This window comes from Planctomycetaceae bacterium (assembly GCA_041398785.1).
In the GTDB taxonomy this organism is placed as follows: domain Bacteria; phylum Planctomycetota; class Planctomycetia; order Planctomycetales; family Planctomycetaceae; genus JAWKUA01.
Genome location: JAWKUA010000003.1, coordinates 1 through 57,671, shown reverse-complemented (window position 1 = coordinate 57,671; position 57,671 = coordinate 1). Strand labels below are relative to the sequence as shown.

Genomic DNA, 57,671 nt, shown 5'->3' with positions numbered 1-57,671 from the left:
GGCGCTGCCAGCAGCCAACGCTGTCAAACGACGCGGGCAGGTATTCCTCTTCGAAGAATTTCAGGAACGTTCGATACGAGGGCAGGATGCATTCCTCGATGGCCGCAGCGGCATCGTTCTGAAGCCGGGATTTGTCAGCGTCTGAAATTTCGATGGTGAACGATCGGAACGGCTTGTAGTACAGACTCTCGCGAGGATCGTCGACGAGTTGTTTGCGGATCTGATCGGGCACTCGCTGCATGACGACTTTCGGATGCAGCATGCCCTCGTGCATTCCCTGTTTCATGAGCGCATCGTCTGGCCCATGTACGTCGGAAACGCACGCAGCCGGGCGATCCAGTCTTCGAAGTCGCGAATGCTGTCAAACTTCAACAGATCCGCCAGGCTGCTCTCGTCCTGGATTCCGCCTCGCTGGTTCAGCGGCAGCAGATGCAGCCGGTGCTTCTGCAGCAATGCTGGTTTCGTACTGATCCTCGAACAGTCTGTGGTTGAGCTGATCCGCTGCCGAAAGCTGCGACGTGTCGATGCGTTTCAGCTGCGCCAGGACATGACGGGTCTGCTGCTGCGACTCTCTGGTTGCCGACAGCGACGCGTCCGGCCATCGGGTGTTGTAGCGCCGATCGCCCAGCTGTGACGCGAACGTCGGACTTTCCTTCAGCGTGCGCTGCCATTCCGTGTCAAAAATCGCGTGCATGCGTTCCGCGGGAGTCTGAGCGGCGACGGGATGGACAGCGGCTAGCGCGATCAGGCAGGACACGAGCGGCAAATGGGGAAGTGATCTCATGGCGCAGAATTCGTCGTCTGGTGGGGAAGACAGGGAGCCGGACTTTAGTCGATTTTCACAGTTTTCGGACCGAACCGTAGTGCGTCCGAACGCCTGCCGTCAAAGCCTGGCTGGCTTTCGCGATGCAAAGACTCTGCCGGATCGGAACTGCGGACAACGTACCGGCGGCGGAACGGACCGGATCGGCAATGACGGTTTTTCCGGCCAGTGGTGAAATGACGATCAGAAGAAGAAGTGGGACTACAGCGGTCGGATCCTCCGCTGTGAATGCTGAGCCTGTCAGAATGAGGGAAGGTTCGACACGATGTCGGCAGCCAAAATCGCGATGTTCGCAAGTCTGTTGCTGGTGGCAGCCTCGGGTTGTTCGGGCAGCCGCCTGCGGGAACTGATGCCCGGAAACAGCCGATTCGTTTCACTGGAGGACCTGGAGCGTTCGGACGAGGCCGCGGAATCGCGGCTTGCGGCCACCGATCCAGCCGAGGAGGAAGCGGCTGGTGGTCCCTTCAAGGCCGCCAGGGGATTGTTCGTTTCGCGCGAAAAGGACCAGCAGAATCCGTCGGACGATTCGGGGGACACGCGGCTCAGTAAGCTGAGTCTGGGACGTCTGCTGCATCGGCCGGACAGGAACGCTGTCGAACCGGATCCGTTTCTGGACATCGACAACGCTGCAGCCAGGAAGCCCCGCTTCCCGGAACCCGAAGTCATTGTCCAGGGTCAGCCGAAGGCGAAGCCGAAAGCCGCAGTCAAATCCGATGTGGCTGAGAAACCGGCAGCCCGCGAACTTCCCGCCGGAATGGAGGAGGCGCTGGCAGAAGCATTTGCCGAATTCGATTCTCTGAAGGCCGACGCGAAACTGGCTGAGTCAAAGGCGAAATCCACCGACAAGTCGATCCGTTCGGTGGTGTCCGAATCCGACATCGACGACGACGCGGAATCCTTTGCGGCGTTTGTCGATCGGCAGTTCGACGAAAGCCGCGCCAGGAAGGCGACCAATGAACATGCCGACAACTTTGACGCCGCCATGGCCGAATTCGGTGCTGACCTGCCGGATCTGAAAGACCTGTCGGCGCGAACATCTGACGCCGTCGCTCGCGCGGAGTCCGTGAAGTCGTCAAAGGCGGCTGACGCGTTTGATGAGTTCGCCGGGACGGGCACCGAAACCAAAGACAACGACTTTGTGCTGGACTTTGACGATCTGCTGGCTGACACAAAGCCAAAAGCCGCCGCAGTCGATTCTGCGGGCGTCGCGCACGGACGAAGTCAGAGTCAAGCCGCTCCGGGATTGGCCGACGCCGACGCTGCCGCGTTTCCATTGCTGGCGACTTCCGACGATGCGAAAAATGAATTTGACCGGCTGGTCAGCGATGCCCGCGAGACTGGCAACCATCAGCTGAATCGCCGTGACGCGTTCAACCTGTTTGCTGATGCCGCCGCTCGGCATGGATTCTCCACTGACGGTCAGAATCACGCCGCTGACGCGTGGGAGCCAGCCGACGCCGCCGCGTTTAACTGGCAGAATCCGGCTGAAGCAGTCGCGGGCAGTGAATCGGCAGGCCTGCGAATTACAGCTCAGCAAAGTCCGTCGTTTACCTTCAGCGATCACCCGTCGAAACCGGCCGATTCGATGTCGGTAAGTTTCCGCGACGAAACGAATGGTGCCGCTGACGTCGGGCTGCAGCTTCCGGAACCGGCCGATCCCGCTCCACTGGTGATTCCGGGAATGAAGACTGCCCGCAAGCCGGTGACGCAGATCTCATCCTCCCGCGAACTCAAGGCGGAGTTTTCCGACGAGCCGTTCTTTGATGATCCGGCCACAGTCGCTGCCGCGGACGTCGTTGACGAATCGGCCTTTGAATCCGGGCAGCCGAAATCCAGGGGCGGGGTTTCACTCCACCGACTCTTCAGCGGTCGCACGTGGTTCCTGCTGGCGGGCATTGTGCTGGTGATTGCCCTGCTGTTTTTCCCGGAACGAAGGCTCACCAGCAACCGGCGCTGATCCGGTGGCGCTGGCATTCGTCGTCTGCAAAGTCGGTGCAACTGTTCAAACCGCAACTGTCGCCGGAATATCGCACCGGCGTTCCCGTGACGTTGTTGTTCGGCGTTCGGAAACCGGGACTAGAATCTCAGCATTGAACCAGCTTTCCAGGACTGCGCGATCCGAACATGCCATTCGGGCGACGCGGCGGGCAAAAGACTTCGGAGTCAGTGATGCAGGATCCCTTCAGCCGACCGACAATGGACGATCTTCGCCAGGTGCTGGAAAGCATCGGCAAGCCCGATGTGACGAACATGAGGGCCAACGAGCGACTAGAGCTATCGGTTCCGGCCGAGATTAAGACTCGCCGCGGTAACACGATTTCCGCGATGACCAGGGAAATCAGCCGTACCGGAATCGGGCTGCTGCATCGCGGCTCGGTGTCTCCCGGCAACGCAACGGTCCGCATGGCCAGTGAAACTCGCGAGTTTCAGTACGAAGTGCAGATCGAATGGTGCACGCCCTGCGATAACGGCATGTTCATGAGCGGCGGCCGCTTCCTGCCGTCAGCGAAGGCTGAGTGACGGGAGTTCCCGTGCTCGTCACGACAGCGGGCAGCGACCGAACTTCGGCGTTTCCGGCGGATTGCGTCGCGTCCCGCAGGCATCTGACTTTGCCCCGGCGTGCTGAGGTGTTGTCCCGTTCAAACGGTCTGTGTTGGCGGTCACCGTCAGCGCGACCAGGAAAGCCCTGCGGTTTCTCGCGCGAAACCTTGACGTTCGGGATCTGTCGGCAGCGCCCGTGTACAGCGCCGAAACTTCCGGCACACTCTGCCGAATCGCTGATACGGATCACGCCCGCCCTGACCGACATTCGATAGCGTTGGAAAGAACACATCACTCAGGTTCTCTGCCGGCGCGATTGTATGGTTTCGGGATTTTATAGGCGTCATTCGCTGACTTTGCTGATTTTCTGCATTGTCGCGCTACCGGTGCTGACGCTGCTGGGTGAGCGGGTAAAGTCGGACAACAACATCGAAACCTGGCTTCCGCGCCACAGCCAGGTCCGCATCGATTATGACAGTTTCTGCCGCACATTCGGTGTCGACGAAACGATCCTGATCGCCTTTGAGAAGCCGTTTCCCGACTCACAGCGACTGACCGCTCTGGCTTCGCGTGTGGGAGGACTGCACGGCGTCCGCACGTGCTGGACGCGTCAGCAGATTCTGGAAATGATGTTCGCGAACGACGTCGAATCGGACGTGGCCGCGGAACGCCTGCTGCATCTGGTGGCGACTCCCGGCGGCGATCTGGAAACACTGCTGGTCGTTCTGGACCGTGACGGAGTTGCTCAGCGGGGCGCGTCGGTTCAGGCCATTCGCGATCAGATCAGCTACTGCCAGCTTGAGAACGCGGTCCTGGCCGGTGGTCCCGTTGTGGCAACGCAGCTCGACCACCTGGGCAGCCGGGAAAACAGCATGAGCCTGTTCGCGCTGACGCTGTTCATCTGCTTCGTGCTGCTGCATCTGAACATCGGCTGCTGGAAGACTTCCGGCGCTCTGATGGTCACTAATATCCTGAGCATCGAACTGACCCTGGCGACGGTCTGGGCTTCCGGTCAGCAGATGAATTTCATCATGGGATCGCTGCCCGTGATGGTGATGGTCTTCACGACGGCAGCGGCGATCCACTACATCGGCCACTATCGTCGTGAAATTCACCGCGCGGAGGGTATCGGGCGGGCACTGCAGGCCGTGATTCGTCCGAGTCTGTTTGCCACCGGAACCACCGTGATCGGTCTGCTGAGCCTTGCGGTTTCCGACATTGGACCGATTCCGCAGTTTGCCATCGCGGCCGCTTATGGAACGGTGTATTCGTTTCTGATCGGCGTCTTCGTGACTCCCGCGATTCTGGTTGCCGTCCGCTATGACCCGTCCCGGCAGAAGGGCCTGCAGACGCGGCTGGAACGGTTTGCGATGTTTGTCGTCAATCATCCGTGGCGAGTGCTGGTTCCGGGCATCACGATCACGCTGGTGTGTTCCATCGGCGTCTACAAGCTGAAGTCGCTGATCGATCCGCTGGAATTTCTGCCCAGCCAGGATCCGGTGCTGAAAGACACACTGCTGGTCAAGGAAACGCTGACCAGCCCGACGTCCATCGAAGCGGTGGTTGATTTCGGCCAGACGGAATCGTCTTTCGTTGAACGGCTCCGCGACATTCGTCGTCTGGAGAGTCTGCTCAGCGATGATGAAAACGTGTGCCACACGCTGTCACTGGCCGACTTCTTTCCGGCGGAGATTACGGAGCAGACGTTTTCTCCCGCGCGGCTGATGGCGGGCTCGTCGGGCAGCGGGTCCACAGGCAGCCTGCTTGCCGACGGAAGCCGCTTGTGGCGCGTGTCGATTCGTCTGCGGGACGATTCCCCGAAGGTGCTGCGACGTACCGTGGACAGTCTGCGAGAACGCTGTGCCGAGTTTCCCGTCACGTTTACCGGCATGGGTCCATTGCTGGAGCAGGCTCAGGGCGACATTTTTGACGGCTTCTGGAAGAGCTTCGCCTCGGCATTCGTGCTGATCACGATTGTCATGATCGTAGCTCTGCGTTCCGTCGGCGCCGGTCTGATCGCGATGATTCCCAACCTGACGCCCATCCTGCTGGTGTTCGGGATTCTGGGCTGGTGCAACTATCCCATCGACATCGGCATCATGATGACCGCCAGCATCGCTCTGGGGCTGGCCGTCGACGGCACGTTCCACTTTCTGTTCAGCTACCGCAGCGTTGTCTGCGATCACGGTTGTCGATACCGAGCCGTGCGGCATGCCGTGCTGCAGACCGGATTGCCGATCATTTCGTCCGCGATCATTTCCGGGACCGGCCTGCTGGCTCTGGGACTGTCTCCGTTTCGGCCGACCATGCGATTCGGCCTGCTGATGTTCTGCCTGCTGATCGCAGCCCTGGCGGGGGACCTGGTGCTGTTGCCGGCGTTTCTTTCCATCGGCGCTCGCCGGAAACGACTGCAGCAGCCGGCACCGTCAGCTCCCGCGGCTCAGAATCGCGCTGCATAGCACTTCGCCGACGAGACTCGACCGGCCATCGCCGCGCCTGGACCGAAGGACTTACGTCCCGCGCATCCGGCGGGCTCAGGAAAGCGAAAGCACTGCGCGGTGCGGCATGCGTCCGCGCAGTGTTTGTGAATCTTCGCTTGTCGTTCCGATTCCGGCTACATGCGTGTGCCGGACAGAATGTAACGCGTCGTTGTAAGTCCCGGTGTTGAGTAGAACTTGTGGGTCGCTGCGATCTCACCGGAATTGCGACCGTTGCCGAGTACCAGAGCGGTGCTAAAGTCGACTGCATTGAATGTCGAGATGTCCGCGAACCAATCGACGGCAACCACGATCTCGCCGTTAACTCTTTGCAGTGACGCGCTGAACTCCTTGAATCGAATCCGCGTGGAAAAGTCGTCCACGAAGGCTTCGGTTTCGCTGACAACAAAGTCCCGAACATAGCTTTCTGTGCTCAGAATTGTGCCGTCCTGCGCTCGCGTCTCGACCACGACATCGATCGAACACGCAACCGCCGTGTTTCTGCGGCCCGACTGCCGCGACGCCGTCACCGGCTGCCACAGTGCCGATCCGGCAACGATCGCGATCGCAACAAAAAGTAACCCATACCTGGTATACCTGAACATCACTTCGACTCCTCAGCAAACCTCGGTTTCAAGACGCGCTGTCCCGTCCGTGACGGAACACTCTGACGCCGCGCAAAATTCTTCCAACAGCTACCAGCGCCGAACCCCCGCTAAGGACCCGGCGATGTTTTTCGAAGCGGCCGGAAGACATCAGGCGGCTCAATCGGAGAAGCCAAAATCACGACCGATTTCCGCCAAAAGATTCTCAAGGTTGAGCGATTTCGAAGTCGAAATCGCCTGACCCGTCACGCAGCAGCCTGTCCGACGGAGATTTCATCGCCGCCAGCGGTCTGCCAGGCGTCATTTGACGAGTGAAAATCTGCGATCGGACATTTGGGAGGGCGACGCTCCCGCCGATCCGCTGCTGCGATGGACGTCCTGTGGCACACGTGGCTCGGCAGGAGCGTTGACCTCCCGAATCGCGCCCAATGACAGCAATCTTCCCATCCACCAATACTCGGCTGACGAAGCACCAGTTCCGCGGCAAGCGCAGCAAGACTTGCCCGAAGACGGCGGCACGGTCACCCTGTGCCGTCCTGCCTGCGAATTCGCTTGCAATCGCCACCCTCCGAAGCCAAAACACATGGCGGGTTCCGTCGGCGTCGGAACACTCACCGGAACATCGGCGCGGTCGCGGCACAGGCGGCTCTCTTCGATGGCCCGTGTCCCGGCGAATCCGGTTGTTCCGCAACGTGACATTCCCGGCATCGCCACCCGCCTACTGCGTTTGCTGTCCCCGCCACAAATCCCACCGGATACGACGAATGATGACAGCCTGTCGACTGTCGAAATGCCTGCGCCGCGTCCTTCCGCTGCTGCCAGCGCTGTGTATCGCGATCCGGGCGGAATCTGTTCCGGCACAGCCGTCCGCAGAATCCTCGCCGACGAACAATGTGGCCGTGCAGGATGAAGACGAAGCATTCGAGCAGCAGGTCCGGCCATTGCTCGCGAAGTACTGCGTCGAATGTCACGGTGAAACCACGATGAAATCCGGTATTCGGGTGGACGTGCTCGACGATTCGCTCGACGATCGGCAGTTGTTTCTGTGGAAGGAAATCCTTGAACGCGTTGGCGACGGGACGATGCCGCCGGAAGACGAGTCGCAGCCGTCAGACGGCGAGCGGCAGGTTTTGACTTCCTGGATTCGGCAGGCGCTGAATCGATCGCGCGCTCGCGACAATCAGGTGAACGGTTCCGTGAGACGGCTGACCGTTCGGCAATACCGCAACACACTTCGTGACCTGTTGCATCTGGAAGAAAATCTCTCCGGTGTCCTGCCGCCCGACGGCGTTTCTCGCGACGGTTTCAGCAACAACGGAAACGTCATGGTGCTGTCGCCGCTCCAGATGGAGTACTACTTTGAAATCGCCGAACGATCGCTGGAGCTGTGTATCGTCAGGGAAGATGAACGGCCCGTGGTTCAGAATTTTCGAATGGATCTCGGCGAAGCCATCAATCGAGATCCGTGCCCCGACAGCCTGATTCTCGGGGCCGACAACCTGCTGCTGGACAATGACGACTTCACGGTCACGGAACTTGTCCCCGCGAAGCCGTTCGCCTTCAAGCCATTCGAAATGCGGAAGTCGTGGGAGTTCATTGAAGGTTACGCCGGCAACGACACCGTTCGCGGTATGAGAACTTTTGAGGGACTGAATCATTCCGTGTTCGCCTGCATGCGAGGCAGCCACGGCTATCCGCTGGGAGAAGCTTACCAGGTTGTTCCGGACGGCCTGCTGCTGCGTCCTGCGATTCCCAGTTCGGAGCTGTTCGGAAAATCGAGCACCTACGGCCCGATGGCGAACTTCAAGATCTCTCTCCGGGAACTGCCGGATGAGGGGAACTTTCGTGTAACAGTTCGGGCCTCGCGGTACGACGACGGCATGCTGCTCGAAGCGAATGCGCCGCAGCTTGACGCGGCCGAAGATGAGACGGTCGTCGTCGCTGACGTGCCGGATTCCGGGGACGGAAGCGTGACGATTCCACAACCGGGTATTTATCAGGTGGATCTGCAGTTCGTGGTGGATGATTCCGGCGACACACTTCGACTGCAATTGGGCAATCGTCGTTTTTCAAAACCCGTTGAGGGCGGTTCAACCGCACAGCCGCTGATGCTGGTTCGGCTTGGACAGGGGCCGCTGTCGTTCCGCGCTGCAGGCGATGAAGATGCGACATCGATCCACAGCGTTGTTTTCGGTCGTGTCGACGACGCCAGCGACGCCGCCCGGCAGTTTTCTGCATTCGAAAAACGGACGCCGCTGGTGGGTGTTCATTTGGGACTGCGCCGTGACTGCGGCAGCACACTGAATCCTGTCGGAACGCCGCAGCCTGTTGTGTCGTCGGAGCCCGCGGAATTCGTATTTCAGGGAGCGATCAATGATTTTCCGGCCCCGGTTGTGGAGGACGGCAATCTCAACTACCTGGCCGGCGTTCGTGAGATCGGAGTTCGCAGCGAATACACCGACGGACGCGCCATGCCGCGTCTTCGAATTCATTCCGTGGAGTTCGAAGGACCGTGGTACGAAAGCTGGCCGCCGGAAACTCATCGCGGCATCTTCGTGGAATCGGACGCGCCGGACGGGTCGCCGGAATACGCTCGCGAAATCATTCGATCGTTCACGACGCGAGCCTGGCGGCGACCGGTGACCGATGACGAGGAATCGTTGATCTTCAACGTCTGGAAAACCTCCTTTGCCGAATCCGGCGACTTTCAGCTTGCCATCAGAAATGCGCTGACGGTGGTCCTGACATCGCCGCAGTTTCTGTTTCTGATCGACCAAAGCCACAGTCCCGCCGCCGAAGATCTGGACGGCTGGGAACTGGCATCGCGGTTGTCTTACTTCCTGTGGAATACGTCGCCGGATCACGAACTGCTTGAACTTGCGGATCGCGGTCGGCTGCATGAATCGCTCGATGCGCAGGTGGACCGCATGATTGCCGATTCGCGGTTTGGTGAATTTCTGAGCGAGTTCACGTCGGAGTGGCTGAGTCTTGAGAAGCTGGACGTTCTGGAGGTCGATCCGTCGGCGTTCCCGCTGTTGACGCGACATGAAAACGCAGCTTCGTGAAGAGCCGGTTCACTTTCTGAAGCATCTGATTGCCGAAAATCTGCCGCTCAGCAACATCGTTCGATCCGACTTCGTCATGGTCAACGACGCGGTTGCCGGTTACTACGACCTGACGATCCGGCCGGAATCGGGAATGAAGTTCGTGGCCATTGAGCACCGGGACGAGTCTCTGGGCGGCATTCTCAGTCAGGCGGGAATTCTGGCCGGGTTGTCGGATGGGCGTGAATCCAACCCCGTCAAACGCGGAGCCTGGCTGGCTCGAAAAATCATTGCGGAACCTCCCGACGACCCTCCACCCAACGTTCCGGAGCTGATGAACGACGACGGATCACAATTGACACTGCGCGAGCGGCTGGAACGTCATCGCAATCAGGAAGGCTGCGTGAAATGCCATTCCAACATCGACCCGTGGGGCGTGCCGTTCGAATCCTACGATGCCGCCGGTCGTCTCAAACGTCAGCCAACCGATACACGTTCGACGCTTCCGGACGGCACGAAGATTGCCGACGTCAACGCCTTGAAATCCTATCTCGCCGCCGACAGGATGGATCAGGTAGCCTTCAGCTTTGCGAAGCACCTGAGTTGTTACGCCATCGGCCGCAGCCTGAGATATCACGAAATCGAACGTCTGAAGGAAGACGTATTGCGGCTGAAGACGGACGGATATCGAACGCAGGACTTGCTTCGGTTTGTCATCCACAGCGATTTGTTTCTGAAGAAGTAGGTACGAACATTCGGAGCCTGATACATGAACTTTTCAGCGAAGTTTCCCCGTCGTCGAGTGCTGCAGGGAATCGCCGGCGCGTCGCTGGCGCTTCCGAGACTGGAACTGTTCGCGCACGACGCGGCGGTTTCCGATCCGAAGCGGTTTTGCGCGCTGTACACGGCAAACGGAATGTGTCTGCCGGATCCGAAGAACGGCATCGACGAATGGAGCTGGTTTCCTAAGACGACCGGACGTGATTTCGTGTTCGGAAGATCGACGGAACCGTTCGCTCCCTTTCGCCGACAAGTCAGTTTTCTTGGCGGGCTGTTCCATCCGAATGGAACCAAAGCGGATCCCCATGTCTGTTCGGATATGTGGCTGACAGGAGCACCGCTGCATAACCCGAAACCGGGAACATACAACTCTGTGTCACTCGATCAGGTGATCGCTCAGCACACCAAGGCGTTCTGCCGGCAGCCGTCGCTGGTGCTGTCGATTGATGCCGGTGTGGGCTTTCTGTCGCGGACCGGGACGATTTCCTACAACCTCGACGGTCGCCCGATTCCCGCGGAAAACAGTCCTCGGCGCGTCTTCGATCGCCTGTTTCGCAGCAACCGGGATTCCAACATCGAACAACGCGACCGGCTGAAGAAGCGAATCCGGCTGGTCGATGCGGTTCTGGAAAACTCGCGGTCACTGAATCAGCAGCTTGGAAGGTCAGATCGCGAAAAGCTGGATCAGTACCTGACATCACTGAATGAGATTGAACAGCGTCTGGAGGCGTCGGAACGCTGGATCGACATTCCGCTGAAACAACAGGACTTCTCACACCTGAAGCTGGATGTCACGACAGAAGGCGAACCGGCGGAATACTATCGCAACATGTTCGACCTGATCGCGCTGGCGTTCGATGCCGATATCACACGATCCGTGGCCTTCATGCTGAACCGGGAAGACGGCATGGGGATCAGCGACACGTTTCCATTGAAACTCGGCCTGTCCAGAACTCATCACAATCTGTCACATGCCGGTGATCCGGACGGTCAGCTTCAGTTCGCGAAGTTCGACCTGTTTCTCAGCCAGCAGATCGCCGGATTTCTGGAACGGCTGCAGAGCTATTCCGATCAGCAGGCGACAGTCCTGGAAAACACCATCGTACTCTTCGGCAGTGGAGCCAGTACGACTCACAACCCGACGAACCTTCCGACACTGATTGCCGGCGGCTCGAACATGGGCCTCAACCACGGAACCTATTGGCGCCGTGATGAGACGCCGCTGTGCAACCTGTACCTCAGCATTCTGCACGCGATGGGCATTCCGGAAACATCGTTCGGCGACAGCACCGGACCGCTGACGGACTGCATCTTTTCGCAGGACGCCGTGGTCGATTCACTGACCTCGGTGTGATTCAAGCGAACTCCGGCTCGCCAGTTCGACCGCCGCTTCGCACATCGCGGCCCGTGAAACCCTCCACCTTTCGGTTTAATTCAATTCATCGGCTTCATCCGCGGCCAGAGTCGGCTGAACTGCTTTTGGAACGCCTGCACGATCTTGGCGTCATTTGTGACGACGATATTCTCCTCATTGTGTTCAGCGGCGGAACGTGTCCAGTTGTAGCTGCCAGACAGAGCGATTCTTTCGTCGAACACGGCGAATTTGTGATGCATGTGGTCGGGAGTCGTGTCGACTCGCACCGGAATGCCAGCCCCTTTCAGACGCTGCATGTCACTTCCGAGATCCCGTGACTTATCGTCGTCGCTGATGACCCGAATCTTCACTCCTCGTGACGCGGCACCGATGATCGCGTCGGTGATGCGGTCGTCAGTGATGGTAAAAACGCAGATATCGACGGTTGCCTTCGACAGACGCAGCAGTTCCTGGATGCGCAGGCGGCAGTCGTCGCCGGGGCTGAAGTGGACTTCGCTGATCGGCTTGCCCGACTGGCCGGCGGACGGTCGTTCGGCCTGCAGCAGAATGCCGGTGACGTCTTCCAGCCAGTCAATGGCTTTTTTGGGTTCCGGACTCAGTAGCGACGAGCGAGCAATTTCAAACGCGCGGTTTCGCAGCAGATCACGCTCATGCAGCGTATCGGCGTCGGAAGTGAGAATCGCCTTCAGCGCGGACTTTTCGGCTCGCGACAACTTGCCGTCGCTCAGCGATTGCCGCAACATTGCTTCGATTTGTGATTGATCCATGTGGCGTACCGAAGGGGGCTCAGATGGCAGATGTTCTGAAATCCAATGAACGCGGAGGATACCGGTTTCTTCCTGGAATCGCGCCGTACTCATGTGGTGTCTCGGCGATGCCGGGGTTCGAGATTGTTCACGTCACGCTGCAGAATCCGCGGCCGTGGCACGACGGGCTGGTGGCTGCATTCGGCTACCTGGCGTCAAATCATCTCGGCGATCACAGCCTGTGCGCTGTGGAACTGAGGTGCCCGATGCCGTATTCGCTGCAGGGATTTGTCGACTTCAACAACGACTACCGCCAACTACTGATTGAACGCGACATGATGGTCGACGGTGTCAATCCGGTGGCTCGCACAAATGTGGCACCCGTGGCCGACCCTCCAGCGCAGCCTGTGCTGTTCGCGTTTTCGTATGCGCGGTCGTCGTCGGTCACTCGACCGACATTCGTGGTTGCCGGCGGCGGCGAACTGCCGGACGGCGAACTGTCGGAACGGCGCATTGTGCGAGTCGGCGAGACCAGCCCCGACGCGATGATCGAAAAAACGGAATGCGTCGCGCAGATCATGAATTCGCGAATGGCAGCACTGGGCGGAACCAGCGAACTATTGACCGCCATCGACGTCTACACGGCGCACAGCCTTCGTCCGCTGCTTGATGACGTCCTGCTGTCCAAGCTTCCGGCGACACGCAGCCGCGGAGTTCACTGGTTTTACACACGACCGCCGATTGTCGACATCGAATTCGAAATGGACATGCGCGGCGTCGTGCATGAAAAGATTGTGGACCTGACCTGATCGAACAGCCGTCCGCCGCGGAACGTCGAATCCTCGTGACGATCACCGACGAAGCGAGTACCATTGCCACAGACCCCGATCCGGATCGCTGCTTCTTCCGGGAGAACGCTTCATGAGCACCGTTGAATCGCCTCTGCTGACCACCGCCGACCTGCTGGCCATGCCCGATGACGGTATGGACCGTGAGCTGATTCGCGGCCGGCTAACGGAAAGACCAATGACAAGACGCAATCGGTTTCATACCTACGCAGAATCGAAATTGAGTTACCTGCTGAATAACTGGCTGGTCGGGCTGGCGAAACCCTGCGGTGAAGTTCATTCGGGCGAAGTCGGCACGATCCTGCGACGCGATCCGGATTCCACGGTCGGCATCGACGTGGCGTTCTTTTCCGCAGACGTGATGGCGCGACAAACCAATGAGACAACATTGATCGACGGACCACCGCTGCTGGCCGTGGAGATTCTGTCGCCATCCGACAGGATGGAAGATATTCACGACAAGGTTGTGGAGTACCTGGACACCGGCGTGCCACTGGTCTGGGTTGTCGATCCCGTGTTCCGAACTGTCCAGGTGCATCGTCCTGACCAACAGCCGGAATCGTTCAACGTCAATCAGATTCTTTCCGGCGGCGACATCCTGCCTGGCCTGGAAATCTCCGTCGCCGACATCTTCCCGAAGAACTCGTAGGACAATCGTTCCGGTGTGCGGACTGACGGACATACCCGCCAACCGCCTCGAAGGCCACGCTCATGCCAACACTGATCACTGATCCCGATCTGGAACAGGATTTGATCTCCAGACGCCGAACCTGGGGTGGCGACAAATTTGACGAAGTCTGGGACGGAGTCTACGTGATGGCAGCCTGGCCGAATGACGAACACCAGTTTCTGGTCAAGGAGTTGACAATGATCCTGGGACTCACGATCGATTGGCAGAAGCTGGGCCAGACTCGCCCAGGCGTCAACGTCAGCGACAGACGAACCAACTGGAAGGACAATTATCGCGTTCCCGATGTAGCCGTGTTTCTGAACGAGACCTGTGCTGAGAATTGCGGCAGCTTCTGGTTCGGCGGCCCGGATTTCGGAATCGAGATCACCAGCGAAGGCGACCGCATTCCGGAAAAGCTGCCGTTCTATGCCAGGGTCCGGACCCGAGAACTGCTGGTCATCGATCGCGATCCCTGGACACTGACGCTGTATCGCAACAACGGCAGCGAAATGATCGCGATTGCAAAGTCGACATTCGAAGCATCCTCTCGACTTGACAGCGAAGTTCTGCCAATGAACTGGCAGCTTGTCGGCGGCGAGTCAGGACGATCGATGCACGTGACTCACCAGCAGCACGCAGATCAGAGTTGGTGGATTGCGATTGGATAGGATCGTCCACGACGGAAAGGGTTGCGCACTGCTCCGCGGCCCGAAGTCGAGTCCCTGAACAGTTCGCGACATCCGGGGCCTGCGGCTACCAGGGCAGTTTCCGGCACGGGAACGTCGGGTCGTCCGCACATGGCCTTGCGCTGAGGTCAGAGTCGCCACATCCAGCAAGTGCCGGGAGCAAGCGGCGAACGAATTCCGATCGGTTCGGCAGGGGTCTGTCGCAATTCGCCGTGGCGCTTCACGTCGCACGTTGTTATGCTGCCGTGACGGGCTTTGGCGCAAACAGGAGTGGAAAAATGAAGTGGATTGTTCAGCGGCCGATCACGTCGCAGCTTTCCGGGACCTCGTCGTCGCTCGGATTGTTCCTGCGGAGTCGTCAGCGAAACTGTCGTCTGGCCGGATTCGCGGCTTTGGCGTCTCCACGAAGATCGCAGCGGCGCGGGTTGAAGTCAGCGACTTTGTGTCTTCTTGTTGTGCTGGGGGCGCTGAGTCCTGCGGTGGCGGTGGCTCAGAGCGGTGAAGACGTGGCGAAAGGCCTGCTGCGGGCACTGATTGAGTCGCAGCTTGAACGGTCAAATCGCCGGGGTGCTCCCCGCGACTCGCTTCGTCCACCGCAGGGAAGACCCCAACTGACGTCGGAGATGCAGCAACTGCGGCCGATCATCGGATCCGTCGCCCAGGAAAGTGCGACTCTGGCAGCGCTGCTGAACAATGAATCGCGACGCAGTATCGAAATTCGTCAGCGCCTTCCGGACGCGATCCGGTTCCAGGCTGCGGCGACCGCTCTGAAACAGCAGGCGGATGTTCAGAATGATCATCGACTGCTGCTGGACGGATTTCGCGGACTCAACAGTGACTGGCAGACCCTGTCGCACCAGCTTCATCAGTGTCGCGGCCTGAGCGCCGACGCGGGAAATCTGCTGCAGCGAATTGATCAGCTCGATGGACAATACTGTTCGCTGCTGGGAATTCAGGAGCAGTTCGACGTGCAGGAACTCAGCCGTTCCGCGTATGTGCTGACGGCCTATCTGCGGGATCTTGACGATGAACTGGATCGTGCCGCTCCGCCACCGGGAGTCGGCCGCGGCCTGGCTCCCGGAATGCGGCGGCTGCGCCAGAAGGCCGATTATTTCGCCGGACTGATTTCCAGCGGCGTTCCACTGCCGACCGCCGTGGCGGAATTCAAGTCGCTCAATGACGACTGGACCGCGATGCAGGACCAGTTGCGACGCTATACCGATCATTCGGTCGTTCGCAGCACTCAGCGAATTCAGGAAACTCTGCGCACGCTGCACCAGATCCTGCGACTGCCGGTCAGTCTGGACAAGAACCTGCTGCTGCACCTGGTTCACGACGCCGACACGGAAATGTCGGAACTGTTCCGGACGATCACGCTGGAACAGATGATGAATCTTCCCGACAGCGAATCAATCGCCGCAGCCGCTGACGCCGCTTACGGTTCGCTGCAGAACCTGGACGATGTGATTCATCGAGACGAAAACCCGCAGGTCATCGCGGAGGCCTGGGTTTATGCGGATGAATCGTGGAAGCTGTTGTCGTACTACCTGCAGCCGGTTCGGGACGTTCGCGCGCAGACGCAGATCCGCACGGTCAGCCAGTCTTTGCAGGCTCTGCGGGAAACTCTGGGAATCACGCTCAGCTTTGACCGCAACGCTCTGGTGCAGAGCGCCGCGTCGCTGGAAAACCTGGCCGAACATCTGGTCACCGCCATTCAGCGCTGGCAGTCACGTCCTGGTGAACACGACCGATCGCTGGTCGCCAGAGCACAAGCCGTGGTCAGTCAGTGTCACGATCTGGAACAGTCGCTGCTGGCCAATCGAGACCGCAATCGCCTGCAGCGCGAGTGCGATCAGGTGGTCACCGCCTGGCAGTCCGTTCGTCCGGAACTGAAGAAATGCGATACTCCCGAACGTGAAAGTCTGGACCACGTGGCTTCGTCGTTCACGCCGGAACTGATTCGCCTGAGGACGCTGCTGGATGACTAGCGCGGCCCGGGTGCGCCTGCTGACGTTTGATTTTCTGCCGTTAAACTGCGCCGCATGCTTCGGCGGGAATCCCCCGGAATCGATCGGCGTTCTGGATCGGCTGGCGATGAAGTCAGTCGTGTTCGAGAATCACTATCTGCAGCGGCCTGCTGTTGCTGAGCCGCGTGACGTATTCGGCGACACGCATGTGCTGGACAACGCGCAAAGGCTGGTGTTGACAGCGTCGTCGCCGGCCGGTGACGAGTTCCTTTCGGAAGCCGACCGTCGGCGGCTTGCGGATGCGGCACTGGCATGGCTTCACGTCCAAATGCCGGACACGGACGAATCGTCAGGGTTCGGCGTCCGCGAGTACATCGGCAGGGCTGTCTCGGAGGCGGAATCGCTGTGCCGTCAGCACGACATTCTGATTCTGACAGCGTGCTGCGGACTGACGGCGCCGGATCTCGGCCGGTTTGAGACGCTGTTGCCGGAAGCCGCGATCCGGGTTCCGCTGCTGCTCATGACCGGCACCCGAGACGCTCGCCGCGTGCAGACAATCACCGGCAGCTTCGACCTGGCGCCGACACTGGCCGATGCATTGACGCTTTCACCGCCGGATGCCGGAAATTCTTCCGTCAGCCCGGTCAGTCTGCTTCGTATCCTGAATTCTCCGCGCGAATTCGCAGGACGCTGCCTGGTGATTGAAACTGCGGAATCCCTGGCGATTCGCAATGCGGAATTCCTGTTCGTCCAGCACCGGACGGATTTGGTGGAATCGAAGTCTCGCGGCGGAAGCGACCGTCCTGTGGCTCTGTATGCCAAGCCGGAAGACGTCTGGAATGTTCACGACGTGTCTGTGGAGTATCCGGAGGCGGTCAGGGAGTTTCAGTCGCTGCTGTTGTCGTGCCGATAGCTTCACGCGCGATGGCGCGAAGGTTGCCGGACACGTAACCGCCGGCCAGCTCCGTTGCGGTGTCGCGTCGTGTGCCCCGTCGAAATCCCACAGCGGGAACACACGAACTGCCGACATACGCCGTAATTCGGGAAATTCGACACGACATTCTCAAGCGATCGGGGTTTGATATGATTCCCGACCGGAAACGTCTGGTCGGTAACCGGATCGCCCGCGTCATGCCTGGTCGAAAACAGGGCTCTCCGCGTGAGGCTGGTGCACAGACAGCCTGGTCTTCGACCACCGGGTTAACGCCATGCAAATCTTCCTGGAAATTAGTCCACCGAATGACCGAAACCACCACTGATATCTCAGAGGCGTCCGTTGATCTGCTGCACAAGGCGTCCGCAGATCTGAAGGCGCAGATGGCTCGAATTATCATCGGGCAGGACGACGTTATCGAACAATTGCTGATCGCGCTCTTCAGCCGTGGCCACTGCCTGCTGGAAGGCGTGCCGGGGCTGGCGAAAACGCTGATGATCAGCACATTGTCGCGCTGCCTGTCGATGACGTTTTCCCGCATCCAGTTCACGCCCGACCTGATGCCCGCCGACATCACCGGGACCGATGTGCTGCAGGAAAATCGATCCACCGGCGAACGGGAATTCCGTTTCATTCCGGGGCCGCTGTTTCACAACGTTGTGCTGGCCGACGAAATCAACCGGACTCCGCCGAAGACTCAGGCGGCGCTGCTGGAAGCCATGCAGGAGCGGCAGGTGACCGTCGGTCAGACGATTCACAGGCTGGCCGATCCGTTCTTTGTGCTGGCGACTCAGAATCCCATCGAACAGGAAGGTACGTACTCGCTGCCGGAAGCTCAGCAGGACCGCTTCATGTTCAAGGTCTTCGTCAGATATCCGTCGTTCGAAGAAGAACGTCAGATTGCCCGCCAGACAACGTCCAACGTGAAAGCGGACGTGACGCCGGTGCTGTCAGCCGACCAGGTGCTGGAAATTCAGAACGTTGTTCGCCAGGTGCCGGTGACCGATCATGTCATTAACTATGCCCTGGCGATCGTCCGTCAGACGCGAGTCGGTGAGCCGGGTTGTCCGGAATGGTGCAGCGAATGGCTGGCGTGGGGAGCCGGTCCGCGGGCCATGCAGAATCTGCTGCTGGGCGGGAAAGCCCGAGCGCTGCTGAGCGGGCGGACTCATGTGTCCACGGACGACATTCAGGCACTGGCCGCACCCGTCATGCGGCACCGCATTACGCCGAACTTCACCGCCGAAAGCGAAGGGATTACTTCCGACAAAGTGGTTGAACGGCTGATCCAGGAAACACCGTCAAAGGAAAGTGAACTGACGAGTGACCCAAGACTTGGAAAGATTTTTGCGGCCTGACGAAATCGCGAAGATTTCTCGTCTGGAACTGCGGGCTCGCAAAGTCGTCGAGGGCTTCGTTTCCGGATTACACAGAAGTCCGTACTTCGGCCAGTCCATCGAATTCGTCCAGCACCGGGAATATGTCCCCGGTGATGACTTTCGTCGCATCGACTGGAAGGTCTGGTCGCGTTCCGACCGCTACTACATCAAACAGTACGAAGAAGACACCAACGTCCGTGTCGTGCTGCTGGTGGATGGCAGCGAATCGATGCAGTTCGGCACCGGTCCGCTGTCGAAGTTTGACTACGCTCAGACGATTGCCGCCGCGATGGCGATGCTGGTACTGAAGCAGAATGATTCCGTCGGCGTGGCTCTGTTTGATTCAAAGATCCGCAGCATCATTCCTTCCAGCAGCCGGCACAATCATCTGCAGACAGTGCTGCAGGCTCTGTCCGTGGAAACCGCCGGCGGCAAAACGGACATGATCGGCGTACTGCGGAAAGCCGCGGAAGTCATGAGTCACCGCAGCATCGTGATTCTGGTGTCAGACCTGCTCTGCGACCGCGAAAAACTGTTCCGGGGACTGCAACTGCTGCGTCAGCGAAAACACGAAGTGATGATTCTGCACGTGATGGACGACCAGGAACTGGAATTCGACTATTCCGGCACACTGCGGTTCGAGGGCCTGGAAGATATCGGCAAGCTCACCTGCGACCCGGCCGCGCTGAGGGCCGGATATCTGAAAGCTCTGGAGACGTTCCTGGAAACCATTCGCCGGCGCTGCGCGGGAAGCGTCATTGACTACAAGCTTGTCCGAACCAGCGACCACCTGGACGCAGCGCTAACACACTTTTTGAGCCATCGTCTTGGGATGGGCAAGTGAGGAGTGGTCAGTCCTTTCATCGTCGTTCCCAGGCCGGAGCCTGGCACCGAGGAAACTCAAGCCTGGCAGCCGAGCAACCGGTCTCAACGCGAACTAACCATCTTGACCACAGCAGGCAGAGCCTCAAGGCAGTGCGTTCCAGGGCAGAGCCCGGGAACGAGAATCAAACTCGATCCTAATTCCTCATTCCTGAATCCTCCCCCATGTCCTGGCTATCGCAGTATTTTCTGAACCCGAGCTTCGTGCTGCCGGGGGCTGCGCTGGCTGCGGTGCCGATCATCATTCATCTGCTTAGCCGGCTGCGCTACAAGAAAGTGCGTTTTGCGGCGATGGAGTTCCTGCTGCAAAGCGATGAGATGAACCGGCGGCGGCTGATTATCGAACAACTGCTGCTGCTGGCTTTGAGAGTGCTGGCGGTGCTGCTGATCATGCTGCTGCTGGCCCGGCTGATGCTGAATCCGTCCGGGATGCTGTTGATGCGCGGAGCCACCACGCACCACGTGCTGATTCTGGACGATTCACTGTCCATGCGCGAACGGGCGGACGATCGCACTGCATTTGAGCGGGCGGTCGAGGTGCTGGAACGGATGCTGTCGCAGGGAGGCAGTCGTCCGGGATCGCTGCGAGTGACCGTGCTGACGACAACGCAGCCTGATCGTCCGCTGGTCACGGACCGCGCGCTGGACAATGCGATGCTGCAGGAACTGATTCCCCGGCTTCGCAACCAGACGTGTTCGTTCAGAGCGGCGACTCCGGCAGCGGCGCTGCAGGCGGCGGAAGAAATCCTTTCGGCCGACGCCGGCGTGTCGCCGCAGGTGCATGTGATCACGGATCTGCGGGAATCAGACTGGACTGGACGGCCGGAAGTCACAGAAGCTCTGAAATCGCTGGACGGCATCGACGCGTCGGTCAACCTGATCCCTATCGCGGAACAGACCCGTGCGAATCTGGCCGTGACGCGACTTGTCGCGGACACGTTATCGGTGGCCGTGGGGGTCCCGTGGCGGATGAACGTGTCGATCCGGAACTTCAGTGCTCAAAAAGTCAGCGGCAAGCGCGCGGCGGTGTCGATTGACGGTGCCGAACTGCCTGTCAACCTGCTGATTCCGGACATCGAAGCGGAAAGTGAGATTCAGGTCTCACACGACGTGACATTTGATTCGGCCGGGCAGCACGAAGTCGAAATCCGCCTGGAAGAAGATGTTCTGTCCGAAGACAACAGCCGGTTTCTTGTCGCCGACGTGGCTGACAAGCGGGTCGTCCTGCTGATCGACGACGCCGGCCAGCAGGAAGATGCCGGTTACGTCGCGGCCGCTCTGAGTGCCGATCCGGAATTGACCGGTCTGATCACCGAACCGCGGACGTCCCAGGTGCTGACGTCGGCGGACCTTTCACGTTACGACATGATCTATCTGCTGAACGTTCGCGATCTGCCGGCGGACGCCACGCTGTTGTTGTCCGAGTACGTTCGGGCCGGCGGCGGCATCGCCTGGTTTCCGGGAGATCAGGCCGATACGAACTGGTACAACACGACGCTGCAGGAAAGCGACCGAACGCTGTTTCCGGTGCCGCTGGGAACGGTTCAGTCGGCGGCGAGCGATGGTTCTCCCGCCGGCGCAACAGACGCAAAGCTGTTTCAGAATCCTGTGTTTGAACAGCATCCGATTTTCGAAATCTACAACCTGCCCGACAGCCCGTTCGCCGACCTGGTGCAGTTTCGCAACTGGTTCGGCGTAACCGACGAATGGAAAGCGGATGACGCCGCGCGAGCGGACGGGGTGCGTACGCTGGCGCGACTGAAGAACGGTGACCCGATTATCTTTGAACACCAACTGGGAAACGGACGCATTCTGACCTTTCTGACGTCCGCCGGCCGGCACTGGACGAACTGGCCGATCGCACCAGCGTCGCCGGGGTATGTCGTGACGCATCTCCGGCTGGAACAGTATCTGCAGAAGGTCAACGACAGGATTCAGGTTCGTGAATTGGGCGACGACATTAAGTTCACGTGGCCCGTCGGTCAGTTCACAGATTCCGTGGAAGTGTCTCTGCCGGAACCCGAAAGCGAAGGCGACGACGCGAGCGCTGAAGACACGTTTCTCCGGCTGCAGGCGGCTCCCGTCACGGAAGCTGCGGCTGCCAATGTCGAACCGGCGGCTGCTGACGAGAAATTGACGGTTTCGCTCGTTCAGGCAGACCGTCCGGGTGTCTACCGCGTGAAGCGGTTTCTGGTGGACGGTGACAGTCATAACACATGGCTCGCGATGAATGTGCCAGCGTCCGAGAGCGATCTTGCTGTCGCGGATGCGGTGCAGATTCAGCAGACGGAAGGGCTGGGACATGTTGCGATCGTAGCGGCCGGCACCGCCGGAGGTCTCAGTGGCAGCGACGCCGGCCGCGACATGCGCTGGTTCCTGCTGAGCGTGCTGATTGTGGTGCTGGTGTGCGAGCAGCTTCTGTCTCTGCGGATGAGCTTTCACCCGGAGGCGACATGATGAGCGGTATCCGGGAAATACGATCACGCTCCGGCGCTGTGCAATCGCACGGCGATCAGGAAGCCGACGTCCCCTCAAGGTCGTCCTGCGGGAACCGCGTTGTCAGCGGGATTCGCAATCGAGTTGCGTCGAATCTAAACATTTTTTCCGGACGGCTGCGGCTGAGCTGGACTGGTCTTTCGGGACGGTCGCCGCACGGCAGAATGATCAGTCGCGATGACATCGAGCGACGTCGCGGTCCGAGTTCCATCGCCCGCTTGTGCTTCACGCTGCTCTGTTTCATCGCCACGGTTGTCAGACCCGTGACGACATTTGCACAGACGTCTGCCTTCGAAACCGAGTTCTATCGCACGACGGAATTCGATCTGCCGGGTTCCACGGCGGGGCTTCTGGCTCTGGCTGCAGGTCTTGTCGTTGTGTTCGGCCTTGCGATTCGCACATCCCTGCGGGATTCCCGCTTCCTGAGCAACGGGTGGCGGGTGGCACTGCTGCTGCCCAGATTGCTGGTACTGCTGCTGGTCCTGGCGATCCTGTTCAATCCCCGCCAGAGAACTCAGACGACGCAGATTCAGAAGTCGCGAGTCGGGGTGCTGCTGGATACGTCGCTGTCCATGGCGTACGCCGTCAGGGACGCTGAATCTTCCGATGTTCAGTCGGCGTCGACGGAACCGCCGCTGACGCGCGCCGGAGAATTTCAATCGGCATTTGTCGATGGCGGTCTGTTGAAGCAGCTCGGAGAAACCCATGCGGTTTCTCTGTACACATTTGATTCCGTCCTTTCCGGGCCGCTAGCGCTGTATTCCGACGGCGAATTGACTTTCGCCCAGGTTGAAGATGGCGCCGGCGAAACAGTTGCCGATGAAGCGGGCGGCGGTGACTTACCGTCTGACGCGGCGCGCGTTTCGCTGAGCAATACGCAGGCTTCACCGGACAATGCGGGTCAGCGCTGGAGTGAAATTGTGCAGCCGCGCGGCGCGGAAACGCGGCTTGGAGAAGCACTGCATCAGTTGATCGGACAGATGTCGGGACGCACATTGTCGGGGATTGTGGTGTTTTCGGACGGTCGCAGTAACGCGGGGCTCGACGCACAGGTCGCCGCAACGCGGGCCGAACGCAGTGAAACTCGCGTCATCACGGTCGGGCTGGGAGGTGTACGTCCGCAGGTCAATATCTGGATTGCCGGCATGCAGTCACCGTCGGACGTTCACAACGGCGATCCGTTCGACATCTCAGTGATTGTCCAGGGCAACGGAGCCGCCGGGGCTGCGGGCACGGTGACGCTCTTCCGTCAATCGGCCGGAAGTGATGGCAGCGATCGGCAGAAGGCGGCGGAACAGCGGTTTGAACTTTCGGAGGAAGGGCTGCCGTCGGAAGTCACCTTCCAGCAGCAACTGGATGTGCCGGGAAACTATGAATACATCGCCAGCGTGGAACTCAGCGGCAGCGCGGTCGCCGAACTCACACTCGACGACAACGAACGGCGGCGGGAGATCGAAGTGACCGACCGCAAGTTGCGAGTGCTGCTGATTTCCAGCGGGCCGATGCGGGATTATCGATTCGTGCGAAACACTCTGTTCCGGCACAGCGGTATCGATTCTGATGTCTGGCTGCAGACCGTAACCGACGAAAACCTGGGGATGGTTTCCCAGGAAGCGACACGGCTGCTGATCGAGTTTCCAAAGACCGAAGCCGAACTGTTCGAATACGATGTCATCGTGACCTTCGATCCCGACTGGAGCCGCCTGTCATCAGAACAGCAGACGTTTCTGAACCGCTGGGTGGCGGAACATTCCGGCGGACTGGTGGTCGTGGCCGGCGAGATCTTCACACCGGAACTTGCGGCGAACACCGAAAAGTACCGCGATATCGCCGTGCTGTATCCGGTCGTTCTGAACCGCCTGCTGTCGGAACTGAAGGTGACGCAGAGAGCCGACGAGCCGTGGCCGATTCAACTGACGCCGGAGGGCCGGGCCAGTGACTTCCTGCGGATCACCGACGCCGAAGGCAACGCCGGCACAAACCTGTGGCAGGTGTTCCGGGGAATCTATCGTTCGTACCCGGTTCGCAGCGTCCGGGACGGTGCGGTCGTGCTGGCTCGCTACGGCAACCCTCGCGCCAGGACGGAGGAAGGGCAGCCGCCGTTTCTGGCGTCGCAGTACTACGGCTCCGGCCGCACAATGTTCGTTGGTTCGGCGGAAACCTGGCGACTGCGCGGGATCTCGCCGGAAGGCTACCAGCGGTTCTGGACCAGCCTGATCCGGGAAGTCGGGCAGGGCCGCCGGCGCCGGGGGCGTTCACGCGGCCTGCTGCTGCTGGATCGAACGGAAGTTTCGCCCGGTCAGCCGGTCACCATTCGTGCTCAGTTGTATGACTCCCGAATGCAGCCGCTGCAGACCGAATCCGTTCCCGTCAGCATCGTCGATGCCGGCGGTCGTCCGGTTGCCGTCCCGGATACGCTGCGAGGCGATGCCAGACGTCCGGGGCAGTACGTCAGTGTGTTCCGCCCGTCGCGGCAGGGTTCCTATCGCGTGACGCTGCCGGTTCCCGAATCCAGCGACATGCTGCAGGCGAACATCGAAGTTGTGCTGCCAAATCTCGAATCCGAAAACCCGTCACAAAACGTCTCACTGTTGACGCGACTGGCAGCGGACACCGGCGGGCAATATCTGACAATGGATCAGCTTTCGGAGCAACTGGCTCGGTTGTTGCCGGATCGCAGTGAACCGATCGTTGTGGACGAACAACTAACAACATTGTGGGATCGTCGCTGGCTGATGTACCTGATGATTGCTCTGCTGAGTGCCGAATGGGCGCTGCGGCGCGTGGTACGGTTGTCGTAGAGTTTGTTGCGGGCTTCGCATCAGCAGGGACGGCTTCGCTGTTTGAGGTTCCAGTTCTTTAGCACACCCATGTCGACCGATTCGAATCCGGTTCCCGTTTCTTGCAATGTCAATCACGCGGGCGAGCACATGACTCGCCCGGGATTTCGGTCAGGCGCTTGATATGTCCGATATCTCACTTCAGTCTCAGAACATTCGCCCCGCGCTGCCTCCCACCGTTCGGCATCTGCTGGGAGACGTGCGGGGGCGGCTGCGAAAGTACGGAGCGCTGTCCGGGCTGCTGCTGCTGATCAGCGGTGCGGCCGTCGTGTTCTGGCTGACAACCGGGCTGGATTCCGGATGGTTCGCTTTGCAGAAACTGGAGCTTCCGGTCGGGCTGCGTTCAATTCTGCTGACACTGATGGTGCTGAGCGGCGGTTGGGTTCTGGTCACGTCCGTGTTCTTTCCTTTGCTGCGACGGCTCAGAGATCTTGACCTGGCATTGCTGCTGGAAAGACGGTTTCCGCAGTTTCAGGACCGGCTTGTTACGACCGTTCAGGGCGTGCCGCATTCCATTGTTCACGAACCGCTCGTCCGCGGAATGCTGCAGCGCACGATCAGCCAGGCGGAGGATATTTCCCGGGATGTGGAACCGTCTGAAGTATTCAATCTGGAATCGCTGCAGAAACGCGGCTGGATCGCCGGCCTGCTGGCACTGTCCGTTGCGATCGGCGGAGCTGCCAGTCCCCAAATGCTGAGTCGCTGGTGGAATGCGTTCGTGCAGATCGAACCGGTCTATCACTTGCGCACGACGGCGCTGGATGTAACCGTGATCGCTCAGCCGGGAGATCGGCGAATTTCATTTCCGGCGCCGGAAGCTGCCGCTGTGGAGCAGGCCGGTAAGCCGCAGCCCGCGTACCTGCATCCTCGCGGCAATGATCTGGAACTGCAGCTTTCCGTGCCGGATGGCAAGTCGCCGGCGGGAAAGCCGTGGGTCGTGCCGGAACGCGTGCGGGTCGACGTGATTCGAGCCGACGGCACCCGGAGCCGCACGTACGTTTCATCAACGTCGGACCGAACGTTTCGCTTCGTGCTGACGCGGCTGCAGGAATCCGTGCAGATCGAACTGCTGGCCGGCGATTACCGCAGCCCGCAGCCGCTGCGTGTGGAAGCGGTCGCTCCGCCGAGCATCGATGAGATTTCGCTTACCTGCACCTATCCCGAGTACACGGGATGGAATGGGTTGCGGGAACGCAGCGTGAAGGTTCTGGGCAGCGAAGTTTCATTGCCGGTCGGCACGGAATTCGACCTGGTGGCGGTCAGTAACAAGCCGCTGCAGGCGGCTCGCATTGTGACCGACCTGTTCGAACTCACCGGAGATTCCGGCAGTTGCCGACTGATTCCTCGCGAAGGATTTCAGGGTCGGTTGCAGAGTACCGCACCGCTGTTGTCAGCGGATGGCAAATTCGTCACGGCGAAGTTTCGGATCACGGAGCAGCGCGAAAACGCCCGATCCGACACGGGTGATGCCGGCACGGGCGAGTCTGACACAGGCGATGCCGGCACGGGCGATGCTGACACGGGCGACGGCGAGACCGCGACGTCGGGTGAAATGGCTGCGTTCGACGTGGCACCCATTCCCTCCAACACGTCGCTGCGGTTTTCGCTGCATGACCGTGACGACATCGTGTCCGTCAATCCGGAATCGCTTCGCATCCGCGGGATCGCCGATGAAGCTCCTGTGATCGCGACTCGGATTGTCGGTGTGGAAAATGCCGTCACCAGGCTTGCCGTAATCCCCGTGACCGGGCAGATCACAGACGACTACGGCTTGGCAGCGGCTAATTTCGAGTTTGTAGTTGACGACGCGACGGAGTGGCGACCCAGGCCGTTCGGCCAGCCGTTGCAGACCGGTACGCTGCGGTTCGAACTTGGCCGGGAAACTGAAGGTGACGTGGAAACATTCGCTGTCCAGCCGTTGGATCTGACAGAGGGGCAGACGTTGTCACTGACGATCACGGCGACGGACGGCTGTTCCGTCGGTGATCCCAACGTCACTCGCGGCGAACCGGTGTTGTTTCGCATTGTCAGTAACGAGGAACTGCTGTCGCTGCTGTACACCCGCGAAATCACACTTCGGCGGCGGTTTGAGGATGTCATCCGACAGCTTGAACAGGTGCGGGACGACCTGATCTTTCACAGGGACGTGGCGGTTCGCATCGACACGGCTGCGGCGGGTGGTGTAAAGGCGGAGGATCGCATCGGCCTGACGACCGCAGCCACTCGCAGCGGCAACAACCTGCGGCGTCAGAACAACGAGTTGCGATCGATTACGGAAGGTTTCGACGACATTGTCCGGCAGCTCATCAACAACGCCGTTCCGCCGCGGCAGCTTGCGGACAAGATGCGGTCGGACATAGTGGATCCTCTGCAGGATGTGACCGGCAGCCTGCTGATCGACGCCGACAAGGCCGTCAGCCGGTTCCGGGTGGCGGCGACTGCGGGAAAACCATCGGCGGAACTGGTGGACGAATCGTCTCAGGCGGTCGCCGCCGTCATCGTCCGGCTGCAGGGGATTCTGGAGAATGTCCGGGATATGGCCGAGTTCCACGAAGCGCTGCGCGATTTGAAAGCGATACTTGAGGAACAGCAGCGCGTGCTTGAAGAAACAAAGCGTCTGAGAAACAAAGGTTTCCTCGAAGACCTTTAGGTGCGAGAATTGCATGACCACACGGCGTCCGGCGGCGGAGAAGCGTCGCCCGGAAAGTGCCGGGAATTTCAAAGTCGCCACCTGACCCTTCATTGCAGCAACAGTTCCCGTCGCGATGTGGTGAGATGCGGTTTCCTTTCCCTGAAAGTCAACCATGAATCCAACTCAGAGTCTGCTTCTGGTTTCCGGTGCGCGGCAGTTGAGGACGTTTCAGTCGACCGAACGCCGGCTGCCGGACGTTTTCGGGATTCAAAGGAAGACCGGACCGGTGCTGCTCTGCCGGACGATTCAGGCTTGCGTGCTGATGGCTTCGGCACTGCTGCTGTTTGCTGCGGCACCATCGTCGGCTGTCGCTTCGGCTCAGGACGATTCAGCGGCGGATGAAGTCACCCCTGAAAGACTCGTCGACGACCAGCTTGCGATCAGCGGACGTTACGATCGCTTCGAACGTTTGCTGTCGCAGATGGCGGACATCCTGAGCCACGACGATCCGGAACGAGCCGAATTGCTTCGCCGCGCGGTGAGCAAGGGACGTGAGCAGCAGATCAGTCCTCAGATCGGTCAGATTGCGGAGCTGCTGGGGCAGCGCAGTTTCGGATCGGCCACGGAACGACAGCAGGAAGTCACCGCGTCACTCACGGTTCTGCTGAAGCTGCTTCAAAGCGAGGACCGTCGCAGTTCCGTCGAAAAGGAACGCGAACGGCTGAACGACATCCTGAACGACGTTCGCAACACGATCGCCCGGCAGCGTTCGGCGCGCGCCATCGCGCAGAATTCTCCGGCTCCGTCCAATGCTGCGCCCGATCAGCAGAAGGCGCTCGATGGCAACGAAAAGACTCTTGACGAAATCCGCGAACACGATGCTCAACAGCAGCGGGAAAACCAACAGAACACCGACAACGCGGATAGTAAGTCGAACGAAAGTGAACCAAACGGCAGTCCGTCAGGCCAGCAGGACTCACAGCCGGGTGAGTCAAAGTCCGGTGAACCAGAATCGGACGATTCATCCGGCGACAAGTCGGATCCGAAGCAGGGTGAAAAGGAATCGTCCGAGGAACCGCCCAAATCGGGCGACAGCGATGCGAAGCCGAAGGAATCCGATCAGCAGCCGGAAGGAATGCCGCAGGATCCGAGTCAGCCGTCGGAAGGTCAGGCCGGCGGTGGTCAGCAGTCTCAAAACCAGCAGGGCGGCGATCAGTCACAGCCGAACCAGCAGTCAAAGGAACAGAAGCAGACTCCCGGGCGCGAGCAGTTGGAACAGGCTGCTGAACTGATGCGTCAGGCGCTGCAGCAGCTTCAACAGCAACAGCGTGACAAGGCCGTGGATCAGCAGGACGCCGCACTTCAGGAGCTGCACAAGGCGATCGAAAAGCTTGAGGAACAACTGCGGCAGCTTCGCGAAGAAGAAAAGGAGATGGTACTCGCGGCGCTGGAGGCTCGCTTGCAGAGAATGCTGTCGATTCAGACACAGATTTTTGAAGGGACGCTCGATCTGGCTGCCACTCCCAGAGAAGAATGGCTGGACAACCTGTTCAGCCGTGCCCGGGAGCTTGGTCAGCAGCAGGCCGAACTGGCAGTCGATTGTGGCCAGACCGCCGGCCTGCTGCGGGAAGACGGGACATCCGTTTCCATTCTGCTGGCGGTGGAAGACATCGAAATTGACATGCGGTCGGTTGCCGACCGATTGCAGGATTCCCGGGTTGGTGAGCTGACTCAGGCGCTTCAGACCGACATCATCGAAGCGCTTCGGGAACTGATCGAAGCAACTCAGCGCGAAATGCAGGAGATGAAGTCGGAGCAGCGCCGGCAGGCTCAGCAGCAAAGCGGCGAAGACAAGCCGCCTCTTGTCGAACTGATCGCGGAAATTCGTGTGCTGCGGTCACTGCAACTGCGAGTAAATCGGCGGACTCAACAGGTCGATCGTCTGCTGCAGTCCGCCGGTTCGAGTGATGCGGCCGACCTGGCAGGCCAGCTTACGGAGTTGTCCGAACGTCAGCAGCGGCTGAAGGAATCGGCGGGCGAATTGGCCGAAAAGGTCGAACAGGCACAGCGAAGAGGAAGGTGACATGATGACAGCCGAGTTGTTACGGCGAGCGTCCCGAACCGGAAGCGAGACCATGCGTCGACGAGATTCCATCGTTGGCAGAAGTGGCCTCGCCGGCTGTCGTCTTCCCGCACCGGCTTCGATTCCGGTCGTCCTAAAAAGAAGTGCTGCGCGTCAGGGCGTCTGTCCGCGGCGAGCTGACAGCAGGGCAGGGCATTCCGGCAACATCGTTCGAAACCGGCCACTGGTGTTCCTTGCGATGCTGGTCGTTGTGACTCTGTTCACCGCGGTTGAGTCCGCGACCGTCGCCGCGCAGGATGCGACCGAACCGCAATCCATCGCGTTTTCGCGCATGAGCGCGGATCGGGCTCGCACCGAACTGCTGCAGTGGCTGGCACAGGTCGCGCCGGAGGAGAATGTTGCCCGGCGCATCACGGAACAGTGGGCGGACAATGATGCTCTGGCGCGACTTTCCGGGGAACAGTTGCTTGATCTGCTTCTGGAATCGTTTGCGGCCGCTGACCCGGCGGCGCGGCGACTGGTGAATTCCACGTATGGCGGCGGACCGATTGAAAACATCGTGTTCGACGGCGCGCGAGGTGCCGAGATCTTCCGGAATCAGGTCATGCAGTATCGGGCGCGATGGCTGACTCAGCACCGCTTCTATGATGAAGCGCTGGCATTGCTGGAGGAACTTTCGCCGGAAGCGGTCGTTGATCCTGCGGGATTGTTCTTTTATCGGGCTGTTTGCCAAAGCCAGTTGCTGCAGCGGCGTGCGGCACTCGACAGTCTGAGTCTGCTGCTGAACAACACGCTGGATGTCCCCGATCGGTTTCGTGCCGTTGGTCAGATTATGCTGCAGGAACTGGGAGGCCGGAAGGATGACGGCTTGCCGCTTGTCGAACGCCTGATGTCGGATGTCGAACGCCGGTTTGATCTCGGTCGGTCGGGCGAAAAGGTTCAGGAACAGGAACAGAACATCATCGCCGCGCTCGACAAGCTGCTCGACGAGATGGATCGGCACAACCAGCAACAACAGCAGGACGGCAGCGGGGATTCCGGCGGCTCGCAAGACCAGCCTTCCGGCAACGCCGCGACCGAAAGTCGAATCAAGGGTTCGGCTGCGGAAGGCGATGCGGATCGGAAAAACCTGACCGAAGAAGGTGCCTGGGGAATGGCCGATAAGCAGGCGGAAGCCAAAGCCCGCGAACTGATTCGCCGGCAGTTTCCCTCAAACTACCTGGACGCAATCAGTCGCTATACGCAGCGGCTGGCAGAACAGAAGAAGTAACTTCCGAGTAACCGGCGTTCCGACATACCGGGCAGTCATTCGTCGGTCCGCAAAGCCGTGGCCTCGCCCGCAGGGCTCACCTCCGACTTACTTGCGAAATTGCGGCGGCGATGACTCCGATTTGCGCGCCTGCTCTTGTGACGGTTGGTTTTTCTGCCATGCTGCCGGACTCGTGATGGTTCGAAAGCCGAGATTCCTGACAGGTTCGTCCGACGCACTGACGTTACCATGAAAATCCTGATTCTGTTTCTGACACTGCTCGACGCCCGAGTCACGCTGCTCAGCGGTTCCGCGGTCGAAGGCCGGATCGCAGCGATGTCGACGGAGGAACGGACGCTGCAGCTGGCTCCGTCCGACGGCGGGGCCGCAACATCAATCGCGCTGTCGGATGTGGTCGATGTTCAGTTCATCAGCGCAAAGCCGAAGCACGAAGCCGGTGAAGAGCTGCTTCTGCACGATGAATCTCGCATCCCATGCGAAACGATCGCAGCGTCCGCCGCCGAGGTATCGGCCGCGTCGCCGTGGCTATCGGAACTCCGGCTGCCGCGAACCAGTGTGCGGGCAATCCGGATGCAGCCTCTGCACGCGGACTGGGAGCCGCAGTGGGATGCGCTGCTGGCCCGTCGCAACGACAAAGACCTGCTGGTGCGAGCGAAGCGGGATGGCAGCGGGCTGGATTTTATCGACGGCGTTGTCAGTTCTGTGACCGAACAGACGGTGATCTTTCTGCTGGACGGTGACGAAGTTCCGGTTCCGCGGGAACGTGTGTTCGGCGTGATTTTTTCTCGTCTGAACAGTGACAAAGCGCCGCTGACCGGACCGTTGAGCGTCTTCAGCGGTGAAGACGCACTCATCAAAGTGCGTGAAGTGAAGCTCAGCAAAGAATCGCTGGAAGTCGTGTCATCGTGGGGGCAGACGATCAGTTTCGAATTGCCGCTGGTGTCGCGAATCGATTTCAGCAGCAGCAGGTTTCACTTTCTTTCGGATCTGCAGCCGATCGAAGAGCGGTATTTCGGTACTCAGCCTGCCGACAGCAAAGCGGTTTCTGTTTTCCCGGACGACGAAGCGACCCGCACCGGTCCGCTGCAGTTCTGGCGGATGTCAAAGGATGCGTTTCCGTATGGCGAAGGCGGTCGACCGCCGCTGATGCTGCGGGGCAGGGTTTATCGCAAAGGTCTGTGCATTTTTCCTCAGGCGCGAATCGCGTACGCGCTGGATGGCAGGTACACGAACTTCGTTGCGCAGGTGGGTGTTGACGACGAGGTCGCGTTTAACAGCCCTGGTCCTGATCATCCCTATTCCGTGTCACTGACGATTGAAGGGGACGGAACGAAGCTGTGGGAAGGGCTGATCGAAGCGCCGGCTGAGGCTCAGGCACTGGATGTCGACGTTTCGGGTGTCCGGACGCTGACGCTGCTGGTGGGTTTCGGCGACGGCCGGAACTATTGCGACTACCTGGACCTGGCCGATGCAAAACTGATTCTGGCAACTGAGCAGCCTCAGCCGTAGAACTCCTGACAAGCGGTATTTCCATGATGTGTGCGCCGATCCGACGTTTGCTGCTGTCCTGCGTCGTCGTTGCGGCCGCCGTGTCAGGCCGTGTCGAGGCGGATCCGTTGTCGCCGTTCTCCCGGGAATCTCGCCGCATCGAAGTGATCTCGCGGATTTCTCCCAGCGTCGTGTGCGTCATGCCGCCGAACGGAGAGGGCGGGGGATCGGGCGTTCTGATTTCGGCCGATGGTTACGCGATCAGCAATTACCATGTGACGTCGGGTTCAGGGAACTTCATGAAGTGCGGCCTGAACGATGGCCGAGTCTATGATGCCGTGATTGTCGGCATCGATCCGACGGGCGACGTGGCGCTGATTAAGCTGCTCGGACGCGATGACTTTCCGTATGCGACACCCGGTAACAGTGATCTGGTGCAGGCCGGCGACGAAGTGCTGGCTTTGGGGAATCCATTTCTGCTGGCGTCGGATTTTACTCCCACAGTGACCTACGGCATCGCCAGCGGAGTTCATCGATATCAGTATCCGGCCGGGACATTTCTGGAATACACCGACTGCATCCAGATCGATGCCTCCATCAATCCCGGAAACTCCGGCGGACCGCTGTTCGATATCGACGGAAACTGGATTGGCATCAACGGTCGCGCATCGTTTGAAAAGCGGGGTCGCATCAATTCCGGCGCGGCCTACGCGATATCGGTCCGCCAGGTGTTGCTGTTCGTCGACCATCTGAAGGGCGGCCGGATTGCTGATCATGCCGCGGCGGATTTCACTGTCGGCACGGCGATCGACGGCGAGGTGGTCGTCAATGAAGTCGCCGACGTGTCCGAAGCCTGGCGACGCGGGCTTCGCGCGGGCGACGAGCTGTTGTCGTTTGCCGGACGGTCACTGCGCAGCGCAAACGATTTCAAAAACATCCTTGGCATCTTTCCGGAAGGCACGCGAGTTCCGCTGACTTACCGCAATGACGACGGCGTGCGTTCCGTTACCGTTCGGTTGCGGCCGCTGCACGGTTTTCAGAAGGCTCCGCCGATTCCGGAAAGCCGCCGCGAACGAAAGCCGGATGAACCGAAACCGGGCGACGAAGCTCCGAAGCAGGACACTGACGAGGCTGACGAGCCGCAGGTGCCCGACGAATACCTGGCGTTGTTTGAGGAACGAGACGAGTTTGCAAACTACCACTTCAACCGATTGCAGCAGGACCGCGTTCTGGGTCCGCTGCGAGCCGCGCTGGCGCCTCACGAAGCGGTGGCTTCGAGCACCTGGGAAGTTCGCCTGATGCCGGAAGCGGGTGACGGGCAGGCACCGATTGAACTGGTGGCAGGAGCCGACGGAACTGGCTGGCAGGACGGTCGCCGGATTCTGTTGCAGTCTGCGGACGAACCCGACCCCGCGAACGAACCTCTCGAAGCCTGGGGAATTCTGTCGGCGGCGCTGCAGTGGCATCGCCTGTTTCGAAATCAGCCGGACGCGTTTACGGAGACGCTTTACGTCGGTTCGGAACGTCACCTGCCGCTGGACGAACGGCTGGATGTTGTCATGACGCGACACGCGACAACTGCGATTCGCTGGTATTTCCGGGACGGACAGCCATTGCCCGCCGGACTGGACGTCAACTTCAGCGCCGGTTACGACGAAGCGCGCGTTGTGTTCGATCAATGGACGGACGACGGCGTGCTTCCTTATCCGCAGCGGATTGGTTTGGTGGACAGCGAGACGGAAGAGATCCGCTGGTTCCGTGTTGAAGAATTTGGCCTGCGTGATGGAGGGGCAAAGTGATGGCCGAGTTTCGTAGTCGAGTTGCGCCGAAACTCGACGGGCTGTCTGCCGGCGTTGGCACGCGTCGACGGGCTCCGGGTTTCAGTAGTCGCAGGACAGATGCTTCCATCGCGGAGAGATTGAGCTGTGTGTCGCAGAGTTCCGGACGTGTGATTCATCTGGTGCCAGGCGTGCCGGCCCGCAAAGCCGCACTGATCATTGCGACACTGGTGGTACTGCTGCGTCCGGTGTTCGCCGACGTCCCATCCATTTCGCAAACCGCACAGCAGCGACATCCCGCGATTGTGAAACTGTTTGGCGCCGGAGTCGGCAATCTTGATTCCTATGGGTCCGGGGTCCTGGTTTCCGAAGATGGTCACTTCATCACGGTCTGGAACCATCTGATCAACACGGGTTACCTGACGGCGGTTGTCGACGACGGACGGAGGTTCAGCGTGAAGGTTGTCGGCACGAGTGCAGACGTTGATCTGGCTGTGCTGAAGCTGGAGTCCCGCGACGAGGAGACCTTCGAATTCATCGATTTGAATTCCGCGGCCGATGTCAACACGGGAACTCCGGTGCTGGCGTTCAGCAACATGTTTCATGTGGCGACGGGTGATGAGCCGGTTTCCGTCGTTCACGGAATCGTGGCGTGCGAATCGGTGTTGAAGGCAGGACTTGGCCGGTGGGAATTTCCGGTGTCGTCGCCGGTGTATGTTCTGGATGCGATCACCAACAACTCCGGCGCGGCGGGCGGACTGCTGACGACGGTCGACGGCCGGCCAGCCGGGCTGCTGGGCCGCGAAATTCGACATCGTGAAACCGACATCTGGGTCAACTACGCCGTCCCGCTGGCGACTCTGCGTCCCGTGATCGAATCGCTGCTGGCCGGAAAGCAGTTCGAGTCACCGGATGAGCCTGATAAAGACCTGAAAATGATCGCCGACCGAAGGCTGACCGCGGACTACGGTCTGACGCTGCTTCCGAGTGTTGTGGACCGAACGCCGGCCTATGTGGACGCCGTGGTCCCCGAATCGCAGGCCGCGAAAGCCGGCTTTGAGCGGGGCGACCTGATCGTGCTGCTGAACGACGACGCGATTCAGTCGGTGGAAGAATTTCGTCGCCAGTTGAGTCGATACCGTCCCGGCGAACGGCTGTCGATCACTGTCAACCGCAGCGACGTGCTGACGACGCTTTCGCTGCAGGTGCCGTGAATCGTCACCGTCGCTGACGACATTGAGAACGACCAACGGTGCGCTGATCCGGCTGAAGAGACGGGCACGGCAAACTTGCGCAGGCGCCGGACAATGACCGGTCCCTCGACGGCGAGTCAGTTGCACAGGGGCAACTGAGCCCTTGCGGTGCTGAGATACTGTTTCAGTTGAAGGCGTTCTTCCGGTCCGCAGACCTTCAGGCAGTTTTCCAGCAGATCGATGGCTTCGCCGAATCGCCCGGCTCGCAGCGAGATGATGGCCAGATCGCGGCGTTCCCGATATGACGACGGATTCAGCAGCAAAAGCCTTTGCTGAACCTTGCGGGCAGACGTCCATTCGTCGCGGCTGCCGAACAGTGCCTTCAGGTTCTTCAGCATGCGAACCACAATCGTCCGTTCGCTGACGGGTTTCAGCGCGGGATAGATTTCCGTGACCGGAATTTCCGTGATTTCATGCAGCCACTCCACGCATTCGATTTCGTCCATCAAATGGCCGCCGCGAAACGCGTCCACGTAGACGGCGCCGGAATCGGTCTGGAGCCGCGTTAGAAAGTGCGAAGGAGCTGCGACACCGCACAGTGGGATCCCGAGTTCGTTGGCGACCGCCATGTAGACGATTGACAGCGTGATCGGCAGCCCGCGGCCGGTTTCGACGACGCGATTCAGGTAGCTGGATTCGGCCAGTTCGTAGCAGTCGTGACTGCCGTGCAGGTGAAGTTCGTCGGACAGGTATCGGACCAGCAGATTCAGTTCGCTGATATCGGCTCCGGCCATGGCGACCGGTCGAGTCAGATGCGCGACCGTGTTTCTCAGTGTCCGCAGCGTCGGTTCAAACTCCAGGTCAGGCTGGCCATCGCGGGCGATTTCCAGCGCGGCAACGACCAGATCGACATCGCTTTCGCGACGGACAAGCCGCAGAAACTGGATATCGTGCTGGAACGGATGAACGGCGGACATTTACGCGAATCGGGAACGGAACCAGATTGGATTGAAACGGCACGACGACAGCCTCACTGACGCGCGGGCGGGAACTATAGTCACGGGATTGTCACGTCACAATGGCGCGTTTTGCCGGTTTCGACGATGAGTCAATGACAATGGCAATGGCGGTCCGACCCGCGGATACGTGCGTTCATTCGCCGCTGCAGCCTGCGTGAATTGACCACCGCCGAATTCAGCCTTAATGTGTCCGTTCCTGCAGACTCCGGCAGGTATCGCCGGATGTGCTGACGTCACCTTCCGTTTGTTCAGGTCGATCACATGTCACGTCTTTCCGTCGCAGCGCTGTTGCTTGCCGCAGTATCCGTCATCTCAGGATGCCAGAATGAAGACTCCGCCGGCAACGGCGGTGCCGCCTCCGCAAACGGCGGTGCCGGCACCGCAGCGGGAGCAGGCGGCGAGCGTTCCGCTTCCGGGTCACGCAAGTCGGTGGCGTTCGTCACAAATCAGATTGCTGACTTCTGGAAGATCGCCGACGCGGGAGCAAGAGACGCCGGGGAGGAATTCAACGTCGATGTGGAAGTCATCATGCCGCCGGAAGCCACGGCCGTTGTTCAAAAGCAGAAGGTGGAAGATCTGCTGACTGCCGGAATCAGCGGCGTTGCGATCAGTCCTCTGGATGCGGATAACCAGGTGGCGTGGCTGAATTCGATCGCGGAAAAGGTTCCGCTGATCACACACGATTCGGACGCTCCGCTGTCGAATCGGCTGTTGTACATTGGCATGGACAACTACGCGGGTGGCCGAATGTGCGGCGAACTGGTGCAGCAGGCACTGCCGGATGGCGGACAGGTCCTGCTGTGCATCGGACGGCTCGAACAGGACAACAGCAAATATCGCCGACAGGGCGTCATCGATGTTCTGCTCGGACGCGATCGGAACGCCGCCTATTACAAGGAACAGCCGGATGCGTGGGATCCGGCCGACGGGGAAATTGTCGGTGACAAGTACACGATTGTTGCCACCGTCACGGATCAGGGAAAACCGGAAGTCGCCCTGTCAAAGGCAGAAGACGCGCTGAACACTTATCCGGACCTGAAGGCGATGGTTGGACTGTTCGAATACAATCCTCCCGCGTGTTATCAGGCGCTGAAGAAGGCCGGAAAGATTGGTGAGATCGCACTGGTGGGATTCGACGAAAACGATGTCACGCTGCAGGCCATCAAGGATGGCGAATGCGTCGGCACCGTTGTTCAGAATCCTTACGAATACGGCTATCAGTCGGTGAAGATTCTGAGCGAGTTGCTGAATGGCAGCCAGGACGCAATTCCGGAATCGAAGTACATCGACATTCCTCCGCGAAAGATCACAACCGAAAACGTGGATGAGTTCTGGGAGGATCTGCGTGCGAAGAAGGGACTGTAGCCAATCGGGGGTTGTCAGCGGTGATTAACCGCGATTCCTGTCGAACACCGATCCGTCAGGTTGCGCCGCAAGGCGGGAATTCGGCCGGTGCCGACGTGTTCGTCGATGCCGAGACGAATCCCAGGCCCGTCGCACCACATCGCTCACCAAGGCGCGCGGTGAAACAAGCAAGCAAATGAATTCATCTGTCCCCCGACCACGACTTGAAGTCCGGAAGATCTGCAAGTCGTTTCCCGGCGTCAGAGCTCTGCACGACGTCAGCCTGCACGTCAGCGACAACGAAGTGCTGTCGGTCGTCGGAGAAAACGGTGCCGGTAAAAGTACGCTGATGAAGATCCTGGCCGGCGTCCAGAGGCAGGATTCCGGTCAGATACTGCTGGACGGACAGACTGTTGAATTCCACAGCGTCAGCGAAGCGGCTCGATCATGGCATCGCACTGATCCATCAGGAATTGAATCTCGCCGACAACCTGCAGGTCGGCGGGAACATCTTTCTGGGCAGAGAACCGCTGCGGCGAGGATTGATTGACGAAGCTGAGATCCACCGCAGGTCCGCGGAATACCTGAAACGCGTTGGACTTAATGTGTCACCCGCGACGCTGGTCAGCGAACTGACGATCGGTCAGCAGCAGTTGGTCGAGATCGCCAAGGCCCTGTCCATTAACGCTCGGGTGCTGATCATGGACGAGCCGACGTCCAGCCTTTCAGCGGGTGAGTCCGAGCGGCTTTTTGAAGTCATCCGCGACCTTCGAAAAAACGGTGTCAGCATTCTTTACATCTCACACCGCCTGGCCGAAGTGCAGGATCTGTCCGATCGAGTCACCGTGTTGCGGGACGGTGAGAATGCCGGCGATCTGCCGCGTTCTGAGGTTAATCACGACAGCCTGGTTCGCCTGATGGTGGGCCGCGACGTTTCCCGTTTTTATGTTCGCCAGCCGCACCAGCCGGGTGAACCGGCGATTGAAGTCCGCGACCTGGTGACGTCAACCTGGCCCGCTCATCGCCTGTCGTTTCAGGTGCGTGCCGGAGAAATCGTGGGGCTGGCCGGCCTGGTGGGAGCCGGCCGGACGGAAATGCTGAGAACTCTGTTTGGCGTCGATCAGCCGCTGGCCGGCAGCATTCGGGTTGCCGGGTCCGCGGTTCGGCTGGAATCACCGCTGAACGCGATTGAAGCCGGTATCGCCCTGGTTCCGGAAGACCGCAAGCAGCAGGGCCTGGTTCTGGAAATGGCCATTCGCCACAACATCGGACTGCCGGGGCTGCGGCGCTACGCATCACGTGCGGGATTCCTTAACTTCCGCAAAGAGACCGACGACACTCGTTCGATGGTGCAGCGACTGCGGGTGAAGACGCCCGACGACATGCAGATCGTCCAGAATCTGTCCGGTGGGAATCAGCAGAAGATCGTGCTGGGGAAATGGCTGGCGTTGAATCCCAAAGTTCTTCTGCTGGATGAGCCGACTCGCGGCATCGATGTGGGAGCCAAACAGGAAATCTATCAACTGATGGACGAACTGGCGGGGCAGGGCATGGCGATCCTGTTTGTCAGCAGCGAGATGGAAGAGATCATCGGCATGAGCGACAGGGCTCTGGTGATGCACGAAGGACGCCTGACGGGCGAACTGTCCCGCACGGAACTGACGGAAGAAAACGTGATGCAGCTGGCGACCGGAGCAAATGCCGCAGCATAGCTCCAACCCCGGTGAACAACCGGCACCAGGTTGAAAGACAGCTTCTATGAAGGGCAAGATCCTCGGCATTTTCGGGCTACTGATTGTTCTGTGCGCGTTCATGTCGTTTGCGACGTCGGACCCGTGGTACAACATCGGCAGCTCGAACTTTCTGCAGGCGGGCAACATTCAGAACCTGCTCAGCCGAACGGCGCTGTACGGGATCCTGGGCATCGGCGTTTCGTTCGTGATCATTTCCGGCGGAATCGATCTTTCGATCGGATCGATGGTGTGTCTGTCGGGCGTGCTGCTGGCCATGTTTTTGCACGTCGAATACCGGGCACCGGTGTCCGGGACGGTCACTGCGGTGTCGGCATCGGAGTCGTCAATAACGACGGCGACACCGATTCCTCAATTGCAACCGGGAGATCAAATTCGCTATTCCGGTGGTCGCCGCGCGGCGACGGGATTGTTCACTGTGGAATCGGTCAATGGCACGGTCGTCACTGTCCGGGAACCACTGTCACGCGACGACGTTCAGGGGGAAATCGCCCGGACGGTTCCGATACGGCAGGTCGAACGTCTCGGTGGCGAAGGTGATGCTCACGGCGCGAGAATTGTCATCGCGGGAGATCATGACCTGCGTCGGCGTGATCAGTTGACTCTGGTGCATCCGACGTCCGGGCTCAAGACGGAAGAGATCACAGCGGTCGAACGGTCTGAGTCGGAAACTACGGTCTTCATTCGCAATGATCCGGGTGATCGGCTGACGGATGAATGGCTGGCGATTCCACTGAAACGGCACCAGCGGATGCCGGTTCCGGTGGCGCTGCTGACTGTGCTGGCCATCGCCGGCTGTCTTGGGCTGATTCACGGTCTGCTGGTCACGCGAGCGCGGCTGCAGCCGTTTGTCGTGACGCTGTGTGGTCTGTTGATTTACCGCGGGCTTTCACGCTGGCTGACGGACGACAATCCAGCCGGCTTCGGCGAATACGCGGACGGCCTGGCTCAGCTTGGAAGCGGACGTCTGACCGTGTACTCAGATTCCGCCGGAGAGACATTCGGAATTCCGTTTCCCTTCTTTTTTCTCGCGGTGATCGGCATCGTCGCGGCCGTGGTTCTGAATCGCACGATCTGGGGCCGTTACCTGCTGGCTTTGGGACGCAATGAGGAAGCGGCGCGGTTCAGCGGGATCAACACAGGTCGTGTCACGCTGATGGCCTACGTTATCTGTACATCGATGGCGGCTGTCGGCGGCATGCTGTTCGCTCTCGATTCGCTGTCGATCTCGCCTTCAAGCTTCGGCAACTTCTTTGAACTGTACGCCATCGCCGCGGCCGTGCTGGGAGGCTGCAGTCTGCGAGGTGGTGAAGGATCGATCGTCGGCGTTGTCATCGGCACAGCGGTCATGCAGATTCTGAACAACCTGATCGTGTTGCTGAAAATTTCCGGCAGTCTGGAATTCGCAATCATCGGTTCCGTGATTCTGATTGGAGTGCTGGCCGACGAAATCGTGAAGCGCATCGCCGCTCAACGACGACTGAAGAAGCGGCTCAGCGGTTAGTACGATTCCGGCGGTGTTCGACGAAGTGGCGCCCGTCCTGAGAACGCTGCGCGAGGCGACTTCGCAGTCAGACGCCGCGGACCGTGATCTGTCGTCATGACTGTTCGACCCGACCGTCACTTCCATTCATCGAACCCGGCATGGAAGGCCCAGAAAAATCCGGTTCGACTCTTGCGGGGCTGAAGGCCGTCAGTCTGCTGACGCTGGTCAGTCGCATCACCGGATTGGCGCGCGACGCGCTGATGGCTTCGCTGTTCGGAACCGGATGGGTGCTGGACGCGTTTACCGTGGCGTTTCGCGTGCCCAACATGTTTCGGCGATTATTCGGGGAAGGAGCGGTCACGGCGGCCCTGCTTCCGGAATTCGTCGCCGTCGATCAGACGCACGGACGACAGGCGGCCGCCGATCTGTTTGCCGAAGTTGCTTACCGACTGATCCGGATTCTCGGTACGACGATCCTTGCCATCGAAGCAGTCCTGTTGCTGGCGTGGCTGTTCGGGAATCTGACGGAACGCAATCAGGTGCTGTGCGAACTGGCAATCCTGATGATGCCGTACGCCGTGCTGATCTGCATCGCGGCGACTCTGAGTGCGGGGCTTAACGCTGTTCAGCATTTCGTCATTCCGGCTCTGGTGCCGGTTGCTCTGAACATTGTCTGGCTGATCGGTGGACTTCTGGCCGCGTGGCTGATTGACGTTGATGTCCACGAAGCCAGGACGATTGCGGTCTGCATTCTGCTCGGGGGAATCGTGCAGCTCTTGCTCAGTCAGGCGTGGGCTCGCCGGTTCGGGCTTCGGATCCGATGGAGACCGTCGCCGGATGCGGACGCTGACTCTGCCGAGCGCGCGACTGCCGTTTTTCGGGCCATGATGCCGGTGCTGTTGGGCTTGTCCATCATGCAGATCAATACTCTGGTGGACAGCGCTCTGGCGTGGCTGCTGGTCCCGGAAACGTCGGGCCTGAAAGCCGAATCACTGCGCCATTTTCGGCTTCCGGAAGGCTGCGCTTCGGCGCTGTATCTCGGTCAGCGGCTGTTTCAGTTTCCGATGGGTGTGTTTGGCATCGCGCTCAGCACCGTACTGTTTCCGCGGTTCGCCAGACACGCGCGCGAAGGTGATACTCAATTGCTGACCCGGGATATCCTTCACGGCCTGCAGCTTGTGACGGTTGTTGGAATTCCGGCCAGCGCCGGCCTGTGTTTCATGGCGGAGCCCATCACCAGCCTGCTGTTCCGTCACGGACAGTTCTCTGCCGCCGACGCGATTCTGACGTCACGGATGATCGCTGCTCACGGAGTCGGCGTCTGGATCTTCTGCGCCCTGCTGATCGTGAACCGTGTGTTCTACGCGACCGGCGACCGACACACGCCGATGCGGCAGGGTTTGACTTGTGTTGGAATGAATCTGGTGTTCAGCTTTGCGCTGATACCGCTCTGCGGCGGTCCCGCCCTGGCTCTGGCCAGCGTCATCGCCACACTGTTTCAGCTCGGTTTGGCACTGGAAGTCCTTCGCCGCAGAGCGTATCTGTCGCGCTGTCGCCGCCATCTGTCCGCCATCCTTTGGAGAAGTCTGCCTGGAACGGCGCTGATGACAGCCGCCGGCATGGGGACTCTGGCCTGGCTGGATCAATCGGAATCCGTCGGCGACGACATTGTGTCGAGAGGTCTGCTGGTTGCGGGACCGATGGCCGTGGCCGTGGCGGTCTACCTTGTAACGCTGGTCGTTGGCGGTGTGTCGCCAAAACGGCTGCTGCGGGAACCCTTCGGCTCCGATTGAATGGATCGTTGAGTCGGCAGGGCAGGGCGGTCGTGTTCGGCAACCTGGCCAGTGTCTGTCGGCACACGCTATCGGAAAGAGTTCCGCTCATTCAGTGCGATGACATGCTGAGCGCACAGGATTCCGAACAGGATCATCATGTAGCGTGACTGGATACTGGCGCCGTACAGAGCCAGGCCGCCCGCTGTGATGATGGAAATCCACAGGACTTTTTCGATTCCGCGTCGCGGCCAGTATCGAAGTACCAGCGACTGCATGATCTGGCCACCATCGAGTGGCATGCAGGGAAGCAGATTAATCAGTCCCCACCAGATGTTGATGAAGACCAGATAGCTGTAGAGCACGAGAGCGGCTTCGTACTGGATGAACAGAGTCTGCGGAGCCACTCGACCGAACAAAATCACCAGCCCGGCAAGGATGAAGCCCGCGACGGGGCCGGCGGCGCAGACAATGATGTTCTTCCATGTCGGCAACACACCGCCGGTCGCATAACCGCCCATCATGTACAGGACAATCTCGCCGCGATAACCGTAGCGTCGAAACATGACGGCATGGCCCATTTCATGCACCAGAATCGAAACGAAGACGGCCAGCACCCAGAGGAACATGTGGTCCGGCCTGTCGGGAGACCAGCCCATGACGGCTCCCATCAGCCAGAACAGCGGGTGGACTCGTACCGGAATCCCCAGCAGTTGAAAACGCAGGTCAAATTCCGTTTCTCCGGCCATGCCGAACATTTGGCTGATCCTGTGATGGGTGCGTGTGCGTTGCGCAGCGAACGCCTGTGGTTTGAATCGGCTGCAGAGGATACATTCCGGGACCGGGGCTTGTCTTGTCCGGGCGGTGTGTGCGTTGACCGCGGTGCGTCCGCGGAACGCGTCATTTCCGCTCAGGCGCCCCGTTGTTTCCGCGCTGTGTCCCGTAGTTCCCGCTCAGGCGATGCGTCATTCCCGCGCAGGCGGGAACCCAGCCGCGCGCACTGGGTTCCTGCCTGCACGGGTATGACGTGACGGGACACGGCGCGGAAATGACGGGACACGGCGCGGGCATGACCTTGCACTGCGAGCCTGTTCCTCGGCTTCTCTGCCAACCACCAACGCGATTCTTTTCAGCAAAGCAACAACTTTCCGTGGGCAGCGTTTTTCGAGCACTCATGAACCTTCCGCTGTTCAAGTCGGTGCTGCGCCCGGTGACCCGCGTGATTGTCGGTGTGATCGCGATTCCGATTTTCCGCTTCATCATGCGGAGAGTATTTCGGCTGCAGGATCTGGACGACGAGCTGGAGAAGGATCTGGAACAGTGGTTTCGCGGAGCTCTGTTGCTGCTGGCGGCGAGTGCCAACATGGAGCACCTGCTGTTTAGCTGGATGGAACGGCTCGACTGGATGGACCGCATGGACTGGCTGACGATGGGGCTGCGGCTGATGCTGGCCATCGGCGTGATCGAAGCGATGCCGGACCAGGAATTGTTTGCCGTGATCCATCCGGGGCCGCCGAAGATCAAACCCGGCAGAAGCTTCTTTCGGGAGTTCTGGCGCCTGAAGTGGAAGTTCGCGAAAGGGCTGGTCTGTCAGCACCTGAACCGCCTGTCTCCCGTTCTGGCGATGATGTGCGCGATCGTGGGAGCCGAACTTCCGGACCTGATTCAGGCCCGGGAAACTGTCACGCAGAACTCCACGATGCTGAACTGGGCGATCGTGCAGCCGATCGGAGCCGCCGGTGCGCCGCAAAACGCGATGGCCGCGACACTGCTCGCGGACAATGCTGCAGAAATCCAGGACATGGCGACCGACTACCGGGACTACCGACGTCACTGGGAACGATGGATGGTCGGCTGGGTGTGCTATCTGATGGCAATCACGCAGTATCTGATCATCGGACTGGTGACAAGCCGTGACCGCGCGATGGATGTGCTGTCCGAATTCGACCGGGCAGTCGCACAGCGCCGGCAGGAACTGATCGAAGAGTTTCAGCTTTCCGTACCGCAGACGTCCGCTGCGGGGACAACGCCTGGCGGCAGCACGACTCCTGCTGACTCACAAGTGGGCGACGCTGCTGCCGCTGCGCCGGACACAGCCGCGACGGAACGTTCATCCGTCGCGGAAGATGCCGGCTCCGGCGGTTCCGAACGCGGCACTTCGGCAACATCGGGCGAGGACGGCGCGCCTCGCGACTGACCGCGGACGGCGTTCTCTTCGCTTCAAACGGACCGCATCGCAGTTGACGATCCCCATCGACGGCGGCAGCGTGATCTCCTCCGGGCCGCCTGACTCGCAGATCCGTCGTCGATACAATTCCGCGCCGATCAGCGCTGATTCGGATGGCCGGAACCTGCGAACGCGTGTGGTCAGCAAAAGGCAAGTCATCGATTCGTGAACTCTTCGACCTCAGACATCTTGATTGTCGGCGGCGGTGTCATCGGCCTGACGACCGCGCTGAGGCTGGCGGAGCAGGGCGTCTCCGTGATCGTCGCTGATCGCCGACAGGTCGGCCGCGAAGCCTCCTGGGCCGGCGCCGGAATGCTGCCGCCGGGAAATCCCGCGAACGCTGAAAGCCCGGAATCCCGTTTGCGTTCTTACAGCCACACGCTGTGGTCAGACTTGTCGCGTTTGCTGTTCGAACGCACGGGCATCGACAACGGCTTTCGAGTCTGTGGTGCTTTGGAACTGTGCCACGAAGCGGAACGCGGTGAGTTCGAGCAACAGTTCGCGGCATGGCAGAAGGAAGCCATCCGGGCGGAACGAATCGCAAAGTCCGATATGAGGTCTCACGTAGTCGGGCTCAACGACGACTTCGACAGCGGCGTCTGGCTGCCGGACTTCGCACAAGCACGAAACCCGCGACACCTGAAGGCTCTGACAGCCGCCTGCCGCATGGCCGGCGTGAACATCATCGAACATGCGGAAGGACTGCGACTTCGCTCGGTTGGTGAATGCCGCGCCGAGGCCACTTCTGCGGAGCATCAGTTCCACGCCGATCGCATCTGCGTCACCGCCGGAGCCTGGACGCGTCATCTGCTGGAACCGCTCGGCTTCGTGCTGCCGGTGAAGCCCGTGCGAGGTCAGATGGTTCAGTTGCGGGTCCAGCGGTTGCCGTTTACCTGCGTTATCGAACAGGGCCGTCGTTATCTGGTGCCGCGCCCGGACGGTCTGATTCTTGTCGGTTCGACCGAAGAACACGTTGGATTTGTAAAACGGAATACGGCCGAAGGGGTGAGTGGTCTGCTGCGGTTTGCTGAGAGCCTGGTTTCCGATCTTCGCAGCGCGGAGGTTGTGCGGTCGTGGTCCGGACTTCGCCCCGGTTCTCCGAGCGAACTTCCGTATCTCGGCCAGGTTCCGGGGTACGACAACATGTTTGTCGCAGCAGGGCACTTTCGTTCCGGACTGCAGATGTCGCCTGGCAGCGGGCAGATTCTGGCCGACCTGCTGCTGGATCGCGAACCGCGGATCCGCCTGGATGGGCTCACGTGTGATCGCGTTGGCGCTGAAGCGTGACGTGGAATCCGCATGCCGTTCGAAACGCCACGCAGGTGACGTGACGAGTTCGATCCACGATGTGCACTACGGCAGTCGTCCACCGTGTTCGGTGTTTGCGACGGGCTGCGAATGAGTCGCACTACGTCACGAACTTCCGTCCGGATCAAGTGGCGGATACGCTTCCGCCCTGCCTTGCCCTTTTGTCGAGTTAAAGTGTCCGTTGCTTTTCGGTTTGAATCATGCGTGCCGTCGTTCAGCGAGTTTCCCGTGCCTCAGTCACCGTCGACGGCGAAGTCGTGGGCTCCATCGATCGCGGCTTTCTTGTTCTGGTGGGAATCGGCATTGAGGATACGCAGCAGGATGTGATCTGGATGGCCGGCAAAGTCGCCGGGCTGCGGGTGTTCGAAGACGCCGACGAGAAGATGAATCTTGACCTGAAGGACGTCGGCGGCGCCGCGCTGGTGGTCAGCCAGTTCACGCTGTACGGCGATTGCCGCAAGGGGCGTCGTCCGAGCTTCGTGGAAGCGGCCGCACCGTGGAAGGCGGAGAGCCTTTACCGAAGTTTCGTCGCCGAATTGCGAGGACACGGAGTTCCCACGGAAACAGGTACCTTTCAAGCTCAGATGCAGGTGGAACTCGTCAACGACGGTCCGGTCACGCTGCTGCTGGACAGCCTGAAGACGATCTGAGCATGGTTTTCTTTCGCAAGTCCGCCGAGTGCGCCGACTCGCAGGGCTGGAGAGAATGTCCGCCCGCAGCAACGCCGGGAAACGCTCTTTTCGCGTTTGTCGCAGTCCGCCTATACTCTGCCCTTCGTGGAGAAGTTGCGCGAACGAATCCCCGGCGAGCGAAATTCATGGTCTGGTACGACTTTGTCATTGTTGCGATTCTGATCTACACCGCGTGGAGCGGCGCGTCGCGGGGACTCGTGTCTCAACTGGCATGGATCGTTGCACTGGTCCTGTGTTTCAAGTTCGCCGACCAGTTGTCGCCGACGATCGAACCGATGATTGGTGTCGAGCAGCCGCTGAAACACTGGATTGCGATGTTTGTGCTGTACGTCGGGTTCTCACTGGCATCATTCGCAGCCGCGCGTGTGCTGCATGGCTGGATCGATGCCGCGAAATTGAAAGACTTCGACCGTCAACTGGGAGGGCTGTTCGGCCTGCTGAAAGGCGTTGTCATCGCGCTGGTTGTGACCTTCTTCGGTGTCACTCTGGCCGAATCTCTGCGGGAAACGATTCTGGTCTCAAAGACTGGTTATGTCGCGTGTCTGATTCTGGATAGCATCGAGCCGTGGACCCCGGACGATTCGCACCCGTTGCTGAAGGAGAGCCTGGCGAAGTACAAGGAAGGACTGCGTCCGATCCACGAACAACTCGGTCATGAAACATCGTTCCCGGAGATTTTCGGCGGCCCGACGGGAGCCGTTCCCGAATCGGACACGGCGGCCGGAAATTCGAACGAGCCGGCCGGCAGCGGTGAGTTCAGTTTTCCCGATCTGCTGGGAGGTGCCTTCGGCGGGACCAGCAATTCCGGTCTGACAGGCGGCGGGACCTCCGGCGGGACAGGTTCGCAATCAGCACCAACGTTGCAGGAAGTATTGCGGCTGGTACCTCAGTCGCTGCAGCAGCAAATCGGGCAACAAATCCAGGATCGCTGGAACGCCTCGACGCCGGAACAGAAGCGTCAACTGGCCAGCGAACTCAGCCGCTCGTTTCCGGATGAAGTGCAGAGTGTTGTCGGCGGATTTATGAATGCCGTCGGCGGGCAGGGCACTGCGAAGGGCGGAATCGACACCAGCGTGTTGACTCGCATCGGCGACCTCTACGGCGACCGCCAGACAATCGTCCGGCAGACTCAGGAGCATCTGGCCGGCGTACCGGCCAGCGTGCAGAAGGCCGTGCTCGATGACTGGTATTCGGACCTGACGATGCAGCAAAACGATCCGGACCCGGGAACCAGTGTCAACACACGGATCGACGAACGAATTCTGCGACAGCTTGCCCGGGCGAAGGTGTCGCTCAGCCAGTTGAGTTTCGATCTGCAGCAGCGTCTGAAGCAGTCACTGTGAGTGGCGGAAGCATCCGGCAAGCGACCGTCCGCAGCAACCGGGCACCGTGAGAGAGCGGAAAAACGGCCCGGTGAAAACCGCTGGAAATCGGCATTAACCTAACATAACGGACATTATCGGACGTTGGCGGTTCTCGAAAAAGCGGCTGTGCTCGCTCATCAGGCCCGCTGAACAATGCCGCCGGGACGTCCTGATGCGGCGTTCGATAAGTACGGTTGGTCGGCAATCATTGCCCCGGCTCCTTTGACTGCCGAACCCCGCTCAACACATCGCGGAACGCGGTGTCGCGCCGTTTGATCCGCGCCACAACGACCGGGCAATTCGGCTCCTGCCAGTCGCGGCCGCCCTGCCAACGGCTCCGGTCATACGGCAGCGAGCGGTGCCGGAAAAACGGCACGGAGTTTGTTAAACGGCGCCTTCTTCGAATACGCCGATATTCCGAAATCGGTTGTAGCGGTGTTCCACAAGCTGCTCCGGCGTGAACCGATCGAACCGCTGCAGTGCGGCGCACAGACTGCCTTTCAGCGACGTTGCCATCTGGCGATGATTCCGGTGAGCTCCGCCTAGCGGTTCCGGAACGATCTCGTCGACGATGCCCATTGTCAGCAGATCTTTGCTGGTAAACCGAAGTGCCTTGGCAGCCTTGTCAGCATGTCTTTTGTGCTTCCACAGGATGCCGGCACAACCTTCCGGGCTGATCACCGAGTAATAAGCGAATTGAAGCACTGCGACATGATCGCCAATTCCGATGCCAAGAGCTCCGCCGGAACCGCCTTCGCCGATCACCACGCAGACAATCGGAACTTCCAGAGTCGACATGTCCCGCAGGTTCACGGCGATGTTGTAGGCCTGCCCGCGTTCTTCGGCTTCGACGCCGGGAAAGGCGCCGGGAGTGTCGATCAGACAGATGATCGGCAGGCCGTAACGTGATGCCATTTCCATCTTCGACATCGCCTTGCGATATCCTTCCGGGTGAGCACAGCCGTAAAGACACTCGTTGCGTTCCTTCAGCGTGCGGCCTTTCTGGTGGCCGACCAGCATGACCTTTCGCCCGTCGAGCTTGGCAAAGCCCGTGATCAGTGCCCGATCATCACCGAAGGATTTGTCGCCGTGCAGTTCGACGAATTCGTCAAAGACCAATTCGATGTAATCGGGAGTCTGCGGCCGTTCCGGGTGCCGCGATACCTGCACAACCTCCCACGGATCCAGGTTGTCGTAGCGCTCGCGCGTGACCTGAGTCAGTTCCACGCGCATTCTGCGGATGCTCTCCTGAACGGCCGCGGTGGGATTCGGCTGTGACTCCAGTTTCGCGAGCTGGTCTTCGAGTTCGTAGATGGGCTTTTCAAACGCCAATTGGTGCATCGGTGCCATGTGAGTTCTTTGGTACGTTCCGCAATGTCATGAACTGTCGCCGCGGAACTGTAGATGAACCGGTGGCGTCCGGGAACAGGGATCCTCGGGAACCGTTGATCCCTTCGATCCTGCGGGATCGATCAGTCGACGTCCAGGCCTTCCATGAAGGCGGCCAGGTCGTCAGCGGTCGCTTCTTCCAGATGCGCCGCTTCCGGCGCCGGCCTTGGAGCCTCCGGTCGGTCCAGCGGCAGGCGAATCTGCGGTGCCTGCTGCTGCGGGGGCTTCTGCTGCTGAGTCGCCGCCGGACCCGATTGTGTCGGTACCGACTGCGGTTCGGACGGATGCTGTCCCGGTGCGTGCTGCGGGGACACCTGCTGTCCCGGCATTGGCTGACCGGGCACTTGTTGACCAGGCATCATCTGACCAGGCATCATCTGACCAGGCATCGGCTGTCCAGGCATCGGCTGACCGGGATACTGCGCTGGCGGGTACATTCCGGGTGCCATCGAACCGGGGTACGGCATCTGCGGCATTGCCTGGCCGTATGGCATCTGCATCGGCATCATTCCCGGCATGTAGCCCGGAGCGAAGCCGGGCATCATCGGCTGTTGCGGTTGTCCCGCCAGGCCCTTCTTCTGCTCTTGCCTCTGCTTTTCGGCCTCCAGCTTTTTCATTTCCTTCAGCATCGCCGCGGTCGGCGCGCGTTTCTTCGGTTTCATGGGTGCCTCGATGCCCATCGCCACGCGTTCGGCATCGGCGCGGCTGTCGAGTCGCTTGTCGACGGATGCCGCCTGCTTTTCTTTGGCTTCACGCTGCTGGCGTTCCTGCAGCTGGACGGGATCTTCCTTAAACGGTTTGATGCCGCGAAGGGCCGAAGCCACTTCCTGCATACTTCCGAACCGCTGATCCGGTTTCTTGGCCAGCATCTGCACGATGATCCGGTCGAGTTCCGGTGTCACGTTCGGATTCAGCAGCGACGGTTCCTGAGGCTTGTCGGCGATGTGCTTTTTCAGCAGATCGTTGGGAGACGTTCCGGCAAACGGCGGCACGCCGGTCAGCACTTCATAGAACGTGACGCCAAGGCTGTACTGGTCCGTCAGAAATGTGGGTGCCTTCTTCAGAATTGTCTCCGGAGCGATATACGTCCGCGTGCCCTGAATCGCCTTCTGCTTACCGGACAACATGACCGCCAGCTTGCCTTTCGCCCGCGCGGAAAGCGAAAAGTCGATCACGCGAGCTTCGCCCGTCTTGTTCACCAGAATGTTGTCGGGCTTCACGTCCCGATGCAGCCAGCCCTGATCGTGCAGATACTGGTACGCCAGACAAAGCGATTCGGACAGCTTCTTAAAACACGACTGAACGCTGGCACGGCTGCTGGTGATCTGCGACTTCAGGCTTGGCGATCGAAAGTAATCCATCACGAAGAAACCGTGATCGCGGTTGACTTCGATCTTGTAAAACTTCAGAAACGACGGATGGTCCAGCGAACGTCCGACTTTGAATTCATGCTTCAGAATCGCCTTCTGTTCGACTTCCTTGTGAGCGTCCGGCAGCAGCAGCTTCATGGCCAGTTGAGCCGTGCTGCCCACTTCGTTGACTTCCCAGATCTGCGTCGAACTTCCCGTCGCAACGCAGTTACGCAATTCGTAACCACCGACGGTCTGAATTCCTTCAGCCACAACACTCACCCTTTGATTCTTGTTCGAAACGTCTGACGGCGATCTATTGAACCGGCCCCAGTATAGTCCGATGGTACCGCATTTTGCGACGGGTAATCTCGCCGGACGAAGTTGCTGCTGTGGTTGCACGACGATTGCCGCGGCGCAACCGGGCATTGTCCGGGTGACATCTTTGTGGGATAGTTGGAATCGTTGTGAATTCGCAACGATTCGTCCGCGATACGAACACGCGACCTTTTCGGCCGATTCCGCTATGCGGAAAAATCACAGCCGCCGATTTTTTCCTGCCCCCCGGCATTCCCCTGATTCATCACACAGGAACTTTCATGGAACGTTTTTCGGCGCCTCTTTTCGTGTCAGCGATCCTGCTGTGCCTGGTGACCTCCTCGAAAACCTTCGCCGGCGACGCCAGGCTGATCCGCTTCCAGGGCTCTCTGGCAAAGCCGGAATCTGACGGAAAGGTTCAGATTCTGCGACGTTTTGAAGTGCTGCTGATGACTTCCCCGCTCGCATTTTTCTGCGTCCTTGATGACGAACGCGCAGGTTGTCCGTGGCCGGAAAGTTTTGGACGCCTGGATGACAATTCCTCGCGACCGTCGCCTCGTCTGGTCTACGAATACGAAGGCACGCCGTTCGACCTGCCGCTGCCTTCGCTGCGGCTGGATCTTCCGGCGGATTCGAAAGCGAATCCTTCGTGGGTCACCGACCGGTGGAAGTTCGAAGTTTCGGGAAGCGAAACGGTCGACGGTGCGCCGTGTCTGCAAGTCGAAGCCACGGAGCAGCGCGGTCGGCGGCAATCGCTTCTGGTTGACGAAGCCAGCGGCCTGCTGCGCGAAGCACGGCAGCGCGTTTTCATGGGACAGGGAGATCCATTCGAACTGTCGATCAGCCGGACCCTCGATGAACCAATGGAATCCGATGTGGCGGAACGAACAGCCGTGCTTGCTTCCGCCCTGCTGGAACTGCAGGCGGCGATCGGACGACAGCCGAATTCGCAGTCCGGTGAACTGTCTCCGCGACAGACGCAAGTTGCGTCTGAAGCACTGGAAGAAATTCGGATCCTGGCCGGTGACACGCCGTTGCAGGAGCTGGTGGCACGGATCGACCGTGACGCCGACCGCCAGCAGCAGCGCGTTGCCCGATCAGTCGAGCGACAACAGCAGTTGCTGAATCAGCCCGCTCCCGAGTTTTCACTCAGCCTGGTCAGCGGCGGTACCGTTTCTTCCGAGTCGATGAAGGGCAAGACGATTGTGCTGCACTTCTGGAAGTACACCGACAAGCCTTTGACGGAACCCTACGGCCAGATCGGCTATCTGGATTTTCTGGCGGGCCGGCGCAAATCGGCCAGGGTTGAAGTGATCGGCGTTTCCACGAACCCTGCCTTGCAGCAGCAAAGCAGCGTTGCCGCCGGTCGCAGAAGTGCTCGAAAGCTGATTGAGTTCATGAACCTCAGCTATCCCATCGGCTACGACAACGGTTCTCTGCTGCGAGCACTCGGGGATCCTCGCGAGGACAACGGCGATCTGCCGTTGTGGGTGGTTGTTTCGCCGGAAGGCAGCGTCGTTCACTATCGCAGCGGCCTTTACGAAATCGACCGGGAACGAGGTCTGAAGGAACTGGATGACGTCCTGATCAAACTGTCGCGGTCCGCGAAACAGGCGGAATCGCCGTAGCGTGTCGAAGTCCGCTCTGCCGTCCGTCAGTCAACGCGGCAGATCAGCATCTTCAGGTATTCGGATTCGGGGCATGTCACCGCGACGGGATGGTCCGCCGGCTGCGTTCGCTTTTCCAGGACCTGAATCGTCCGGCCTGTGGATCGCGAAACCTCGCCCACAACTTCCTGAAAATCCGTCATCGGCAGCAGCCCCGAGCAACTGCACGTCACCAGCATTCCGCCCGGCCGCAGGACGCGCAGCGCCGCGGTGTTCAGCCGCAGGTACCCCTTGATCGCCCTTGGCAGGCCACCGCGCGTGCGGGCCATGCGCGGCGGGTCAAGGATCACGGTGTCAAACACCCTGCCCTGCTCCGCCAATTCCGCCAGCACTTCATGAACGTCGCCCCGCCGAAACTCACATCGGTCGGCGACGCTGTTCAGTTCGGCATTCGCCGATGCGAGTGTCAGCGCGGATTCGGAGGAATCCAATCCCAGGACCGAAACCGCACCGCCAAGCTTCACGGCCGTAATTCCGAATCCGCCGGAAAAGCAAAACGCATCCAGCACGCGATGACCACTCGTGTACCGGGCCGCCGCCAGCCGATTGTCCCGCTGATCCAGATAGCTGCCCGTCTTCTGGCCCTGCTGCACGTCGACGCCATACTGCACGCCGTGTTCTTCAATGAACAGCGGACGAGGCGGTTCTTCGCCGGCGATGAGCCCGTCCACGGCTTCCAGACGCTCGGCTTCTCTCATGCCCTTCTCCGTTCGCAGCCAGATTCCCCGCGGTGACAACTCGGCCGTCAGCGATTCCAGGATCGGCTGACGATGTTCGTACAGCGCAAGGCTGGTGAACTGCACCAGCAGGAATCCGGAATACAGGTCCACTGTCAGACCGGAAAGCTGGTCGGACTCGCTGAAGATCAGCCGACAGCCGGTTGAGTCGGATCGAAGATCGAACAATCCGCGTCGCAGTTCCACGGCGTACCGGATGCGGTCGCGGAAGAGGTCCGTTCCGATCGGGCGAGCCTGCTCCCAGGAATACAGCCGCATCCGAATGTTGCTGTGCGGATTGACCAGCCCGTGAGCGATGAACCGGCCTTCGTGCGACCAAAGTTCCGCTGGTGTTCCGGGAAGGATTCCGTCGGTGCCCTGCCCCTCTGTTTCGATCCGGTCGATTGCTCCGGCGAACACCCACGGATGCCGACCGAAAAACGGCTGAGCTTTCCGCTTCTTCAGGAACACGCGAACAGAATCGGAAGCAGCTGCGGCACACTCAGTGGACGATGGTTCGGCAGACATTGCGTTCAGACGGTGCGGAAAGTGGGGCATCCCGCGGGACTGGTTGCCCGTTGAATGCAAAGGCGGAAACCGGCGTCCGTCGCACGGACGCGGTACGTTCGCGTCAGCCGCCGCGCACCTGCAGGACCTGCTGTTCCATTTCGTGCAGGTAAGCCAGCAATCGGTCACGTTCGCTGGCCAAATGGCGGACTCGCAGCAGCGAACGCACGCGGGTCTTCAGTTCCAGTTGATTGACCGGCTTGGTCAGGAAGTCGTCGCAGCCCGCTTCGACCGCTTTTTCGATGTCGCCCATTTCATTCAGCGCTGTCACCATCAGAACCGGAATGTCGCGAGTTTCCGCATCGGCCTTAAGCTGCTCGCAGACCTCATAGCCGCTCATCCGAGGCATCATGATATCCAGCAGAATCAGATCGGGGTGCTGCTGTTCGACCGCCTGCAGCGTCTGATGACCATCGTTCGCCATCAGGATCTCGTAGCCTTCGTCCGACAGGTACGCGTCCAGCAGTTCGCGATTCTGTTCATTGTCATCTGCAATCAGCACGCGTGAGCCGGTCAGGTTGATTTCGTCACTGGTCATGGTCAGGTTCCGTCGAATGTCGCTGGGTCCGCTGGCGGCGAAGTATAGAGCATCCGCTGGGCGGGCCAAACGCGACTCAGGCGGATTCGGCTTGCGCCCGTTGAGAATTCGGCTCACCGGGCCTGATGAATCCTGGTAATGAGCCGCGAACGCCCAAACGATCCCCAAATCCGCCGGTTGCCTGCTTCACGCGACGGATAAACGTCTACACTCAGGGCGTCAGAACATCGACAACCCCGACAGCACTTCAGCCGTTCGCGGACACTTCGCCGGCTGAAGGTTCCCCGCGACTTCCCCATGTTGCAGCGCACGCAGCGTGCCAAGGTTCTCGATCGTGTCGATGTCGTACCACGGCTGCAACAGGACCGTCGACAGGTGCTGTCTCGCCGCTGCCCGAAGCAGGTCGAACAGGGTCGTCGGCTGACTCCAGCGAATGCCGTCAAACAGCGTCCCCGGCGGCTGCTTCATACCGACAAGCACAAATCCTCCGTCGGTGGCGGGTCCCAGCACGACGTCATGCGTGTCGAGCTCAGCGAACGCCTGACGAATCAGCTCATCCGGCAGATCAGGGCTGTCCGAACCGATCAGCACGCTGCGTCCGCTGCCCCGCCCTGCCCTGCTTTCGAAGAACCAGCCGATGCGTTCCCCAAGGTCTCCGCCGGGCTGAAACTCCAGCGCGGCGTTCGTACTCAGCAGCGGCGTAAACCAGTTGCGCGCGGCTTCGGATTCCGGAGTTACCGCCACACATAACACATCTGTCAACGTGCCACAGCGTTTGGTCAGATCACGCACAAACGCCGCGTACAACTCGGCCGCGGAACTGTTCCCAATCGCCGCCGCCAGTCGAGTCTTGACCGTCCCGCGTTCCGGATGCTTCGCGAAGATTCCCAGCGTGTTCACGCCGTTTCCCTGTCTGCCGCCATTCGGCGGAGCTGATTCTGTTTTGCTTCGATCATCCGTTCCAGCAGGGCTGCATTCACGGAACCGCGAAACCTCACTTCGCCGTCGATTTCAACGACGGGAACCCATTCGCCGAATCTCCGCTGCAGTTCCGCGTCGCCTTCAATGTCAATGACTTCGACGTCCGGCAGTTGATCTCGGAATCGCCGCGAGCACTTCTGTCGGCGGTCGCACAATTCGCAGTGGTGCTTCGTAAACATCCGAACCGAACGAAACGACAATGGCACCGTTCCGGCGTGTTCGTCATCCGGCGGATCCGACGCATTTCTCAGCGTCAGCCACGCCAGCACATACAGACCAATGCACAGCACCAGGTGCAACCCGCGACTGCGATACCAGATCCCCGGAAACGGAACAGCAATGGACGTCGCACGGTCCAGGAAAATCAGCACAGACAGCGCACCCGCCAGTGTCAACAGCGCAGTGCCGATGCGAGCGTTCACGGTGCGCTGAAACGGATCGGGCGGATTTGACATGAAGAAGAACCTGCGATGATGACGCAATCATAGACTGACGAGTTGTAGGACCGGCTCGAGATCCTTTGAAGTACACTCCGGTTTCGGACCACGGGTGACTAGGGATCGTGGTCATAATGTCGGGAGCTGATTCGGGTTGACGTGCTGCAGATTTCGGGAAGCATCCTAAGTCAGGCAAATTTCTCCTCAGTGTGTCTGTCTCCGGGCTTCGACAGCCACCGAATCTGCGTGCCGCAGACTCCAGAACAGGCTGCCGTTGTATTTCCGGCGGACTTCTGGTTCTCGCTGTCGCGGCTCATGCGCTGCCGCCGGTCCGTGGGCACAACGCGTCGAGCTTATCCGAAGAGGCGTTTCGCAGCGCGATGGAATCAGCAAGACCGCAACTCAGGACTTTTTCCGGTCGAATCGGCGTCTCATTTCGTCGCCAGGGTGACAGGAACCGGATGACTGAGCCCCGTAATCGGCCTGTCCACAACCCTGGCCGAATACCCGCAACTCATCGACTGGACCGGTCACCAGCTTCATCCTTGCAAGCGAGGCGTCATTTCCGAAATCGCCCCACCGATACTTGACCGCCTGGCAACGTCCGCAGGCACTCTGGGGGCATACCGTCAGGAAATTCGCGAAACGCTTGGCCGTCGCGTTGGTCACGGCCCTTTCTCAGCCGCCGACAGGCGTCACGCGAACGCACTCACTACCAGCCGGTACCGACCGACCCAGGCGGCGGGCTCCAGGACACCGAAAGGCTCCAAAGATGTCTTGCGGTCACGAACGGCCATAATCGACGGATTGCTCAGCCAGCCCCGGTTGCTGCCGGTTGCCCCGTCAACCTGCCACGCTTTTTTCAGAGAGAACGTATCGTGGCTGACCGAAGAATGAATTCGGAATTCCAGCTCCCCAGAAAGATGGCGTCGTCTCGGTAGTTCCAGAATTGACGGCGAATTGTCAGCTCAGATGCGTTGCCGGTCCAATTGACGATCTGCTTCCCATCGCAGGTGACTTTGACCGAAGTGGGAGTGACGCGGATCACCAGCTCAGCGGGATTGGAAGTGAGCAGTGATCCGTGATAGGCGTCCTCTCTTCCTTCCAGAATTCGATTGGCGATGACCCCCAGCCCGCTGAAACGACCGCCAAACCCATCAATCACCAAAAGCGTCATCGACTCGCCCACTGGCAAACCGACGTTGAAAG

At 59.9% G+C, this 57,671-nt stretch carries 42 protein-coding genes and 3 pseudogenes (1 of these 45 running past the window's edge); 31 read left to right on the top strand and 14 right to left on the bottom strand.

Going from position 1 to position 57,671, the window contains the following annotated elements; all coding sequences use genetic code 11:
- The 3 genes and pseudogenes from R3C19_04260 to R3C19_04250 form a co-directional block, all read right to left on the bottom strand.
- On the bottom strand, positions 1–286 hold the 5' end (the start) of the coding sequence (locus R3C19_04260) for a DUF885 domain-containing protein (protein MEZ6059555.1). 971 nt of this gene lie to the left of the window's left edge; 286 of the gene's 1,257 nt are visible here — the first part of the coding sequence; it begins with the start codon at positions 284–286; its stop codon lies beyond the left edge, outside the window.
- Positions 283–453, bottom strand: a complete 171-nt coding sequence (locus R3C19_04255; GenBank protein MEZ6059554.1) for a hypothetical protein — start codon at positions 451–453, stop codon at positions 283–285. The genes R3C19_04260 and R3C19_04255 overlap by 4 nt, the downstream gene beginning before the upstream one ends.
- A gap of 52 nt (positions 454–505) precedes the next feature.
- Positions 506–694: pseudogene (locus R3C19_04250) on the bottom strand (DUF885 domain-containing protein).
- A 394-nt stretch (positions 695–1,088) separates the two neighbouring features.
- Between R3C19_04250 and R3C19_04245 the strand changes: the two are divergent.
- The 3 genes from R3C19_04245 to R3C19_04235 all read left to right on the top strand — a co-directional run bounded on the left by R3C19_04245 (position 1,089) and on the right by R3C19_04235 (position 5,823).
- Positions 1,089–2,780: a hypothetical protein gene (locus R3C19_04245; GenBank protein ID MEZ6059553.1), complete on the top strand. Its 1,692-nt coding sequence runs from the start codon at positions 1,089–1,091 to the stop codon at positions 2,778–2,780.
- A 212-nt stretch (positions 2,781–2,992) separates the two neighbouring features.
- Positions 2,993–3,343, top strand: coding sequence for a PilZ domain-containing protein (locus R3C19_04240; protein ID MEZ6059552.1), 351 nt, complete (start codon positions 2,993–2,995; stop codon positions 3,341–3,343).
- 341 nt (positions 3,344–3,684) lie between these two features.
- Positions 3,685–5,823, top strand: coding sequence for an MMPL family transporter (locus R3C19_04235; GenBank protein MEZ6059551.1), 2,139 nt, complete (start codon positions 3,685–3,687; stop codon positions 5,821–5,823).
- 155 nt (positions 5,824–5,978) lie between these two features.
- On the opposite strand, the gene R3C19_04230 is transcribed toward R3C19_04235, so the two are convergent.
- Positions 5,979–6,446, bottom strand: coding sequence for a hypothetical protein (locus R3C19_04230; GenBank protein ID MEZ6059550.1), 468 nt, complete (start codon positions 6,444–6,446; stop codon positions 5,979–5,981).
- Positions 6,447–6,874: 428 nt separating this feature from the next.
- Here R3C19_04230 and R3C19_04225 point away from each other — a divergent pair.
- From R3C19_04225 to R3C19_04215, 3 genes and pseudogenes are all read left to right on the top strand, one after another.
- A pseudogene (locus R3C19_04225) lies at positions 6,875–9,563 on the top strand (DUF1592 domain-containing protein).
- Between the two features lie 24 nt (positions 9,564–9,587).
- The gene (locus tag R3C19_04220; GenBank protein ID MEZ6059549.1) at positions 9,588–10,235 is read left to right on the top strand and encodes a DUF1588 domain-containing protein; all 648 of its coding nucleotides are present in this window, start codon (positions 9,588–9,590) and stop codon (positions 10,233–10,235) included.
- A gap of 24 nt (positions 10,236–10,259) precedes the next feature.
- The gene (locus R3C19_04215) at positions 10,260–11,624 is read left to right on the top strand and encodes a DUF1552 domain-containing protein (protein MEZ6059548.1); all 1,365 of its coding nucleotides are present in this window, start codon (positions 10,260–10,262) and stop codon (positions 11,622–11,624) included.
- An 80-nt stretch (positions 11,625–11,704) separates the two neighbouring features.
- Here R3C19_04215 and R3C19_04210 read toward each other — a convergent pair whose 3' ends face one another.
- A complete protein-coding gene (locus R3C19_04210; protein ID MEZ6059547.1) occupies positions 11,705–12,412 on the bottom strand; it encodes a phospholipase D-like domain-containing protein in 708 nt (235 codons plus the stop codon).
- Between the two features lie 23 nt (positions 12,413–12,435).
- Between R3C19_04210 and R3C19_04205 the strand changes: the two genes are divergently transcribed.
- The 15 genes from R3C19_04205 (at position 12,436) to R3C19_04135 (ending at position 35,558) form a co-directional block, all read left to right on the top strand.
- On the top strand, positions 12,436–13,200 hold the full coding sequence (locus R3C19_04205; protein ID MEZ6059546.1) for a hypothetical protein: 765 nt from the start codon (positions 12,436–12,438) through the stop codon (positions 13,198–13,200).
- Positions 13,201–13,312: 112 nt separating this feature from the next.
- Positions 13,313–13,888, top strand: a complete 576-nt coding sequence (locus R3C19_04200) for a Uma2 family endonuclease (protein ID MEZ6059545.1) — start codon at positions 13,313–13,315, stop codon at positions 13,886–13,888.
- A 62-nt stretch (positions 13,889–13,950) separates the two neighbouring features.
- Entirely contained in the window at positions 13,951–14,577 is a 627-nt protein-coding gene (locus tag R3C19_04195) for a Uma2 family endonuclease (protein MEZ6059544.1), read from the top strand.
- A gap of 296 nt (positions 14,578–14,873) precedes the next feature.
- Entirely contained in the window at positions 14,874–16,583 is a 1,710-nt protein-coding gene (locus R3C19_04190) for a hypothetical protein (protein MEZ6059543.1), read from the top strand.
- On the top strand, positions 16,576–17,475 hold the full coding sequence (locus R3C19_04185; GenBank protein ID MEZ6059542.1) for a hypothetical protein: 900 nt from the start codon (positions 16,576–16,578) through the stop codon (positions 17,473–17,475). Before R3C19_04190 ends, R3C19_04185 begins: the two co-directional genes overlap by 8 nt.
- A 326-nt stretch (positions 17,476–17,801) precedes the next feature.
- Entirely contained in the window at positions 17,802–18,854 is a 1,053-nt protein-coding gene (locus tag R3C19_04180; GenBank protein MEZ6059541.1) for a MoxR family ATPase, read from the top strand.
- Positions 18,844–19,719, top strand: coding sequence for a DUF58 domain-containing protein (locus R3C19_04175; GenBank protein MEZ6059540.1), 876 nt, complete (start codon positions 18,844–18,846; stop codon positions 19,717–19,719). Before R3C19_04180 ends, R3C19_04175 begins: the two co-directional genes overlap by 11 nt.
- 203 nt (positions 19,720–19,922) lie before the next feature.
- On the top strand, positions 19,923–22,214 hold the full coding sequence (locus R3C19_04170; GenBank protein MEZ6059539.1) for a BatA domain-containing protein: 2,292 nt from the start codon (positions 19,923–19,925) through the stop codon (positions 22,212–22,214).
- 302 nt (positions 22,215–22,516) lie between these two features.
- Positions 22,517–25,054: a hypothetical protein gene (locus tag R3C19_04165; protein ID MEZ6059538.1), complete on the top strand. Its 2,538-nt coding sequence runs from the start codon at positions 22,517–22,519 to the stop codon at positions 25,052–25,054.
- A gap of 163 nt (positions 25,055–25,217) precedes the next feature.
- On the top strand, positions 25,218–27,743 hold the full coding sequence (locus R3C19_04160) for a hypothetical protein (protein ID MEZ6059537.1): 2,526 nt from the start codon (positions 25,218–25,220) through the stop codon (positions 27,741–27,743).
- Between the two features lie 154 nt (positions 27,744–27,897).
- Positions 27,898–29,808, top strand: coding sequence for a hypothetical protein (locus R3C19_04155; protein ID MEZ6059536.1), 1,911 nt, complete (start codon positions 27,898–27,900; stop codon positions 29,806–29,808).
- 226 nt (positions 29,809–30,034) lie between these two features.
- Entirely contained in the window at positions 30,035–31,078 is a 1,044-nt protein-coding gene (locus R3C19_04150; GenBank protein ID MEZ6059535.1) for a hypothetical protein, read from the top strand.
- A 228-nt stretch (positions 31,079–31,306) separates the two neighbouring features.
- Positions 31,307–32,587: an NPCBM/NEW2 domain-containing protein gene (locus R3C19_04145; GenBank protein ID MEZ6059534.1), complete on the top strand. Its 1,281-nt coding sequence runs from the start codon at positions 31,307–31,309 to the stop codon at positions 32,585–32,587.
- A 23-nt stretch (positions 32,588–32,610) separates the two neighbouring features.
- A complete protein-coding gene (locus tag R3C19_04140; protein MEZ6059533.1) occupies positions 32,611–34,365 on the top strand; it encodes a trypsin-like peptidase domain-containing protein in 1,755 nt (584 codons plus the stop codon).
- 128 nt (positions 34,366–34,493) lie between these two features.
- Positions 34,494–35,558, top strand: coding sequence for a S1C family serine protease (locus R3C19_04135; GenBank protein ID MEZ6059532.1), 1,065 nt, complete (start codon positions 34,494–34,496; stop codon positions 35,556–35,558).
- 116 nt (positions 35,559–35,674) lie between these two features.
- On the opposite strand, the gene R3C19_04130 is transcribed toward R3C19_04135, so the two are convergent.
- A complete protein-coding gene (locus R3C19_04130; GenBank protein MEZ6059531.1) occupies positions 35,675–36,514 on the bottom strand; it encodes a tetratricopeptide repeat protein in 840 nt (279 codons plus the stop codon).
- 303 nt (positions 36,515–36,817) lie between these two features.
- Here R3C19_04130 and R3C19_04125 point away from each other — a divergent pair, with 303 nt between their 5' ends.
- The 5 genes and pseudogenes from R3C19_04125 to murJ all read left to right on the top strand — a co-directional run bounded on the left by R3C19_04125 (position 36,818) and on the right by murJ (position 42,930).
- Positions 36,818–37,921, top strand: a complete 1,104-nt coding sequence (locus R3C19_04125; protein ID MEZ6059530.1) for a sugar-binding protein — start codon at positions 36,818–36,820, stop codon at positions 37,919–37,921.
- 175 nt (positions 37,922–38,096) lie between these two features.
- Positions 38,097–38,267, top strand: a pseudogene (locus tag R3C19_04120) (ATP-binding cassette domain-containing protein).
- A 46-nt stretch (positions 38,268–38,313) separates the two neighbouring features.
- Positions 38,314–39,612: a sugar ABC transporter ATP-binding protein gene (locus R3C19_04115; protein MEZ6059529.1), complete on the top strand. Its 1,299-nt coding sequence runs from the start codon at positions 38,314–38,316 to the stop codon at positions 39,610–39,612.
- A 46-nt stretch (positions 39,613–39,658) separates the two neighbouring features.
- Entirely contained in the window at positions 39,659–41,155 is a 1,497-nt protein-coding gene (locus R3C19_04110; GenBank protein ID MEZ6059528.1) for an ABC transporter permease, read from the top strand.
- Between the two features lie 140 nt (positions 41,156–41,295).
- The gene (gene murJ / locus R3C19_04105) at positions 41,296–42,930 is read left to right on the top strand and encodes a murein biosynthesis integral membrane protein MurJ (GenBank protein ID MEZ6059527.1); all 1,635 of its coding nucleotides are present in this window, start codon (positions 41,296–41,298) and stop codon (positions 42,928–42,930) included.
- A 68-nt stretch (positions 42,931–42,998) separates the two neighbouring features.
- Here murJ and R3C19_04100 read toward each other — a convergent pair whose 3' ends face one another.
- Positions 42,999–43,667: a site-2 protease family protein gene (locus R3C19_04100; GenBank protein ID MEZ6059526.1), complete on the bottom strand. Its 669-nt coding sequence runs from the start codon at positions 43,665–43,667 to the stop codon at positions 42,999–43,001.
- A 392-nt stretch (positions 43,668–44,059) separates the two neighbouring features.
- On the opposite strand from R3C19_04100, the gene R3C19_04095 reads away from it, so the two are divergent.
- The 4 genes from R3C19_04095 (at position 44,060) to R3C19_04080 (ending at position 48,479) form a co-directional block, all read left to right on the top strand.
- Complete coding sequence (locus R3C19_04095) at positions 44,060–45,106, top strand: hypothetical protein (protein MEZ6059525.1); 1,047 nt, start codon at positions 44,060–44,062, stop codon at positions 45,104–45,106.
- A gap of 195 nt (positions 45,107–45,301) precedes the next feature.
- A complete protein-coding gene (gene thiO, locus R3C19_04090; GenBank protein MEZ6059524.1) occupies positions 45,302–46,423 on the top strand; it encodes a glycine oxidase ThiO in 1,122 nt (373 codons plus the stop codon).
- Positions 46,424–46,644: 221 nt separating this feature from the next.
- Positions 46,645–47,094: a D-aminoacyl-tRNA deacylase gene (gene dtd, locus R3C19_04085; protein ID MEZ6059523.1), complete on the top strand. Its 450-nt coding sequence runs from the start codon at positions 46,645–46,647 to the stop codon at positions 47,092–47,094.
- Between the two features lie 167 nt (positions 47,095–47,261).
- Complete coding sequence (locus R3C19_04080) at positions 47,262–48,479, top strand: CvpA family protein (protein MEZ6059522.1); 1,218 nt, start codon at positions 47,262–47,264, stop codon at positions 48,477–48,479.
- A gap of 405 nt (positions 48,480–48,884) precedes the next feature.
- On the opposite strand, the gene R3C19_04075 is transcribed toward R3C19_04080, so the two are convergent.
- Positions 48,885–49,850, bottom strand: coding sequence for an acetyl-CoA carboxylase carboxyltransferase subunit alpha (locus R3C19_04075; protein ID MEZ6059521.1), 966 nt, complete (start codon positions 49,848–49,850; stop codon positions 48,885–48,887).
- A gap of 122 nt (positions 49,851–49,972) precedes the next feature.
- Complete coding sequence (locus R3C19_04070) at positions 49,973–51,511, bottom strand: protein kinase (GenBank protein ID MEZ6059520.1); 1,539 nt, start codon at positions 51,509–51,511, stop codon at positions 49,973–49,975.
- A 326-nt stretch (positions 51,512–51,837) separates the two neighbouring features.
- Between R3C19_04070 and R3C19_04065 the strand changes: the two genes are divergently transcribed.
- A complete protein-coding gene (locus tag R3C19_04065) occupies positions 51,838–53,184 on the top strand; it encodes a TlpA disulfide reductase family protein (GenBank protein ID MEZ6059519.1) in 1,347 nt (448 codons plus the stop codon).
- A 26-nt stretch (positions 53,185–53,210) separates the two neighbouring features.
- Here the strand turns inward: R3C19_04065 and R3C19_04060 are convergent, their stop codons facing one another.
- The 5 genes from R3C19_04060 to R3C19_04040 all read right to left on the bottom strand — a co-directional run.
- The gene (locus tag R3C19_04060) at positions 53,211–54,467 is read right to left on the bottom strand and encodes a class I SAM-dependent rRNA methyltransferase (protein ID MEZ6059518.1); all 1,257 of its coding nucleotides are present in this window, start codon (positions 54,465–54,467) and stop codon (positions 53,211–53,213) included.
- Positions 54,468–54,570: 103 nt separating this feature from the next.
- Positions 54,571–55,044, bottom strand: coding sequence for a response regulator (locus R3C19_04055; GenBank protein ID MEZ6059517.1), 474 nt, complete (start codon positions 55,042–55,044; stop codon positions 54,571–54,573).
- A gap of 219 nt (positions 55,045–55,263) precedes the next feature.
- Positions 55,264–55,944, bottom strand: a complete 681-nt coding sequence (locus R3C19_04050; protein ID MEZ6059516.1) for a TIGR04282 family arsenosugar biosynthesis glycosyltransferase — start codon at positions 55,942–55,944, stop codon at positions 55,264–55,266.
- Positions 55,941–56,480 carry a glutaredoxin family protein gene (locus R3C19_04045; protein MEZ6059515.1) on the bottom strand — a complete coding sequence of 180 codons (540 nt, stop codon included), beginning with the start codon at positions 56,478–56,480 and terminating at the stop codon, positions 55,941–55,943. Before R3C19_04045 ends, R3C19_04050 begins: the two co-directional genes overlap by 4 nt.
- A gap of 844 nt (positions 56,481–57,324) precedes the next feature.
- The coding region (locus R3C19_04040) for a hypothetical protein (GenBank protein MEZ6059514.1) at positions 57,325–57,671 on the bottom strand (347 nt) is incomplete at its 5' end.

Coding starts and splice junctions, on each gene's coding strand:
- R3C19_04245 (MEZ6059553.1), top strand. CDS start 1,089: ATGTCGGCAGCCAAAATCGCGATGTTCGCAAGTCTGTTGCTGGTGGCA.
- R3C19_04240 (MEZ6059552.1), top strand. CDS start 2,993: ATGCAGGATCCCTTCAGCCGACCGACAATGGACGATCTTCGCCAGGTG.
- R3C19_04235 (MEZ6059551.1), top strand. CDS start 3,685: ATGGTTTCGGGATTTTATAGGCGTCATTCGCTGACTTTGCTGATTTTC.
- R3C19_04230 (MEZ6059550.1), bottom strand. CDS start 6,446: ATGTTCAGGTATACCAGGTATGGGTTACTTTTTGTTGCGATCGCGATC.
- R3C19_04220 (MEZ6059549.1), top strand. CDS start 9,588: ATGGTCAACGACGCGGTTGCCGGTTACTACGACCTGACGATCCGGCCG.
- R3C19_04215 (MEZ6059548.1), top strand. CDS start 10,260: ATGAACTTTTCAGCGAAGTTTCCCCGTCGTCGAGTGCTGCAGGGAATC.
- R3C19_04210 (MEZ6059547.1), bottom strand. CDS start 12,412: ATGGATCAATCACAAATCGAAGCAATGTTGCGGCAATCGCTGAGCGAC.
- R3C19_04205 (MEZ6059546.1), top strand. CDS start 12,436: ATGGCAGATGTTCTGAAATCCAATGAACGCGGAGGATACCGGTTTCTT.
- R3C19_04200 (MEZ6059545.1), top strand. CDS start 13,313: ATGAGCACCGTTGAATCGCCTCTGCTGACCACCGCCGACCTGCTGGCC.
- R3C19_04195 (MEZ6059544.1), top strand. CDS start 13,951: ATGCCAACACTGATCACTGATCCCGATCTGGAACAGGATTTGATCTCC.
- R3C19_04190 (MEZ6059543.1), top strand. CDS start 14,874: ATGAAGTGGATTGTTCAGCGGCCGATCACGTCGCAGCTTTCCGGGACC.
- R3C19_04185 (MEZ6059542.1), top strand. CDS start 16,576: ATGACTAGCGCGGCCCGGGTGCGCCTGCTGACGTTTGATTTTCTGCCG.
- R3C19_04180 (MEZ6059541.1), top strand. CDS start 17,802: ATGACCGAAACCACCACTGATATCTCAGAGGCGTCCGTTGATCTGCTG.
- R3C19_04170 (MEZ6059539.1), top strand. CDS start 19,923: ATGTCCTGGCTATCGCAGTATTTTCTGAACCCGAGCTTCGTGCTGCCG.
- R3C19_04160 (MEZ6059537.1), top strand. CDS start 25,218: ATGTCCGATATCTCACTTCAGTCTCAGAACATTCGCCCCGCGCTGCCT.
- R3C19_04155 (MEZ6059536.1), top strand. CDS start 27,898: ATGAATCCAACTCAGAGTCTGCTTCTGGTTTCCGGTGCGCGGCAGTTG.
- R3C19_04145 (MEZ6059534.1), top strand. CDS start 31,307: ATGAAAATCCTGATTCTGTTTCTGACACTGCTCGACGCCCGAGTCACG.
- R3C19_04140 (MEZ6059533.1), top strand. CDS start 32,611: ATGATGTGTGCGCCGATCCGACGTTTGCTGCTGTCCTGCGTCGTCGTT.
- R3C19_04130 (MEZ6059531.1), bottom strand. CDS start 36,514: ATGTCCGCCGTTCATCCGTTCCAGCACGATATCCAGTTTCTGCGGCTT.
- R3C19_04125 (MEZ6059530.1), top strand. CDS start 36,818: ATGTCACGTCTTTCCGTCGCAGCGCTGTTGCTTGCCGCAGTATCCGTC.
- R3C19_04110 (MEZ6059528.1), top strand. CDS start 39,659: ATGAAGGGCAAGATCCTCGGCATTTTCGGGCTACTGATTGTTCTGTGC.
- murJ (MEZ6059527.1), top strand. CDS start 41,296: ATGGAAGGCCCAGAAAAATCCGGTTCGACTCTTGCGGGGCTGAAGGCC.
- R3C19_04100 (MEZ6059526.1), bottom strand. CDS start 43,667: ATGTTCGGCATGGCCGGAGAAACGGAATTTGACCTGCGTTTTCAACTG.
- dtd (MEZ6059523.1), top strand. CDS start 46,645: ATGCGTGCCGTCGTTCAGCGAGTTTCCCGTGCCTCAGTCACCGTCGAC.
- R3C19_04080 (MEZ6059522.1), top strand. CDS start 47,262: ATGGTCTGGTACGACTTTGTCATTGTTGCGATTCTGATCTACACCGCG.
- R3C19_04075 (MEZ6059521.1), bottom strand. CDS start 49,850: ATGGCACCGATGCACCAATTGGCGTTTGAAAAGCCCATCTACGAACTC.
- R3C19_04065 (MEZ6059519.1), top strand. CDS start 51,838: ATGGAACGTTTTTCGGCGCCTCTTTTCGTGTCAGCGATCCTGCTGTGC.
- R3C19_04060 (MEZ6059518.1), bottom strand. CDS start 54,467: ATGTCTGCCGAACCATCGTCCACTGAGTGTGCCGCAGCTGCTTCCGAT.
- R3C19_04055 (MEZ6059517.1), bottom strand. CDS start 55,044: ATGACCAGTGACGAAATCAACCTGACCGGCTCACGCGTGCTGATTGCA.
- R3C19_04045 (MEZ6059515.1), bottom strand. CDS start 56,480: ATGTCAAATCCGCCCGATCCGTTTCAGCGCACCGTGAACGCTCGCATC.